Annotated in this window: 59 protein-coding genes (2 of these 59 running past the window's edge); 19 read left to right on the top strand and 40 right to left on the bottom strand. The window is 66.0% G+C overall.

Going from position 1 to position 55,146, the window contains the following annotated elements; genetic code table 11:
* The 4 genes from astD to ACE3TJ_RS05855 all read right to left on the bottom strand — a co-directional run.
* Positions 1-239 carry the 5' portion of a succinylglutamate-semialdehyde dehydrogenase gene (astD, locus tag ACE3TJ_RS05840; RefSeq protein ID WP_374594779.1) on the bottom strand. 1,195 nt of this gene lie to the left of the window's left edge, so the window shows 239 of its 1,434 coding nt (coding positions 1-239); it begins with the start codon at positions 237-239; the stop codon falls past the left edge of the window.
* The gene (locus ACE3TJ_RS05845; protein WP_374594781.1) at positions 226-1,245 is read right to left on the bottom strand and encodes an arginine N-succinyltransferase; all 1,020 of its coding nucleotides are present in this window, start codon (positions 1,243-1,245) and stop codon (positions 226-228) included. The genes astD and ACE3TJ_RS05845 overlap by 14 nt, the downstream gene beginning before the upstream one ends.
* An 88-nt stretch (positions 1,246-1,333) precedes the next feature.
* The gene (locus tag ACE3TJ_RS05850) at positions 1,334-2,563 is read right to left on the bottom strand and encodes a hydrolase (RefSeq protein WP_374594783.1); all 1,230 of its coding nucleotides are present in this window, start codon (positions 2,561-2,563) and stop codon (positions 1,334-1,336) included.
* A complete protein-coding gene (locus ACE3TJ_RS05855) occupies positions 2,560-4,206 on the bottom strand; it encodes a thiamine pyrophosphate-binding protein (RefSeq protein WP_374594785.1) in 1,647 nt (548 codons plus the stop codon). The genes ACE3TJ_RS05850 and ACE3TJ_RS05855 overlap by 4 nt, the downstream gene beginning before the upstream one ends.
* A 100-nt stretch (positions 4,207-4,306) precedes the next feature.
* On the opposite strand from ACE3TJ_RS05855, the gene ACE3TJ_RS05860 reads away from it, so the two are divergent.
* From ACE3TJ_RS05860 to ACE3TJ_RS05895, 8 genes are all read left to right on the top strand, one after another.
* On the top strand, positions 4,307-5,065 hold the full coding sequence (locus ACE3TJ_RS05860) for an enoyl-CoA hydratase (protein WP_374594787.1): 759 nt from the start codon (positions 4,307-4,309) through the stop codon (positions 5,063-5,065).
* Between the two features lie 84 nt (positions 5,066-5,149).
* Positions 5,150-5,902: a uroporphyrinogen-III C-methyltransferase gene (gene cobA / locus ACE3TJ_RS05865; RefSeq protein WP_374594789.1), complete on the top strand. Its 753-nt coding sequence runs from the start codon at positions 5,150-5,152 to the stop codon at positions 5,900-5,902.
* Positions 5,899-6,195: a DUF2849 domain-containing protein gene (locus ACE3TJ_RS05870; RefSeq protein ID WP_374594791.1), complete on the top strand. Its 297-nt coding sequence runs from the start codon at positions 5,899-5,901 to the stop codon at positions 6,193-6,195. The genes cobA and ACE3TJ_RS05870 overlap by 4 nt, the downstream gene beginning before the upstream one ends.
* The gene (locus ACE3TJ_RS05875; RefSeq protein WP_374594793.1) at positions 6,195-7,829 is read left to right on the top strand and encodes a nitrite/sulfite reductase; all 1,635 of its coding nucleotides are present in this window, start codon (positions 6,195-6,197) and stop codon (positions 7,827-7,829) included. The genes ACE3TJ_RS05870 and ACE3TJ_RS05875 overlap by 1 nt, the downstream gene beginning before the upstream one ends.
* A complete protein-coding gene (locus ACE3TJ_RS05880; RefSeq protein WP_374594795.1) occupies positions 7,822-8,247 on the top strand; it encodes a DUF934 domain-containing protein in 426 nt (141 codons plus the stop codon). Before ACE3TJ_RS05875 ends, ACE3TJ_RS05880 begins: the two co-directional genes overlap by 8 nt.
* A complete protein-coding gene (locus ACE3TJ_RS05885) occupies positions 8,240-8,995 on the top strand; it encodes a phosphoadenylyl-sulfate reductase (RefSeq protein ID WP_374594797.1) in 756 nt (251 codons plus the stop codon). Before ACE3TJ_RS05880 ends, ACE3TJ_RS05885 begins: the two co-directional genes overlap by 8 nt.
* 40 nt (positions 8,996-9,035) lie before the next feature.
* Positions 9,036-9,794 carry a siroheme synthase gene (locus ACE3TJ_RS05890; protein ID WP_374594799.1) on the top strand — a complete coding sequence of 253 codons (759 nt, stop codon included), beginning with the start codon at positions 9,036-9,038 and terminating at the stop codon, positions 9,792-9,794.
* Entirely contained in the window at positions 9,791-10,759 is a 969-nt protein-coding gene (locus ACE3TJ_RS05895; protein ID WP_374594801.1) for a zinc transporter ZntB, read from the top strand. The genes ACE3TJ_RS05890 and ACE3TJ_RS05895 overlap by 4 nt, the downstream gene beginning before the upstream one ends.
* 10 nt (positions 10,760-10,769) lie before the next feature.
* Here ACE3TJ_RS05895 and ACE3TJ_RS05900 read toward each other — a convergent pair whose 3' ends face one another.
* The 4 genes from ACE3TJ_RS05900 to ACE3TJ_RS05915 all read right to left on the bottom strand — a co-directional run bounded on the left by ACE3TJ_RS05900 (position 10,770) and on the right by ACE3TJ_RS05915 (position 15,490).
* Positions 10,770-11,504 carry a response regulator transcription factor gene (locus tag ACE3TJ_RS05900; protein ID WP_374594803.1) on the bottom strand — a complete coding sequence of 245 codons (735 nt, stop codon included), beginning with the start codon at positions 11,502-11,504 and terminating at the stop codon, positions 10,770-10,772.
* A 10-nt stretch (positions 11,505-11,514) separates the two neighbouring features.
* A complete protein-coding gene (locus ACE3TJ_RS05905) occupies positions 11,515-13,050 on the bottom strand; it encodes an ATP-binding protein (protein WP_374594805.1) in 1,536 nt (511 codons plus the stop codon).
* Positions 13,047-14,750 (bottom strand): putative bifunctional diguanylate cyclase/phosphodiesterase, encoded by a 1,704-nt coding sequence (locus tag ACE3TJ_RS05910; protein WP_374594807.1) that lies wholly within the window; start codon positions 14,748-14,750, stop codon positions 13,047-13,049. The genes ACE3TJ_RS05905 and ACE3TJ_RS05910 overlap by 4 nt, the downstream gene beginning before the upstream one ends.
* Positions 14,751-14,905: 155 nt before the next feature.
* Positions 14,906-15,490 carry a urate hydroxylase PuuD gene (locus ACE3TJ_RS05915; RefSeq protein ID WP_374594809.1) on the bottom strand — a complete coding sequence of 195 codons (585 nt, stop codon included), beginning with the start codon at positions 15,488-15,490 and terminating at the stop codon, positions 14,906-14,908.
* Positions 15,491-15,693: 203 nt separating this feature from the next.
* Here ACE3TJ_RS05915 and ACE3TJ_RS05920 point away from each other — a divergent pair, with 203 nt between their 5' ends.
* The 3 genes from ACE3TJ_RS05920 to ACE3TJ_RS05930 are packed head-to-tail and all read left to right on the top strand — an operon-like array spanning position 15,694 to position 18,304.
* The gene (locus tag ACE3TJ_RS05920) at positions 15,694-16,077 is read left to right on the top strand and encodes a hypothetical protein (protein WP_374594811.1); all 384 of its coding nucleotides are present in this window, start codon (positions 15,694-15,696) and stop codon (positions 16,075-16,077) included.
* Positions 16,078-16,136: 59 nt separating this feature from the next.
* Positions 16,137-17,009, top strand: coding sequence for a DMT family transporter (locus ACE3TJ_RS05925; RefSeq protein ID WP_374594813.1), 873 nt, complete (start codon positions 16,137-16,139; stop codon positions 17,007-17,009).
* Positions 17,006-18,304, top strand: a complete 1,299-nt coding sequence (locus ACE3TJ_RS05930) for an MFS transporter (protein ID WP_374594815.1) — start codon at positions 17,006-17,008, stop codon at positions 18,302-18,304. The genes ACE3TJ_RS05925 and ACE3TJ_RS05930 overlap by 4 nt, the downstream gene beginning before the upstream one ends.
* Here the strand turns inward: ACE3TJ_RS05930 and ACE3TJ_RS05935 are convergent.
* Entirely contained in the window at positions 18,292-19,233 is a 942-nt protein-coding gene (locus ACE3TJ_RS05935; protein WP_374594817.1) for a hydroxymethylglutaryl-CoA lyase, read from the bottom strand. The two genes, ACE3TJ_RS05930 and ACE3TJ_RS05935, sit on opposite strands and share 13 nt — an antisense overlap.
* Before the next feature lie 147 nt (positions 19,234-19,380).
* Here ACE3TJ_RS05935 and ACE3TJ_RS05940 point away from each other — a divergent pair, with 147 nt between their 5' ends.
* Positions 19,381-21,246, top strand: a complete 1,866-nt coding sequence (locus ACE3TJ_RS05940) for an FAD-dependent oxidoreductase (RefSeq protein WP_374594819.1) — start codon at positions 19,381-19,383, stop codon at positions 21,244-21,246.
* Here ACE3TJ_RS05940 and ACE3TJ_RS05945 read toward each other — a convergent pair.
* The 5 genes from ACE3TJ_RS05945 to ACE3TJ_RS05965 form a co-directional block, all read right to left on the bottom strand.
* Entirely contained in the window at positions 21,243-22,016 is a 774-nt protein-coding gene (locus tag ACE3TJ_RS05945) for an SDR family NAD(P)-dependent oxidoreductase (protein ID WP_374594821.1), read from the bottom strand. The genes ACE3TJ_RS05940 and ACE3TJ_RS05945 overlap by 4 nt on opposite strands.
* A gap of 10 nt (positions 22,017-22,026) precedes the next feature.
* A complete protein-coding gene (locus ACE3TJ_RS05950) occupies positions 22,027-22,521 on the bottom strand; it encodes a flavodoxin family protein (protein ID WP_374594823.1) in 495 nt (164 codons plus the stop codon).
* Positions 22,522-23,814, bottom strand: coding sequence for an acyl-CoA dehydrogenase family protein (locus ACE3TJ_RS05955; protein ID WP_374594825.1), 1,293 nt, complete (start codon positions 23,812-23,814; stop codon positions 22,522-22,524).
* Positions 23,815-23,892: 78 nt separating this feature from the next.
* The gene (locus ACE3TJ_RS05960; protein WP_374594827.1) at positions 23,893-24,606 is read right to left on the bottom strand and encodes a hypothetical protein; all 714 of its coding nucleotides are present in this window, start codon (positions 24,604-24,606) and stop codon (positions 23,893-23,895) included.
* A 3-nt stretch (positions 24,607-24,609) separates the two neighbouring features.
* Positions 24,610-25,797 (bottom strand): toxic anion resistance protein, encoded by a 1,188-nt coding sequence (locus ACE3TJ_RS05965; RefSeq protein WP_374594829.1) that lies wholly within the window; start codon positions 25,795-25,797, stop codon positions 24,610-24,612.
* An 80-nt stretch (positions 25,798-25,877) separates the two neighbouring features.
* On the opposite strand from ACE3TJ_RS05965, the gene ACE3TJ_RS05970 reads away from it, so the two are divergent.
* The 4 genes from ACE3TJ_RS05970 (at position 25,878) to ACE3TJ_RS05985 (ending at position 29,612) form a co-directional block, all read left to right on the top strand.
* Positions 25,878-26,777: a hypothetical protein gene (locus tag ACE3TJ_RS05970; protein ID WP_374594831.1), complete on the top strand. Its 900-nt coding sequence runs from the start codon at positions 25,878-25,880 to the stop codon at positions 26,775-26,777.
* A gap of 1 nt (position 26,778) precedes the next feature.
* Positions 26,779-27,570 carry a cytochrome b/b6 domain-containing protein gene (locus ACE3TJ_RS05975; protein WP_374594833.1) on the top strand — a complete coding sequence of 264 codons (792 nt, stop codon included), beginning with the start codon at positions 26,779-26,781 and terminating at the stop codon, positions 27,568-27,570.
* Positions 27,567-28,328: a molybdopterin-binding protein gene (locus ACE3TJ_RS05980; RefSeq protein WP_374594835.1), complete on the top strand. Its 762-nt coding sequence runs from the start codon at positions 27,567-27,569 to the stop codon at positions 28,326-28,328. Before ACE3TJ_RS05975 ends, ACE3TJ_RS05980 begins: the two co-directional genes overlap by 4 nt.
* 159 nt (positions 28,329-28,487) lie before the next feature.
* Positions 28,488-29,612 carry a sigma-54 interaction domain-containing protein gene (locus ACE3TJ_RS05985; RefSeq protein WP_374594837.1) on the top strand — a complete coding sequence of 375 codons (1,125 nt, stop codon included), beginning with the start codon at positions 28,488-28,490 and terminating at the stop codon, positions 29,610-29,612.
* A 7-nt stretch (positions 29,613-29,619) separates the two neighbouring features.
* Here the strand turns inward: ACE3TJ_RS05985 and ACE3TJ_RS05990 are convergent, their stop codons facing one another.
* The 18 genes from ACE3TJ_RS05990 to fliE form a co-directional block, all read right to left on the bottom strand.
* The gene (locus tag ACE3TJ_RS05990) at positions 29,620-29,937 is read right to left on the bottom strand and encodes a hypothetical protein (protein WP_374594839.1); all 318 of its coding nucleotides are present in this window, start codon (positions 29,935-29,937) and stop codon (positions 29,620-29,622) included.
* Complete coding sequence (fliS, locus tag ACE3TJ_RS05995) at positions 29,934-30,317, bottom strand: flagellar export chaperone FliS (protein ID WP_374594841.1); 384 nt, start codon at positions 30,315-30,317, stop codon at positions 29,934-29,936. Before fliS ends, ACE3TJ_RS05990 begins: the two co-directional genes overlap by 4 nt.
* A complete protein-coding gene (gene fliD / locus ACE3TJ_RS06000) occupies positions 30,317-32,302 on the bottom strand; it encodes a flagellar filament capping protein FliD (protein WP_374594843.1) in 1,986 nt (661 codons plus the stop codon). The genes fliS and fliD overlap by 1 nt, the downstream gene beginning before the upstream one ends.
* Before the next feature lie 109 nt (positions 32,303-32,411).
* Positions 32,412-33,539, bottom strand: a complete 1,128-nt coding sequence (locus ACE3TJ_RS06005; protein WP_374594845.1) for a flagellar biosynthesis protein FlhB — start codon at positions 33,537-33,539, stop codon at positions 32,412-32,414.
* Between the two features lie 3 nt (positions 33,540-33,542).
* Positions 33,543-34,322, bottom strand: coding sequence for a flagellar biosynthetic protein FliR (gene fliR, locus ACE3TJ_RS06010; RefSeq protein WP_374594847.1), 780 nt, complete (start codon positions 34,320-34,322; stop codon positions 33,543-33,545).
* Positions 34,319-34,588, bottom strand: a complete 270-nt coding sequence (gene fliQ / locus ACE3TJ_RS06015; protein ID WP_374594849.1) for a flagellar biosynthesis protein FliQ — start codon at positions 34,586-34,588, stop codon at positions 34,319-34,321. The genes fliR and fliQ overlap by 4 nt, the downstream gene beginning before the upstream one ends.
* Before the next feature lie 11 nt (positions 34,589-34,599).
* Complete coding sequence (gene fliP / locus ACE3TJ_RS06020; RefSeq protein WP_374594851.1) at positions 34,600-35,391, bottom strand: flagellar type III secretion system pore protein FliP; 792 nt, start codon at positions 35,389-35,391, stop codon at positions 34,600-34,602.
* A complete protein-coding gene (locus ACE3TJ_RS06025) occupies positions 35,381-35,689 on the bottom strand; it encodes a flagellar biosynthetic protein FliO (RefSeq protein WP_374594853.1) in 309 nt (102 codons plus the stop codon). Before ACE3TJ_RS06025 ends, fliP begins: the two co-directional genes overlap by 11 nt.
* 28 nt (positions 35,690-35,717) lie before the next feature.
* Entirely contained in the window at positions 35,718-36,035 is a 318-nt protein-coding gene (gene fliN, locus ACE3TJ_RS06030) for a flagellar motor switch protein FliN (protein ID WP_374594855.1), read from the bottom strand.
* A gap of 16 nt (positions 36,036-36,051) precedes the next feature.
* Positions 36,052-37,041: a flagellar motor switch protein FliM gene (fliM, locus tag ACE3TJ_RS06035; protein ID WP_374594857.1), complete on the bottom strand. Its 990-nt coding sequence runs from the start codon at positions 37,039-37,041 to the stop codon at positions 36,052-36,054.
* 9 nt (positions 37,042-37,050) lie between these two features.
* Positions 37,051-37,614, bottom strand: a complete 564-nt coding sequence (gene fliL / locus ACE3TJ_RS06040) for a flagellar basal body-associated protein FliL (RefSeq protein ID WP_374594859.1) — start codon at positions 37,612-37,614, stop codon at positions 37,051-37,053.
* A gap of 11 nt (positions 37,615-37,625) precedes the next feature.
* Positions 37,626-39,128, bottom strand: coding sequence for a flagellar hook-length control protein FliK (locus ACE3TJ_RS06045; protein ID WP_374594861.1), 1,503 nt, complete (start codon positions 39,126-39,128; stop codon positions 37,626-37,628).
* 72 nt (positions 39,129-39,200) lie between these two features.
* The gene (locus ACE3TJ_RS06050) at positions 39,201-39,617 is read right to left on the bottom strand and encodes a hypothetical protein (protein ID WP_374594863.1); all 417 of its coding nucleotides are present in this window, start codon (positions 39,615-39,617) and stop codon (positions 39,201-39,203) included.
* A gap of 1 nt (position 39,618) precedes the next feature.
* Positions 39,619-40,959 carry a FliI/YscN family ATPase gene (locus ACE3TJ_RS06055; protein WP_374594865.1) on the bottom strand — a complete coding sequence of 447 codons (1,341 nt, stop codon included), beginning with the start codon at positions 40,957-40,959 and terminating at the stop codon, positions 39,619-39,621.
* Positions 40,956-41,648 carry a FliH/SctL family protein gene (locus tag ACE3TJ_RS06060; protein ID WP_374594867.1) on the bottom strand — a complete coding sequence of 231 codons (693 nt, stop codon included), beginning with the start codon at positions 41,646-41,648 and terminating at the stop codon, positions 40,956-40,958. Before ACE3TJ_RS06060 ends, ACE3TJ_RS06055 begins: the two co-directional genes overlap by 4 nt.
* On the bottom strand, positions 41,641-42,660 hold the full coding sequence (fliG, locus tag ACE3TJ_RS06065; protein WP_374594869.1) for a flagellar motor switch protein FliG: 1,020 nt from the start codon (positions 42,658-42,660) through the stop codon (positions 41,641-41,643). The genes ACE3TJ_RS06060 and fliG overlap by 8 nt, the downstream gene beginning before the upstream one ends.
* Positions 42,653-44,392 carry a flagellar basal-body MS-ring/collar protein FliF gene (fliF, locus tag ACE3TJ_RS06070; RefSeq protein WP_374594871.1) on the bottom strand — a complete coding sequence of 580 codons (1,740 nt, stop codon included), beginning with the start codon at positions 44,390-44,392 and terminating at the stop codon, positions 42,653-42,655. Before fliF ends, fliG begins: the two co-directional genes overlap by 8 nt.
* A gap of 51 nt (positions 44,393-44,443) precedes the next feature.
* Positions 44,444-44,761, bottom strand: coding sequence for a flagellar hook-basal body complex protein FliE (gene fliE, locus ACE3TJ_RS06075; protein ID WP_374594873.1), 318 nt, complete (start codon positions 44,759-44,761; stop codon positions 44,444-44,446).
* A gap of 239 nt (positions 44,762-45,000) precedes the next feature.
* Here fliE and ACE3TJ_RS06080 point away from each other — a divergent pair, with 239 nt between their 5' ends.
* The 3 genes from ACE3TJ_RS06080 to ACE3TJ_RS06090 all read left to right on the top strand — a co-directional run bounded on the left by ACE3TJ_RS06080 (position 45,001) and on the right by ACE3TJ_RS06090 (position 48,695).
* Entirely contained in the window at positions 45,001-46,638 is a 1,638-nt protein-coding gene (locus tag ACE3TJ_RS06080) for a flagellin (protein ID WP_374594875.1), read from the top strand.
* A gap of 94 nt (positions 46,639-46,732) precedes the next feature.
* A complete protein-coding gene (locus ACE3TJ_RS06085; RefSeq protein WP_374594877.1) occupies positions 46,733-47,476 on the top strand; it encodes a hypothetical protein in 744 nt (247 codons plus the stop codon).
* A 52-nt stretch (positions 47,477-47,528) separates the two neighbouring features.
* Positions 47,529-48,695, top strand: coding sequence for a benzoate/H(+) symporter BenE family transporter (locus tag ACE3TJ_RS06090; protein WP_374594879.1), 1,167 nt, complete (start codon positions 47,529-47,531; stop codon positions 48,693-48,695).
* A gap of 1 nt (position 48,696) precedes the next feature.
* On the opposite strand, the gene ACE3TJ_RS06095 is transcribed toward ACE3TJ_RS06090, so the two are convergent.
* From ACE3TJ_RS06095 to flgA, 8 genes are all read right to left on the bottom strand, one after another.
* Positions 48,697-49,434, bottom strand: coding sequence for a sigma-70 family RNA polymerase sigma factor (locus ACE3TJ_RS06095; protein WP_374594881.1), 738 nt, complete (start codon positions 49,432-49,434; stop codon positions 48,697-48,699).
* Positions 49,418-50,263, bottom strand: coding sequence for a MinD/ParA family protein (locus ACE3TJ_RS06100; protein ID WP_374594883.1), 846 nt, complete (start codon positions 50,261-50,263; stop codon positions 49,418-49,420). The genes ACE3TJ_RS06095 and ACE3TJ_RS06100 overlap by 17 nt, the downstream gene beginning before the upstream one ends.
* Before the next feature lie 41 nt (positions 50,264-50,304).
* A complete protein-coding gene (locus ACE3TJ_RS06105; protein WP_374594885.1) occupies positions 50,305-51,303 on the bottom strand; it encodes a hypothetical protein in 999 nt (332 codons plus the stop codon).
* 19 nt (positions 51,304-51,322) lie between these two features.
* Positions 51,323-53,392 (bottom strand): flagellar biosynthesis protein FlhA, encoded by a 2,070-nt coding sequence (gene flhA, locus ACE3TJ_RS06110; protein ID WP_374599331.1) that lies wholly within the window; start codon positions 53,390-53,392, stop codon positions 51,323-51,325.
* Positions 53,393-53,465: 73 nt separating this feature from the next.
* Positions 53,466-54,266: a lytic transglycosylase domain-containing protein gene (locus tag ACE3TJ_RS06115; RefSeq protein WP_374594887.1), complete on the bottom strand. Its 801-nt coding sequence runs from the start codon at positions 54,264-54,266 to the stop codon at positions 53,466-53,468.
* A gap of 65 nt (positions 54,267-54,331) precedes the next feature.
* Positions 54,332-54,697, bottom strand: a complete 366-nt coding sequence (locus ACE3TJ_RS06120) for a hypothetical protein (protein ID WP_374594888.1) — start codon at positions 54,695-54,697, stop codon at positions 54,332-54,334.
* On the bottom strand, positions 54,694-54,993 hold the full coding sequence (gene flgM, locus ACE3TJ_RS06125; protein ID WP_374594890.1) for a flagellar biosynthesis anti-sigma factor FlgM: 300 nt from the start codon (positions 54,991-54,993) through the stop codon (positions 54,694-54,696). Before flgM ends, ACE3TJ_RS06120 begins: the two co-directional genes overlap by 4 nt.
* Before the next feature lie 48 nt (positions 54,994-55,041).
* Positions 55,042-55,146 carry the end of a flagellar basal body P-ring formation chaperone FlgA gene (gene flgA, locus ACE3TJ_RS06130; protein WP_374594892.1) on the bottom strand. The gene runs 615 nt beyond the window's last position, so the window shows 105 of its 720 coding nt (coding positions 616-720); the start codon falls outside the window, past its right edge — the gene reads right to left on this strand; it ends in the stop codon at positions 55,042-55,044.

The raw sequence follows: 55,146 nt of genomic DNA on the forward strand, positions 1-55,146 counted from the left end.
AGCGGCTTGCCGGTTTCGCGGGAGATCATCGCCGCGAGATCGTCACCGCGATCGCGCACGATGTTCTGGTACTTGCGCATCAGCTCGACGCGCTCCGAAAGCCGCAGCGCCTCCCACCCCGGCTGCGCTGCGCGCGCAGCGACGACGGCGCGGTTCACATCCTCAAGGCTGGCGACCGGCCCGCGCCAAACCTCCTCGCCCGTGGACGGATCGGTCGAGACGAGTTCAGGCTGCGACATGGCTGATCATTTCCCCGGACTGAAGGCCGTGCAGCCTTATCTCGTCTGTCGTGAGCGAAAGGCCCTGTGGTGTTTCGGCGGCGCTGCTTTGCCATGCGCGGAAATCGTGGAGCGAGCCCTTCGCAAGAAGGGCGCTGACCGCGCCGCCTTCGGAGAGTGCGCTGTCCGCGACCGCGAGCTGGCGGCACTGCTGCACCGTGCGGATGTTGTCGATGTAGGCGAAGACAGTGGGGCCGCCGTCGAAGATGTCGATGTAACCTTCGTAGATGAAGCCTTCCTTCTCGAGCAGCTTCAAGGCCGGAACGCCGGTGTCGTGCGGTTTTCCGATCACCGCGCGCGCGTCTTCGGGCAGCAGCGCCGTATAGATCGGGTATCGGGGCATCAGGTCCGCGATGAACTGGTTGCCGTGCAGCGAATTGAAGTGATCGGCTTCCTGGAACGGCATTTCGAAAAACTTGCGACCGAGCCCGTCCCAGAAGGGCGAGCTGCCGTCCGGGTGGTGCCAGCCGCGAAGTTCGGCGACGACGCGCGTCGGGAAGCGATCGCGGTGGCGGGCCATGAAAAGGTAGCGGCTGCGCGCGAGCAGGCGGCCGAGGCCTTCGGCGCGAAGCTCGGGCAGCAGGAAAAGGCCGCCGACTTCGGCCGCGCCGTTGAAATCGTTGGTGAGATGCAGCACCTCCATCGTGATGTTGCGCCCCAGTTCCTTCGAGGTCTGGTTCACGGTCGCGAGCTTGTACGTGTAGAACGGCCATTCGCCGCCGAGGCGCGAGAAAACCATCGCGCTGCCGCCGATACGACCCGTTTCGGCCTCCTCCATCAGCAGCATGTAGAGCTCGTCCTGCGGGAGTGCGCCTTCGCGCGCAAAACTCTCGCAGCTCCAGCCGATGCGGCGGGCGAGTGCGTCCCGGTCCGGCGGCAGGTTCGTGAAACCGCCGCCCGTCTGCCCTGCAAGCACGAGCAGGGCATCGACATCGTCCGCACGCGCGGGCCGAATGAACCAGACCATATATTCTCCCCCGGCGCGGGCGCGCCTTCACACGAGTTGGCGTGTTTTCGGGGACGATATCGTTTCCGGCGATCGGCGCCGGCGCCGATCAGGCCCCGTGGCCGTCCCAGGCACCCTGCGCGAGACGCATCAGGATCAGTGCCGACAGCCGCGCCCTTTCAACAAGGGACGCGGTAAGCAGATACTCTTGATCCGAATGGATCGAGCCACCTCGTACTCCAAGCGTATCGACGACCGCAAGCCCCGCCGCGGCGAGATTATTGCCGTCGCAGACGCCGCCGGTGTCGCGCCAGCCGATGTCGAGACCGAGATCGAGGCCGCAGGCGCGCACGAGATCGAAGAGCTTCTGCTGGTGCGCGTCCATGGGCTTCGGCGGGCGCGCGAAGCTGCCGGAAAGCTGGATCGAAACGTCGTGCGCGGCAGCGACGGCGCTGATCGCATCAGCGACCGCGTGGGTGGCGCGGTGCTGATCCTCGAAGGTCGAGGGGCGCATGTTCCAACGCAGCACGGCGGTATCGGGTACGACGTTGTTCGGGCCGCCGCCATCCAGCTTGGCGACGTTCACCGAAAGCGTCGGGCCTTTCATGGCGTCGAGCCGGAGCGCGAGGTCGGCGGCGGCGATGATCGCATTGCGGCCCTCTTCGGGATTGCGGCCCGCGTGCGCGGCTAGGCCCGAAACGGCGGCGGCGAAGTTGCCGCTGCCCCTGCGCGCGCCTGCGAGCGTGCCGTCGGGCAGCGAGGAGGGTTCGAAGGTGAGGCCGATCTGGCAACGGCGTCCGGTTTCGGCAAGCAATGCCCCGGAACCGAGCGAGGACACCTCCTCGTCGCTGTTGAGCACGATTTCCCAGCCGAGTTGCGGGGCGAACGGCGAGGCTTCGAAGCAACGGAGCGCCCAGAGCATGACGGCGATGCCGCCCTTCATGTCGGCGACGCCCGGCCCGTTCAGCACGCCATCCGCCAGCCAGCGCAGCGCCTGGAACGCGTGATCGGCCGGAAACACCGTGTCCATGTGGCCGGTAAGGAGGACGCGCTTGTTCGCCGGGCGATCCATGACGATGTGGAGGTTATCGCCGTGCGCGAGCGCGAAGGTGCGGCCCGCCGCATCCACCGCCTCGACGGGCGCGGGCGGCACGCGGCGAATCTCGCCGCCGAGCGGCGCGAAGGCTTCGCTAAGCACGTCCGCGTACTGCGCGAGGCCCATGAGGTTGCGGCTGCCGGTGTTGATGGCCGCCCAGCTTTCGATCGCCGCGAGCATGGGCGCATGGGCATCGTCGAGGAACGCAAGCGCCCCCGCTTCGGCATCAGTGAGCCGGGTCATGCGTCGTCGCCCAGCCGTCTTCCGGGGGCGATCTCACGCGGGTCGGTCTTCACCGCGATAAGCGCAGGGACGCCGCTTACGCGGGCGCGGACGAGCGCGGCGGGGAAGTCTTCGGTGCGATCGACGGTTTCACCGTGACAGCCGAAGCTGCGCGCGAAGGCGGCGAAATCGGGGTTCACGAGCGCGGTGCCCGATTGCCGCCCCGGAAAATCGCGCGCCTGATGCATCCGGATGGTGCCGTACTGGCCGTTATCGACGACGATGAAGATCACATTCGCGCCGTAGCGCGCGGCAGTGATTAGCTCATTGCCCGACATCAGGAAATCGCCATCGCCCGCGAGCACCACGACCTCACGCTCGGGCTGGAGCAGTTTCGCAGCGATGCCGGCGGGGACGCCGTAGCCCATCGCGCCCGAGGTCGGCGCAAGCTGCGTGCCGATGCGGCGGTGCTGATGGAAGCGGTGCAGCCACCCGGCGAAATTGCCCGCGCCGTTGCAATAGATGGTGTCCGCGCCGAGCACGTCATCCAGATGTCCGATCACCTCGGCCATGTTAACACCGTTCACAACGCTGGTCGGCTGCACCCACGCCTCGTAATCGGCACGCGCCGCGCGGGTCCAATCCGTCCAGCGCGAGCCGTCGATGGCGAAGCCGAGTTCGCCGAGCGCGGCGCAGGCGAGCCGGATGGAGGACTGGATGGCAAGCGCCGGTCGGCGGACGCGCCCGAGCGTGTCGGCATCGGGATGGATGTGGACGAGGCTCTGCGCGGGACTTGGCACGGCGGGCACGGTGTAGCCCTGGCTCGCCACCTCACCGAGCCGGGTGCCGAGCGCGATGACGAGATCGGCCGATTTGACACGCTCGATGAGCTTCGGGTTCGAACCGAGGCCGAGTTCGCCCGCATAGTTCGGATGCGCGTTGTCGAAACGGTCCTTGCGGCGCCATGAGGTGATGACGGGAAGATTCGCGCTTTCCGCGAAGCTTTGGACGGCGGCGACATCGTCTGCCGTCCAGCCCGGCCCGCCGAGCCACAGCAGCGGCCGCTCGGCGGAGTCGAGCATGTTGGCGAGCGCGGCGATGGCCGACGCATCGGGCGAGGCCTGCGGCGGCTCGATGCGCGTGGCAACCGCGTGGAACGCCTCCTCAGTGAGGATATCTTCCGGCAGCGCAATCACCACCGGACCCGGACGGCCGGAGAGGCTGAGCGCATAGGCGGAAGCGACGATCTCGTGCGCGCGGTCGGCGCGGTCGAGCACGAACACACCCTTGGCGAGCGCACCGAACATGCGGCGGTAATCGACCTCCTGAAACGCTTCGCGCCCGATCATGTCGGTGCCGACATCGCCGACGAACAGCAGCATCGGCGTCGAATCCTGAAACGCGGTGTGCACGCCGATCGAGGCGTGCGTGGCGCCCGGCCCGCGCGTGACCATGGCGACGCCCGGCCTGCCGTTCAGCTTGCCGTACGCCTCCGCCATGTTCGCAGCGGCGGCTTCGTGGCGGCAGGTGATGAGTGCGATCCTGTTCTGCACGTCATGCAGCGCATCGAGGACAGCGAGATAGGATTCGCCCGGAACGCAGAATACGTGGCTAACGCCCTGATGGACGAGACTTTCGGCGATGGTTGCGGCCACGCTCGGCATGGTGGATCGGTGCCCGCGCGCGGCTGTGAAGTCAAGCCGCGTGAAGCCTCTTCCCTCTCACAGCTATCGGCTGGGGCGTATTTCCGGCATTGAGCCCGGCATGACCGACCACATCCGCATCGAACGCGACGGCCGCGTGCTCGTCGTCACCATGAACCGCCCCGACAAGAAGAACGCGCTGACGCACGCCATGTACGCGGCGATGGCGGACGCGATCGACGGGGCGCAGACGGATGACGGCATCCGCGTGGTGCTGCTGACCGGTGCGGGCGAGGCGTTCACCTCCGGCAACGACCTCGTCGATTTCCAGTCGAACCCGCCGCGTGGGCAAGATACGCCGGTGGCGCGCTTTCTGCGATCGATCCTGAACGCGGAAAAGCCGCTGATGGCGGCGGTGGGCGGCGTCGCGGTCGGCGTCGGCACGACGATGCTGCTGCACTGCGACATTGTCGTGGTGTCCGAAAATGCCATGCTGCAGACGCCGTTCACGGACCTCGCGCTGGTGCCGGAGGCGGGATCCTCGCTGCTGCTGCCGCAGGTGGTCGGCACGGCGATGGCGAGCGACATGTTCCTGACCGGGCGGCGGCTTTCGGGCGAAGAAGCCTTGAAAATCGGCCTTGCTTCCCGTTTGGCGCCACATGCCGAGCTTGAGGCCGAAGCGCGGCGCATCGCGCACGGGATCGCCGCGAAGGCGCCGGAATCGGTGAAGCTGACGAAGGGCCTGCTGCGCCGGAACCGCGAGGAGACCGCCGCGCGCCTGCTCCTTGAAAGCGAGCTTTTCACGGAGCGGCTGAAATCCCCGGAATTCATGGAAGCCGCCATGGCTTTCATGCAGAAGCGGCCGCCGAATTTCGGCTGATCCACGCGCCCGCCAAGCCCCGCTTGGCCGGGCCAAAGAAAGCCTTGCTTGGCCTTCGCGCGTGCGAGGATCATCTACCGCCCCATGACCATGGGCAAACTCATCCTTGTCGGCGCCGGGCCGGGAGATCCCGACCTTTTGACGCTGCGCGCGGCGCGGGCGCTCGGCCTTGCCGATGTCGTGGTGCACGACGGGCTTGTGGATGCGCGCGTGCTGGCGCTTGCGTCGCGTGACGCGCGGCGGATCAGCGTCGCCAAGAAACGCGCACGCCACACCATGGCGCAGGATGATATCAACGCGCTGCTGGTTGCCGAAGCGCTGGCGGGAAACACGGTTGTGCGCTTGAAGGGCGGCGATCCGTTCATCTTCGGACGCGGCGGCGAGGAAGTGGAAGCCGCGCGGGCCGCGGGCGTGCCCGTGGAGGTCGTTCCCGGCATCTCCTCCCCGCTCGGTGCAGCGGCCGAGGCGCTGATGCCGCTGACGCACCGCGACCATGCCTCGATCGTCAGCTTCGTTGCGGGACAATGCAAGGGCCTCACCGAGCAGAACTGGGCGGGGCTTGCGGGCAAGGGCCGCACGCTGGTGATCTACATGGGCGTCGCCACCGCTGCCGCCATCGCCGAGAAACTGATGGGCGACGGGCTGACGCCGGACGTGCCGGTCGCGATCCTCGAACGCGGCACGCTGCCGGGCGCGCGCGTCATCCGCAGCATCCTCGCCGACCTTGAAGGCACGGTGGTGCGGCACGGCGTGAAGAGCCCGGCGCTCATCGTCGTCGGCGCAGTCGCCGCGCTCGGCACGGACGTGGATATCAGAAAACTGGAGATGCAGGCGTGAAGCTGCTGACGGGGAACGATCTCAAGACCGGCGATGTCGTCTGGTGGACGGGCAGCGACTGGTCTCGCCACATCGCCGAGGCCGCGGACGTCGACGGGCACGGCGAGGCGATCGCCGCCGCAGAAGAAGCCGCGCGCCGCGTGAACGCGCCTTATGTGATCGACGGCGAAGCGACGCCGACCGGGCCCCGCCCCGGCCATATCAAGGAACGCATTCGCGCCGCCGGGCCAACCGTGCGGCTCGACCTCAACATCAAGCCCGCCGATCCGACGGCGGGAGGCTGGGTGATCTGATGTACAAGTACGATGAATTCGACCAGTCGATCGTCGACACGCGCGTCGCGGAGTTCCGCGATCAGGTTGCACGCCGCCTTGCGGGCGAGATCAGCGAGGATCAGTTCAAGCCCTTGCGGCTGATGAACGGGCTTTACTTGCAACTCCATGCCTACATGCTGCGCGTCGCCGTGCCCTATGGAACGCTCAGCAGCCGCCAGATGCGGATGCTCGCGCACATCGCGCGCAAGTACGACCGCGACTACGGCCATTTCACCACGCGCCAGAACATCCAGTACAACTGGATCAAGCTGGAGGACGCACCCGACATCCTCGCAGACCTCGCGAGCGTCGAGATGCACGCAATCCAGACGAGCGGCAATTGCATCCGCAACACGACATCGGACCAGTTCGCCGGCGCCGCCGCCGACGAGGTGACGGACCCGCGCCCGTGGGCGGAGCTGTTGCGCCAGTGGTCGACCTTCCACCCGGAATTCAGCTACCTGCCGCGCAAGTTCAAGATCGCCATCGTGGCGGCGGAGGAAGACCGCGCGGCGATAAAGCTGCACGATATCGGGCTGCAGCTCTACAACAACGACGCCGGCGAACTCGGCTTCCGCGTGTTCGTGGGCGGCGGCATGGGCCGCACGCCGATGGTGGCGCCGGTCATCCGCGAATTCCTGCCGACGGGCGATTTCCTCAGCTATCTGGAAGCGTGCCTGCGCGTCTACAACCGCTACGGGCGGCGCGACAACATCTACAAGGCGCGCATCAAGATCCTCGTCCATGAACTCGGCGCGGCGGAATACGCGCGGCAGGTGGAAGAGGAATGGGCGCATGTGAAGACGCTCGGCCTCGATCCGCCTCCCGGCGAATTCGAGCGCATCGCCGCGCAGTTCGCATTGCCCGCGTTCGAGACCGGCATTGCGGACACGGTCGATCGCGCCGACCCTGATTTCGCGGTGTGGCTCGACCAGAATGTGAAGGCGCACAAGCAGCCGGGCTATGCGATCGTCAACATCAGCCTGAAGCCGGTGGGCGGGATTCCGGGCGACGCGTCTTCGGCGCAGATCGACCTGATGGCGGACCTTGCGGAAACCTACAGCTTCGACGAGCTTCGCGTGACGCACGCGCAGAATATCGTGCTGCCGCATGTGAAGAAAGCCGATCTCCATACGATCTGGCAGAAGCTGGTGGCGGCCGATCTTGCGAGCGCGAACCTCGACCTTATCAGCGACATCATCGCCTGCCCGGGGCTCGATTATTGCAGCCTTGCGAATGCGCGCTCGATCCCGGTCGCGCAGAAGATCGCCAAGCGGTTCGAGAGCCTTGATCGCCAGCGCGATCTGGGCGAGCTGAAGCTGAAGATTTCGGGCTGCATCAATGCCTGCGGGCATCATCACGCCGGGCACATCGGCATCCTCGGCGTCGACCGCAAGGGCACGGAGAATTACCAGCTGCTGCTCGGCGGATCGGGCGCGGAGGATGCGAGCCTCGGGCGCATCACCGGCCCCGGTTTCGACGAGGACGGTGTCGTCGATGCGATCGAACGCACGGTCGAAACCTATCGCACGCTGCGCACCGACGGCGAGCGGTTCCTCGATACGTACCGCCGCGTCGGCATGGACCCGTTCAAGGAGGCGATCTATGGGTGATGCACTTCGCTTTCGCGACGATGCCGCGCACGAGGAGCCGGCAGTGACGCTGGACGCATTCCTCGGCCAGACCAATGCCACCGCCGTGCGGCTGGAATCGGACGAAGATGCGCGCAAGCTGATCCCGCATCTCGGCCAGCTCGCGCTGATCGAAATCGCGTTCCCCAAGTTCCGCGACGGGCGCGGCTATTCGGCGGCGCGTATCCTGCGCGAAGCCGGGTACACGGGCGAACTGCGCGCGGCGGGCGACGTGCTCGTCGACCAGATTCCGTTCATGCGCCGCTGCGGCTTCGACAGCTTCGCGCCCGAAGCCGACATCGATACCGATGCGCTGGAACGCGCGCTCTCGCGCTACGAGCATGTCTATCAGAAGGCGGCGGACGGGCGTTCGCCGGTGTGGGCGCTGCGTCATGGCTGAGGCCGCCCGCAAGCTCGACACCATCGACGTGCGCCCTGCCTACACGCAGGAAGACGCCGACGCGCTGAACGCGCGCTTCGCGGGCGTCGACACGCTCGAAATGCTGCGCACGGTTTTCGAAGAAAGGCTGCTCGGCAAGACGGCGGTCGTGTCCTCGTTCGGCACCGAGAGCGCGGTGCTGCTCGACCTCATCGCGCGCGTCGATCCGAGCGTGCCGGTGGTGTTCGTCGATACGCTGAAGATGTTCCCGGAAACCGAGCGTTATCGCGTGCAGCTGCTCGACCGGCTGGGGATGACCAATCGCGACGTCGTGACGCCCGACCCCGCCGTGCTCGAAGCGAAGGACGCGACCGGGCTGCGCTGGTCCTACGACCCCGACGGCTGCTGCGCGATCCGCAAGGTGGAGCCGCTCGCGCGCGCCAAGCAGGGCCTCGACAGCTGGATTTCGGGACGCAAGGCGTTCCAGTCTCAAACGCGCGCCAACATTCCCCGGTTCGAGATCGAGGATGGACGGCTGAAGATGAACCCGCTCGGCGACTGGGTGAAGGCAGACCTTGAGGCGTATTTTGCGGAGCGCGACCTGCCGCGGCATCCGCTGGAGGCGGAAGGTTATCTCTCGATCGGCTGCCAGCCCTGCACAAGCGTCGTGAAGCCGGGCGAAGACCCGCGCGCAGGGCGCTGGCGCGGCTGGGACAAGACCGAGTGCGGCATCCACACCGATAACGTGAGCGAACTGCCGAGCTTCTGAGGCTTTCCAGCCTCGCGCGGGCGTGGCATTCCTGCCGCCGATGGATCAGCTTCCCGTCTTCCTGAACCTCCGGGGCATGTCCGTGCTGCTCGTCGGCGAGGGCGAGGCGGCCGAGGCGAAGCGGCGGCTGATCGAGGGTGCGGGCGGGCTCATCACCGACGATCCCGATGCGGCGCGCATCGCCTTCATTGCCGCCGAAACCAGCCCGGCGGACGTTGCGGTTCTGCACGCGCAGGGACTGCTGGTGAACGTCGTCGACCGCCCCGACCTTTGCGACTTCACGGTGCCCGCGATCGTCGATCGCTCGCCCGTGATCGTCGCGATCGGTACGGGCGGGGCCTCGGCGACGCTTGCGAAGGCGCTGCGCGAACGGCTGGAAGCCCTGCTCCCCGCTTCGCTCGGCGATCTTGCCCGGAGCATCCGCGCCGCACGCGAGCGTGTGACGGACGCGCGGCCGACAGCATCGGGACGCCGCCGGTTCTGGGACCGGCTGCTCGCGCCCGGCGCTGCGCTCGATCCGCTGCACGAGGTCTCCAACGCCGCGGCACGGATCGAAACCGCGCTTGCGCTCAGCGATACGGATGCGGCCGAGCGCCACGAGATCGTTCTTATGAGCGACGATCCCGATGATCTGACGCTTCGGCAACTGCGCCTGCTGTCGCGCGCCGACACGATCGTGCAGGGTGAGAACGTTCCCGCCGCCGTGCTCGACCGCGCCCGCCGCGACGCCGTCCGCGTGCCCGATGCCTCCGGCGCCCCGCGCCCCGGCCTCACCGTTATCCTGCGGAGACTTTCATGACGTCCGACGGCAACTTCGCCTATACGATTACCTCCGACGGCACGGCGACACGCATCGACACGCCGCCCGATTCCGGTAAAGGCCCGGCCTGCGCGCTGCTCTGGCGCCATATCGACGGCAACGACACCGCGTGCCGCGAATGGCTGGAAAAGCGATCCGGTATCCCCGAGGCGGCGGTCTGGTCGCTGCTGGAACTCGAAACCCGTCCGCGCGCAGCGAAAATCGCAGAAGGCGCACTCGTGATCCTGCGCGGCGTCAACGAGAACCCGGACGCGGACCCCGACGATCTCGTCTCGATCCGCCTGTGGGTGACGGCAGGCGAAGTGCTCAGCATCAATTTCCGTCCGCTGCTCGCTATCGCCGACATGGAGCATGTGCTGCGCGACCGCGCCGTGCGCGACGCGGGCGATTTCATCGTTGAGCTTGCCGACGTGCTGATCCGGCGGCTCGACAATACACTCGACGATCTTTCGAAAAGCCTCGACCTGCTGGAAGAGGATGTGATCGACGAGCGCCGCAGCCACCTGCGCCCGCGCATCGGCAAGGTGCGCCGCACCGCGATCGGGCTCAGGCGCTATATCTCGCCGCAGCGCGACGCGCTCACGCAGCTTGCGAGCGGCCCGTTCGGGTTTTTCGACGAAAGCGACCGCATCAATCTTTCAGCCGCCGCGAACAGCGTGACGCGCATCATCGAAGAGATCGATGCCGTGCGCGATCAGTCGGCAGTGCTTTCCGACCAGCTTTCGGATCTCCGCCAGGAGGCGGTCGGCAACCGCACGCTCGTGCTGTCGATCGTGTCGGCGGTGTTCCTGCCGCTGACGTTCATCACGGGCCTCATCGGCATGAACGTCGCGGGAATTCCCTACGCGGACGAGGCGTGGGCCTTCTATGCAATCGTCGGCTTCAACATCGCGCTTGGCCTCGCCGTCGTCGCCTTGCTGCGCGTGAAGGGCTGGTTCCGCTAACGCCCGCTGATCAGCGAACCGCGCCAAGCGCCTGGCGCGCGAGCGCCGCGATCTCGGCGATTGCGGCGGGGTTCACCGGCATGTCGGCGCGGCCCGGATCGGCGAGGCTGTCGGCGATCTGCGCGATGCGCTGGAGCGGCGGCTCGATGAGATCGGGATTGATGCCGCCGGTGAGCACGGCCTTGCGGTCGGCGATCAGACGTTCGACCTCGGTCTGCAGGACGCGGCGCTGCTCGCTTTCGAGTTCGAGTTGTTCCTCGAGTTCCGAAAGCTCGATCGCGCGGCGCGTGACGCGCTCGTCGAGCTTGGCATTGGCGAGCTTCAGGTTGGCGGCGTGTTGACGGCGCTGGAGCTGCGCCTCGATACGCGCGGCAAGCACGTCGAAATCGATCGGCTTCGAGACATAATCGTCGGCGCCCGCTTCGAGCGAGGCGACCACGGTCTGCGCGTCCGCGCGCGCGGTGAGCATGATCACCGGCACCTCGCTGACGCGCGAATTGGTGCGCAGCTCGCGCAGCACATCGATGCCGTTCATGTTCGGCATCATGTAATCGAGCAGCACGAGATCGGGCGGCGATTTTTCGATAAGCTGCAACGCGGCCTCGCCGCTTTCCGCAGAGACCACCGTATAATTCAGGCGTTCAAGACGCCTGCACACCACCGAACGGTTCGCTTCCACGTCGTCCACGACGAGGATTCGGCATCCGTTCCTGTCTCCCGCATTCACAGTCATCGATACGCCCATGTCTTGTTCTTTATGCCGCCATGGTCTCAGGATTTGGTTGATTATTAATTGACCCTTTTTGCGAGCCCGTCGCATCGTCCCATTCGCGCAGCGATTCCTGATGCTTGCGCGGCACACGCAGGTTGAATGTGGAGCCGACGCCGGGCAGGCTATCGACCGAAAGCCGCGCCCCCATCAGCTCGGCAAGCCGCGCCGTGATGGCAAGGCCAAGGCCGGTGCCGCCAAAACGGCGCGTCGTCGAGGCATCCGCCTGCACAAACGGCTGGAAGAGTTTTTCGACCTGCTCCGACGTCATGCCGATGCCCGAATCCGAAACGCTGATTTCGATCCAGTCGCGTCGCGCGATGGTGAGCGGCCGCGCCGACAGGATGACATGGCCCTGCTTCGTGAACTTGCACGCATTGCCGCCGAGATTGATCAGGCACTGGCGCAGCTTCATCGAATCATGCTCGGCGATGCCGACATCGGGCGAAATGCGCAGTTCGAGACGGTTGCCCTGCTGCTGCGCCAGCGGCTCTAGCGTCGCGCGAACCTCTTCGAGGAGGCCCTGCACGCTGAACTCGTGGACATCGACCTCCATGCGGCCCGCCTCGATCTTCGCCATATCGAGCAGCTCGTTGATCATGCTGAGCAGGTGCCGCGCCGAACCATCGATCCAGCGCGCATCTTCGGAAAGCTGCGTCTGGCCCTGTTCGGAAAGATCCTGCCTCAGCACATCGGCATAGCCGATGATCGCGTTGAGCGGCGTGCGCAGTTCGTGGCTCATGTTGGCAAGGAACTGCGACTTCGCCTCGTTGGCGTGCTGCGCGACGTCGCGCGCCTCGGCAAGCTCCGTTGCCGCGGTCGCCAGCTCGTGATCGCGGCGTTCCACCTCATCGAGCATGGCGTTCAGCGAATCGATGACGCGGCGCGTCTCGTCGTCGCCCAAACGTTCGACGCGCTGCGCATAGTCGCCGCTGTCGCGGATGCGCTCCATCGCCAGCGTCATCACCTTGAGCGGCCGGAACAGCAGCACGCTGATGCCCGCCGCGAAGAACAGCGAGACGAGGAACGCGACGGCGATGATCCCGATGACAGCGAACAAATAAGCGAACGAGGGCTTGGTTTCGAATTTCTGGACGGTGGTGATCTCGATCGAGCCGAGCATCTTGCCCTTCGCGACGATCGGCGCCGAAGAGACCGCCCTTCGTCCTGTGGGGTCAGCCGCAGTGCGCTTCAGCGTGATGATATCCTTGCCCGACACGTCGCGGACGCGCACCTGCCGGATCACCTCCACCGAATCGAGCTGGCGCAGCACGCGCAGCGTCTCGTCCGTATCTCCCGCGAGGATCGGCCCCGCCGCGATACTGGCGACGCCCTGCGTGGTCAGTTCCTGAATCTTGTAGGTGGCCGCGACGACGGTTTGATACTGGAGATAGGCGAACACCGAGCTCGCGAGCGCGAGCGCGACCGTACACGCAAACAGAACCGCCGCCGCAAGCTTGACGCGGAAGGGCAGACGCTCAAGCCGTACCCTGAAGCCAGAGCGGGCCTTCGCATCGGTCAAAGCGCGGCTCCGAGATGCTCCGGCTCGTGCGCGTCGCGCCAGGTTTCGAATTCGGCGAGTGGGATCGGCTTCGAAATCCAGTAGCCCTGCAGGATTTCACAACCGATGACGCTGAGAATATCGGCCTGAATCTCGCTTTCGACGCCTTCGGCGACGCACTCGTAGCCGAGCCCGCCGGCAAGGCTGACGATCGCCTGAATGATCGTGCGCGAATCCGCGCTGGTGGCGACGTCCTTCACGAGCGAACGATCGATCTTAAGACGGTCGATCGGCAGATCCTTCAAACGCGCCAGGTTCGAATAGCCCGTGCCGAAATCGTCGATGGCGATGCTGATGCCGAGTGCACGCACTTCGGCGAGGCGATCGACGATCACCGGATCGGACGACATCACGGTCGATTCGGTGATTTCGATTTCCAGCATCTCGGGCGGCGCCGACGACGCTTCGATGCACGCGCGGACATGCCGCACGAAATCGGTGCGCTCCACCTGCTGCGGCGAGACATTGACGCTGAGCTTGAGCTTGTCGCCGCGGGCGTGCCATTCGCCGACGATCCGCGCGGCTTCCGCGATCACCCAACGACCGACATCGACGATGAGACCGCTGTCTTCGGCGATATCGATGAAGGAAGCCGGCGCGCGCAGCGATTTGTCCGGGTGGCGCCAGCGGATGAGCGCCTCCGCCGAGACGAGCTGGCCGCTTTCCGCATTGATCTGCGGCTGCATGTGCAGCTCGAACTGCCCGCCCGCGATCGCCGCGCGCAGCATCGATTCGAGCTGCAGCCGATCGCGCACGCGCTCGTGCATCGCGGCTTCGAACAGGTGATACTGATTCCGCCCGCTGTCCTTCGCGTAATACATCGCCGTGTCGGCGTTGCGGGTGAGCGTCTCGTAGGTCTCGCCGTCGTCGGGCGCAATGCAGATGCCGATGCTGGCGCCGATCACGATCGACTGGCCCGCGAACTCGAAGGGCTCCTGCATGGCGCGCAGGATCTGGCGCGCGAGCTTGGTGGCATCGGCGGGACCCGCCACATCGGGGAGGAGGACGGTGAATTCGTCACCGGCGAGACGCGCCAGCACGGCCTCGCCGCAGCCCGGCCCGCGGCGATTCGATTCGGCGGAAAGCAGCACGCGCATCCGCGCCGCGAACATCGCCAGCAGCACATCGCCCTGCGCGTGGCCGAGGCTGTCGTTCACCGACTTGAAGCGATCGAGATCGATGAACAGGATCGCGCTCTTCGCGCCCTCGCGGCGCGCCATGCTGCGCAGGTGGCGCTCGACGGTGCGGCGGAAGCTGAGGCGATTGGGAAGATCGGTGACGGGGTCCTGCAGCGCGGTCTGCTGGATCGTGTCGATATTGGTCTGGATGCGCTTCTTGAACAGCTCGATCGCCGCCGTCAGCTTCGGGAGCGTGCGGCGCACGGTCCGCGGGATCGGCGGTGGAACGTCGCCGTCGCGGCGCGGGCGCACGAAATCGGTGATCTTCTCGACCGCGATCACGACCGGCGCCATCGTATAATGCACCGCCGCGAAGACAGCCGCGGCACTGGCGATCACGACACCGGCCAGAACGAGCAGCGAACCTGCCGACGGCAGGCTTGGCGGCCAGCCAAGACTGTAGGCGAACACCAGCAAGGCGATCACGGCAGAGGCCGCGCCAGCATAGACAAGCGAACGGATGCGCAGCTGTGTTTCGAACAATCCGAATACTCCGTGCCCCCGCGCGGACCGGTGCGCGAGGCTCGGGAGACACTCGCAGGATAAGGTAAATATTCTCTAAGCCACGCTGCTCGAACGAAAAGGGGCGGCCCCAAAGGACCGCCCCCGCTCACGTGGCCTTGCGCCGCGCGCTTGGCTCAGATCGGCCAGGACTGGTAGGCCGCCATCGCATAGAGCATCGGGATCGAGAGCACCGTGTTGGTGCGGCTCGTCAGCATCGCGACGCGGGCAGCCTTGGCCTTCGCCGCGTCTTCGGCCGGCACGATGCCGAGCGCCTTCTTCTGGTTCGGCCAGATGATGAACCAGACGTTGAACGCCATGATCAGCGCCAGCCACATGCCGATGCCGATAAGGCGGAACGGCGACTGCAGCGTCAGCGCCTCGACGAGGTAGCCGAGGTGTCCGGCCAGAAGCAAGCCGAACAGCACCGTGAACGCCGCGCCCCAGCGAAAGAAGAACAGCGCCTTGGGGGCGATGTGCTTGCTCACCGCCGGCTTCTGTTCGGCCGGAATCGCCGGCATCGTGGGGATCTGGACGAAATTGAAGTAGTAGAGCAGCCCGATCCAGGTGATGCCCGCAAACACGTGCAGCCAGCGCAGCACGGTCTGCCCGAAAAGAGCGCCGTTGGCGGCGAAATCGCCATGCAGCCCGAAGATCAGAGCGATCGCGAGGACCAGCCCCAGACCCAGCGTAAGATGCAGATTTTCAAGAATTTTGCCCATCAGCAGTTTCCCCCGCGGCGTTCCCTGTTTTGACCCCCGATGCGCGCCGCGTACGCAGCAAGGGCCCGTCCCACAGTGTGATTGCGAAACATAACTACGCTGAAATTGTTGAAGGTAGAAGCGTTCAGGTGATGATAAACGGCATTTCCGGCAACAACTGACCGAACGGACGGGGTGCCGCTGCTGATCCGAAAGGAAGAACGATGATCCTGCTCCATGCCGTGCTCCTGATGGTCGCGCAGGTGCTGCAGCCCGTGGCCGTGCCGGAACCGGCGCCTACCGCCCCGCTCCCGACCGCAGAGGAAGCCGCCACACCCGACGATGCCGCCGCGATCAGCGCCCGCAAGCGCCTGAACGCGGAGGTGAAGGCGCGCACCGATGCCAGCGATGCCGGCTACGCCGCCGCTCAGGCCGCATATCAGGCGCAGATGCGCGAGCATCAGGCTGCGGTCGAGAGCACCGCAAGGGCGCAAGCGGAGTATGAAGCCGCGCGCGCCGCCTACGACCAGCGCCAACGCGAAATCGCTGACTGGCAGGCCTGCGTGAACGGCGACAAGACGCGCTGCCCGCCGAAGCCCCAAAAATAGCCGCCCTCGCACTTCACGCGGATTGACAGTCCCCGCCGCGCCTCGGCAAGCAGCGGGACATGCGCCCGTCCTCCGCCCCGCCGATGCTGCTCGCCTTCCTGGCGATCGCGCTGCTGTGCGCGATGGACGCCGCGATCAAGCTCGGCGCGCAGACGCATACCATCATCACCGTTACCTTCATGCGCTATCTCGCGGGCACGCTCTTTGCGCTGCCGCTGCTGCGCTTCGGCAAGGTCGCGTTCTCGCGCGAAACCTTGCGGGGCCATGCCATACGCGGGCTTGTGATCGCCGCCGCAGCATATCTGTTCTTCTACGGGCTCTGGGCGATCCCGATCGCCGAAGCGATCGCGATCTCCTTCATCGCGCCGCTGCTCGTCCCGCTGTTCGCGCGGGTGCTGCTCGGCGAGCGGATGCGCACGATCAATGTGGCGGCGTGCCTCGTGGGATTCGGCGGCGTTCTGGTGACGGTGACCGGCCATGTCCCGGTGCCGACCCCCAACCGCACCGAAGGGGTCGCCGCCGTGTTCGTGTCGGCGGTGCTCTATGCGCTCTCCGTGGTTTTGCTGAGACAGCGGGCGATGCGCGACGATCCGCAGGTCATCAGCCTCCTCGCCGCCGCCTTCCCGGCGCTCTACACGGCGCCCTTCGCGCTGTTCGTCGCGCCGCTGCCTGCACCCGGTGCGCTCCCGCTCTTCGCACTGATGGGCGCGCTCGGCACGGGCGGTATCCTGCTCCTTGCCTATGCCTATGCGCGCGCCGAGGCGCAGAAACTCGTGGTACTCGAATACACCGCGCTCGGCTGGGGCGCGCTGTTTGGCTGGTGGCTGTTCGACGAAAGCGTGCGGCCACAGGTCGTCCTTGGCGGCGCGATCGTGGCGGGCGCCTGCCTGATGACGGCGTGGTCGGGACGGCGCAAGGCAATCGCCGCATGAAAGCGCCGGACAGCCTCCGGGGAGACTTCGCGCTGCTGTTCCTCGTGCTGTTCGTGGTCGCTGCGGGCAACACGGCGCTGCAATCGGTGCTGCCCACGATCGGGCGGGAAATCGGCATCCCCGACCTGCTCGTGGCGACGATCTTCTCGTTTTCGGCGCTGATGTGGACCTTCGCCGCGCCGCGCTGGGCCGACGCTTCGGACCGCTACGGCCGCAAGGCACTGATTTTGCTGGGGCTCGGCGGCTATTTCGTCTCCAAGCTGATCTGCGCGTTCGTGATCCTCGCCGGGCTCAAGCACCTGATCGCACCGATCGCGGTGTTCATCATCTTCGCGGTCGCCCGTTCGCTGTTCGGCCTGTTCGGATCGGCTTCCAACCCGGCGGCGCAGGCCTATGTCGCCTCGCGCACCAGCCCCTCGGAGCGCACGCGCGCGCTCTCCGTGCTCGCATCCGCGTTCGGGCTCGGCACGATCGTGGGACCGGCGGTGGCGCCGTTCTTTGTGCTGCCCTACGTCACGCTTTCGGGGCCGATGTTCGCCTTCGCGGCCTTCGCGCTCGTCACGCTCATCATCGTTTCGCGCCGCCTGCCCGCCGATGCGCCGAGCGCGGGCGAGGACCGGCCGATCGCCAACCTCGAACCCACCGTCGCCACGGGCCCGCGCAGCACGCACGCCGGACGCACGCGCACGCACCGCCGCCTGTCGTGGCGCGATCCGCGCATCCTGCCCTTCTCGATCTACGGCCTCGCCATCGGCAACGCGCAGGCCGCAAGCGGCCAGTCGCTCGGCTTCTTCATCATCGACCGGCTGGGCCTGCCACCGATCGAGGCGCAGACCTTCATCGGCATCACGCTGATGGCCGCCGCCGCAGCGACGCTGCTCGCGCAGTGGGCGCTGATCCCGATGTTCCACCTTGGCCCGAAGCTGCTGCTGCGCTGGGGGGCGGGCCTCGCCGCTGTGGGATCGATTCTGCTCGCGGTCTCGACCGATTTCTACGGGATCGTGCTGTCGTTCGCGATCGCCTCGCTCGGCTACGGTTTCGCGCGGCCGGGGTTCAGCGCGGGGGCATCGCTCGCCGTGGGGCTTGAGGATCAGGGCGGCGCGGCGGGCGCGATCACAGCCGTGAACGGCGCGGCGTTCATCATCGCGCCCACGATCGGCATCGCGCTCTACCAGATCTGGCAGCCGCTGCCCTACCTGCTGAGCGCAGTGCTTCTCGCCGCCATGCTCATCTATTCGCTGAAAAACCCGCTGCTCGGCTCAGACCTCGACCGCGACGAGATTCAGACGCAGTAGTTGGCGGCGGGATAAGCGCCCGTCGGCGGCCCCGCCTTCGCCACCATCGAGGGCAACGTCTTGCCCATCACGGTTTCGAACCAGTGGTTCGTCGCGATGGCGGCAGCGAGGTCGACGCCGGTCGAAACACCCGAGCCATCCAGCATGAACAGCAGGTCTTCGGTCGAGATGTTGCCGGTCGCCTTCGGCGCGAACGGGCAGCCGCCGAGGCCGCCGAGCGAGGAATCGAGCACGTTCACGCCCGCCGCATAGGCCGCCCATGCGTTGGCGATGCCGGTGCCGCGCGTGTTGTGGAAGTGGGCGCGCAGACGGACGCTGTCTCCCACGGCAGCGCGCACGCGGCCGAACAGGTCGCTCACCTGCGCGGGCACGCCGACGCCGATCGTATCGGCAAGCGCGATCTCCTCGGCGCCCGCCTCGGCCATCGCCTCGGCGCAGCGCACTACGGTTTCGGGCGGCACATAGCCTTCGAACGGGCAGCCGAACGCCGCCGATATCGTCACCTGCGCGACGAGGCCGTTTTCGCGCGCCAGCCGCAGCATTTCGCGGTTTTCGGTGATTCCCTGATCGATCGTCTGGCCCTGGTTGCGCTCGCCGAATGTGTTCGAGGCGACAAGTACGCAGCCCGCCTCGTCGACGCCGCGCTTGTTGCCCTCGCGGCTTTCGATGGCGCGCAGCACGCCGCGCTTGTTGAGGCAGAGCCCGATATAGGAGACATCGCGCCGATCGGGCAGGCCCGCGATCACGGCTTCCGCATCCGCCATCTGCGGCACGCGCTTCGGATTGACGAAACTCGCGACTTCCAGGCGCCGCACACCCGCGCCGATCATGCGCGTGATGAGGCCGAGCTTGTCAGCGGTGGAAACGATCTCCGGCTCGTTCTGGAGGCCGTCGCGCGCGCCCACCTCCACGATCGTCACGTCCGCCATGCCGTCTCTCCTGCAAATCGCTGCGTCCGACTTGGGCATTTCGGCGGCAAGGTCAATCCCTCTCAAAACCGAGATGCTCTCAAGTTGGGGGGCCTGCACCGGAAAACATTTGGCGCAATGATGGCGTGGCTCTGGGGAGAGACCGCCATGACTAGAGGCCGAATCGAAACCGCACTCACCGAAGCGCATATCCCGTCGCTGATCTGTGCGCTCGTCCATCTGACCGGGGATGCGAGCCTGCTCGCCGAAAATCGACCGACTTACGATTTCTTCGGTGACGGGCAAGGCAACCTGCCGCCCGCGCTACAGAATGCCGTGCGACAGCGCGCAGCGGAGGCGATCAGTGCGCATCTTGCGGGCACACCCCTGCCCCCGGCGCCCGATGCGGCAACCGTACGCAGGATGATGGATTTCATCGCCGGGGCCGATATCCCGAAGCATTACGTGCCGTTCCTGATGGAGGAGCTCGGGATCGAAAGCGCCGATCCAAAGCGGCCTGAGCCCGCGCCCGTGAAGAAGCGCGTCGCCATCGTCGGCGCGGGCATGTCCGGGCTTCTGGCCGCGATCCGGCTGCGGCAGGCCGGGCACGAGGTTGTGATCATCGAGAAAAACGCCGACGTGGGCGGCACGTGGCTGGAAAACACCTACCCCGGCTGCCGCGTCGACAACCCGAGTCACCTCTATTCCTACTCGTTCGAGGCGAACCACCACTGGCCCGCGCATTATTCGACGCAGCCGACGCTGCTCGCCTATTTCCGCGACATTGCCGACAAATACGACCTGCGCCCGCTGGTCCGCTTCGGGACGACCGTCGACAAGGCGGAATGGGAGGAAGCCGCCGCGGTGTGGCACCTGACGCTCTCGGGGCAGCACGCGGGCAGCATCGAGGTCGACGCACTTATCAGCGCCGTCGGCCAGCTCAACCAGCCGCGCCTCCCCGATATTCAGGGTGTCGGCACGTTCAAAGGCCCGGCCTTTCATAGCGCGCGCTGGCGGCATGACGTCGACCTCAAAGGCAAGCGCGTCGCTGTGATCGGCACGGGTGCGAGCGCCTATCAGTTCGTGCCGGAGATCGCTCCCGAGGTCGGCCAACTCACGGTGTTTCAGCGCACGCCGCCATGGGGCGGGCCGACGCCGAACTACCACGATCCCGTGACCGACAATGTCCAGTGGCTGCTCGAAAACGTGCCCTTCTACGAGAAGTGGTACAGGTTCTGGCTGTTCTGGATGATGACCGACGGCATTCTCCCGTTCGTGAAGGCCGACGAAGGGTGGAACGGCCCGGCGGGCACGATCGGCGCGATGAACCTCGAACTCCGGAATGCGCTCGTCCAGCAGATCGGCCTGCAATGCGAGGGACGGCCCGATCTCTTCTCGGCCGTGATCCCAAACTATCCGATCGGCGGCAAGCGCAGCCTTCGCGACAACGGCGTGTGGATCGCCGCGCTGCGCCGCGACAACGTGCATCTCGAAAAAACGCCGATCGCGCGCATCACGGAAACGGGCATCGAGACGGCGGACGGGACGCAGCACGAATACGACGTGATCGTCTACGGCACCGGCTTCAAGGCGAGCGACTTCCTCTCGACGTTCAAGGTCGTCGGTCGCGGCGGCATGGAGCTTCACGAACGCTGGCAAGGCGATGCGCGCGCCTATCTCGGCATGACCGTGCCGGGCTTCCCGAACTTCTTCATGCTCTATGGGCCGAACACCAACATCGTCGTCAACGGCAGCATCATCTTCTTCTCGGAATGTTCGGTGCGCTACGTCGTCCGCGCGCTCGCCATGCTCGGCGAAGAGGGGGCGACGACGCTCGACGTGCGCGAGGACGTGCACGACGTGTTCAATACCCGCGTCGATGCCGGAAACGAGCGGATGGCGTGGGGCCAGCCGGGCGTTTCGAGCTGGTACAAGAACGCCACCGGCCGCGTCAGCCAGAACTGGCCGTTCGCGCTCGTCGATTATTGGGCGGCGACGCTGAAACCCGATCCGTCGGACTTCGAACTCGCTTAGAGGGACTGGCCGTCGTCGAGCGTGAAGCTTGAGCCGGTGATCGCCGCGCTGGCATCCGAAGCGAGGTAGAGCAGCATCGCATCGAGGCTGTCTTCCGCCATCAGGCGGCGGCGGGGGAACTTGGCGATGTGTTTCTGCCCGGCTTCGGTATCGAACCATTCGCTGTTGAGTTCGGTGCGCACATAGCCGGGGCAGATCGAATTGACGTTGATGCCCTGCCGCACCCAGTCGCGCGCCAGCACCTTGCCCATCTGCTGCACGGCTGCCTTCGAGGCCGAGTAAGCGGCAAGGCCGGGCTCCACCGTGTTCGCGGTGATCGACGAGACGATGACGATACGGCCGTGCCCGCGCTCGCGCGCGCCCGCCGCCATCAGCCGCCGCGCGCCTTCGCGTACAGTGAGGAACACGCCGGTGAGATTCACGCCCATCACGCGGTTGAAGTCCTCGACCGCGATTTCTGTCGCAGGGCCTTCGATGTTCATGCCGGCGTTGGCGATGATGCTGTCCGGCGTTCCGAACGCATCCTCGATGCGGTCGTAGGCCGCGATCACGGAGGCCTCGTTCGACACATCCATCTCCACCGCGAGCGCTTCGTCGCCCGCGCCCGCGATCTCGTCGGCAAGAGCGCTCAGCATATCGACGCGCCGCGCGCCGAGCGCGACCTTGGCGCCGCTCGCCGCGAGCTGCCGTGCGAAACGCGCGCCGAAGCCCGACGATGCGCCTGTCACCAGCGCGACGCGCCCCGAAAGATCGAACGAAAAACCCGCCATCACCACTCCCCTACACTATGCCCATCGCAAGGCCCGCCGCCAGCGCATGGCCCATATCGCGACACGCCTCAAGATCGTCCGGGCCGATCACCTTTGGCGCGAGGATCGCTTCGGACGTGTCGGCGTGGGTAAGGACGATGCGCGGTTCGGCGGCGGGTTTCAGCCGCCAGCCGGTCGCGATCCGTTCGATCTGGCGCACGGCATTCGTGCCGTCAGTGCCCGCGCAGACGAGCGTTACGTAGGACCGTCCCTCGATCCGGCCGAGCGCCGGATAGTAGCAGCGGTCGAAGAAAGCCTTCATCACACCCGCGATCGCGGCAAGGTTTTCCGGGCACGCGAAGACATAGCCGTCTGCCGCGAGCACGTCGTCGGGGCCGGCATCGGAAGCCGGTTTCAGCACGACCGTAACGCCGCCTTCCCGACATGCACCCTCCGCCGCCGCCTCGGCCATCTGCCGCGCGCCGCCGGTTGTCGAGTGCCAGACGATGAGGAGCGTCTTCGCCATCTACGCGCCCGCGAACGCGGCTTTCCGCGGCCCCATATAGCCGAACAGGAACGCGGCCACCTTGCGCATCTGAATCTCCTCGGCGCCCTCGGTGATGCGGTAGCGGCGATGGTGGCGGTAGATATGCTCGAACGGCTTGTGCCGCGAGTAGCCGATGCCGCCGTGCACCTGCATGGCGCGGTCCGCCGCCTCGCAGACGAGCCGGTTCGCCCAGTAGTTGCACATGGAAACGCGGTCCGAAAGCTCGCGCTCGATCGCCTTGTGCGGCGTCCGGTCCATTTCCCACGCCGTCTTGCGGATGAGGAGCCGCAGCATTTCCGCCTGCGTCGCAAGCTCGACGAGCGGGAACTGGATCGCCTGGTTTTCCGCGAGCGCCTTGCCGAAGGGTTTGCGCGTTCGCGCGTACTTCACGCTCTCCTCGATGCAGTAGACGGCCGCGCCGAGCGACGAGGCCGCCTGTCGGATGCGGTTCTGGTGGACGAACGACTGCGCGAGCGCGAGGCCCGCGCCGGGCGCGCCAAGCACGGCGGTCTCCGGCACCCAGACGTTCGTGAACGACACGCGCGGGTGGTCGGTGGGCATGTTGAAGGTCCAGAGATATTCCTCGATCTTCACGCCCGGCGCATCGGAGGGCACCAGCAGGCAGGTGATGCCGCGCGCGTCACCGGCCGCACCGTCAGTGCGCGCGAAGGTGGCGCAGTGCGTGGCGACGTGCATCCCGGTCGTCCACATCTTCTCCCCGTCGATACGCCAGCCGGGAATGCCATCGTGCATCTCCGGCACGGCGCGCGTCTCCATGTGCGTGGCGTCGGAGCCGTGCTCGGGCTCCGTGAGACCGAAGGCGACGATGCGCTCACGTTTGAAGCCGCCGAGGATGAACTCCTGTTTCTGCGCCTCGGTGCCGAATTCCTCGAACATCGCGACGAAGGGGAAGTTGCCGACGATGGAGTGCTCGTTCTGGAGGTCGTTGTGGAGCCCGAGGCCCTTCGCGGCGAAATGCTCGCGGATCACCGCCATCCAGAGGTTGGAGCCGTCCCTGCCGCCGTACTGCTTCGGTGCGGAGAAGCGCCAGTGCCCGGCAGCGTCGGCGCGGCGCTGGGCTTCGGCGAGCAGGGCTTCCCATTCAGGGCGCGGGAGGCCGCCGTTCTCGAAATCGGTGCGCGCCCATTCGCGGCGGTGGTCGAAGTAGCGGATGTTATCGGCCGCGCGCTCGAGTGGCCGGATCTCGGCTTCGATGAAGGCGTCAAGTTCGGCGAGATAGGCGACGAGCTCGGCGGGCAGATCGAAATCCATGGGTTCTCTCCTTGCTCGCCAGATAGACATGCGCCGAGGCATGCGTCCACCGCGCGGGATTGAGAGGACGTTGGACTTCTAAGTAAGCGTGCCGTTTTCCTTGTAGCGCTGCTCAAGGAACTTGCCCTCGACGGCGAGCGCATCAAGATCACCGCGCACGAGCTGCTCGGAGAGGCGACGAAGCTCGTCGGCGATCGTGACGAGGCCTTCGAGGAGCTGCTGTTCGGGCTCGCTGCCCGGCGTGCGGTAGGCCTGCGGAACCTTGAGGTAAGTGTCGACGAGGCGCGGCAGATGCTCGCCGATGAGGCGGCGCGCATCACCCGCGATCGGCTGGCCCGCCGGCACCTGGCCGAGCTGCTCGCCGAGCACTTCGAGGCGCAGCAGGATCTCGTCGATCAGCTTCGACGCGCGCGACGGAAGGCTGCGGCGCTGGCGCTCCAGCCATGCCTCGACACGTCCGGGAATCGCTGCGAGATCGGCATTCTTCATGGCCTGCGGGGTCGGCATCTCTGCCTGTGGGCGGCGCAACAGGAACCAACCCCCGACACCCGCCACCGCAAGCACGAGCAGCAGGAAACCGTTAATGCCGAGCGGCGCCACGAACATCGCGAAGAGCAACGCGGCGACCGCGAGCCCCCCTGTCGCCATCGCCGCATTCGCCACGCGCTGCGCCACCGATTTCGCGTGGCGCTGCGTGCGCCTGAGCGCGGCGGCGCGCCCTTCCGGCGTCTGGCCGAGGCGTTTCAGCGCCTCATCGGCGCGGCCGAGCATCTGCGAAACGTCACGCGCCACGGGTCAGCCCTCGATCGCCTTGAAGGTCGTCGCCGGGCCTTTGATCTGCGCCTGCGACGCCCCCTCGGCGCGGGCGATGTAGCCGCGCGACTTCTCGACCTCGCCCGAGAGCGTCTCGACCGTTTCCTTCATCGAGGCGAGGGCTTCCATCTTGAACGTGTCGATCGAATCCATCGTCGCGTAGATGTTTTCGAAGGCGCGCTTCAGCGTCTCGATCGGGATCGTCGCGGAGGCCGCCTGCTTGTGGATCTCGCCGGTCTGGTTCCTGAGCATCGTGCTCGTCGAATCGATCACGCCCGCCGTCGTGGTGTTGAGCGCAGTGATCTGGTCGAGCACGAGGCGCTGGCTGGTGAGCGCCTGGGCGACCGTGACGGCCGTGCGCAGCGCCGACACCGTCGTCGTCGAGGCGCGGTCAACGCCCTTCGTCAGCTCGACGTTGTTCTTCTTGACGAGATCGAGCGCGAGATAGCCCTGCACGCTCACCGCCATCTGCGTGAGGAGATCGGTCGTCCGCTGGCGCGCATAGAACAGCGCGCTTTCGCGGATCGCCTTCGCCTTCGCGGGATCGGAAACCTCAAGCTCGGCCGCCGCGGCTTCGAGCTTCGCGTCCAGCGTCTTGGAGACGTGGATCATCTGCTCCAGCTTCTCCATCGTCTTCCAGAGGTTCTGGCGTTCGACGTCGATCGCGGCATTATCGCGGAACAGCTCCTCGCGGCTGTTCGAGAGGTTTTCGAGGATGCCCGAGATGTGGCTTTGCGCGGAGCGGTACTTGTCGAAATAACGGTTGGCGCGGCTGCCGAACGGAATGACGCCGAGGATTTTGCGCGGGGCGAGTTTCTTGCCGTCCGTGCCGGGATCGAGATCTTCGACCGTGCGGCGCAGCGCGACCAGATCCTTGCCGATATTCCCCTCGGCATTGATCGCCTTCACCGGCCGGTCGAGGAAGCGGTTCGATTGCTGCGCAGCCTCGGCGATTTCGCGGCGGCCGAGTGCCGTCACTTCATCGACGAGCTTGCCGAAGGCGGGGCTGTTCGCATCCTGCGCCAGAAGATCGTCGACGAAGCTGTCGACGGTGGCTTCAAGCTTCGTCTTCTTCTCGTCGCTGATCGGAACGAGTCCGGCGGCCTTTTCGGGCGCCACGGCGACCACTGGATCGGGGGCGTGAAGTTTCAGCTCGGTTTCGGTTTGCATTACCGCTCCTAATGATCCGTTTCCTGTCCTATGCTTATCACCATATTGGGTGTGTTGCCCACATAATACAAGGGGACGCCGTGAGGACCGTGAACCGCCTGATGCTGATCGCGCTGCCGCTGCTCATGGCTGCGGGTGCCGCCGCGCAGCAACCCGACCCCACGAGCGCAGCGGATTCCGCGCTGCACCTGTCGCGCACGCTCGGCATAAGCCTTGAAGAGGCGGAGGCGCGGATGCGGCTTGCGGACCGGCTGGCCGTGTTCCAGCTCCGCGTGCGCTCCGACCCGGATTTCGCGGGCCTCTACCTTGAACACGAGCCGAAGGCGCAGGCCGTTGTGCTGTTCAAGGGCGATGCCGCCGCGAAGCTGAAGCGTTATGTGGGGGACGACGCCTTCGTGCCGCGCAGCGTCGAATACTCGCTCGCCGACCTTACCGCTGCCGAAACCGAGGCGAAGGACGCGTTCAAGGCCGCCGGGCTGGCGCTTGTCGGCACCGAGCGGGACATCGAAGCGAACCGCGTGCTGTTCCATGTCGTCGACGATGCTGCAGCGAAAGCCGCCATCGCGGCGGGCCGGCTGAAGCTCTCGCCGGCGGTCGTGATCGATGCCGTCGGCGACGACAGCATACCGCAGCCGCAGGCACTTGGCGCCGTCACGCACTTCCCACAGGCGCGGGATCCTTCGGGCGCCGCGATGCAGGCGCTGTTCACGGGCGCGCTGTTCGTGAAGGACGGCTGCCTGCGTGTCGGCAACGAAACCGGCGACAGCCGCCTCGTGCTTTGGCCCTCCTCGGCCCGGCTCGCCGAAGACGGCGGCAAGCTCGTCGTCCGCGACGGTGCGGTGGGCGGGGCTCTCACGGTGGGCGCCGCTGTGTCGCTTTCCGGCGGCGGCACCACCGAACCGCCGCCGCCCGGCTACCTGCTGGAAGGCATCCCGCACACCTGCACGGGGCCTTACTGGATCGCCGCGAAGGGGTGGTAGCGTGATCGTCCGCCGCCACAGGCTGCCCGTCAGGCTTTGGCACTGGACGAATGCGATCGCGGTGTTCGTGCTGCTGATGAGCGGCCTGATGATCTTCAACGCGCACCCACGCCTCTACTGGGGAGCGTACGGCGCCAATCCTGATCCAGCCTGGCTAGAAATCTACGCGACGCGCACGTCCGGCGTGCTGCGCATCGGCGATCTACGCGTCGAGACGACCGGCGTGCTCGGGCGGTGGACCGATCCGAACGGCGTTTCGCGCGCGCTCGCCTTCCCGCACTGGGCGACGATCCCGTCCTCTTACAATCTGGCGCTTGCCCGCCGCTGGCACATCGCGTTCGCGTGGGTGCTTGCTGTCGCAGGTAGCCTCTACCTGATCTGGACGCTTGCCAGCCGCCACGCCGCCGCGCTTCTGCCGAACCAGCACGAACTTGCGCCGCGGCACCTGTGGGCGGACATCAAGGCGCACGCCCTGCTTCGCTTTCCGCGCGGCGAAGCGGCGCTGCGTTACAACGTGCTGCAGAAGCTTGCCTATGCGAGCATCGTTTTCGCCTTGTTGCCCGCGATGGTGCTGAGCGGCCTTGCCATGTCGCCCGCGATCGATGCAGCATGGCCGTGGCTGGTCGATCTGTTCGGCGGGCGGCAGTCGGCGCGCTCGGTGCATTTCATCAGCGCGACGCTCATCGCCACCTTTATCGTGGTGCACCTGCTGATGGTGTTGCTGGCCGGACCTCTGAACGAGATCCGTTCGATGATCACGGGGCGCTACCGAATACCGGATGATACGCCATGAAACACCATGTTACCCGTCGCGGACTCGTGGGAACGCTCGTTGCCGGCGCCGGGCTCGCGGTGACGGGCTGCGACCGCCTGGGCCAAAACGACAGTTTCAGAAAGGCGCTTTTCGGCGCGGAAAAGCTGACCATGCGCGCGCAGCGGCTGATCAGCAGCCGCGATGCACTCGCCCGCGAGTTCAGCGCCGCAGACATGTCGCCCGTGTTTCGTATGAACGGCAACACCATGCCCGCCGACCCCGCCTATGCGCGCCATGCCGCGAACGGCTTCGCGGACTGGCGCCTGGTGGTGAACGGGTTGGTCGAGCGCCCGGCGGCCCTGTCGCTCGGCGCAATCCGTGCCTTCCCCACGCGCACGCAGATCACGCGGCACGACTGCGTTGAAGGATGGAGCGCGATCGGCAAATGGACCGGCGTGCCGCTGAAAACGCTGCTCGACGTTACCGGGCTTCGGGACGGCGCCCGCTATGTGATCTTCCACTGTGCCGACGATTTTCGGGGCACGCGCTACTACGAATCGATCGACCTCATCGACGCCTTCCACCCGCAGACGATCCTCGCCTGGAGCATGAACGATGCCCCCCTGCCCATCGGACACGGCGCGCCGCTGCGCCTGCGGGTCGAACGGCAGCTGGGCTACAAGCACGCGAAGTTCGTGACGCGCATTGAGGTCGCGTCAACCTTTGCTAACACCGGCGCGGGAAAAGGCGGTTATTGGGAAGACCGCGTTGGCTACGAGTGGTATGCTGGTATCTGAATGTTACGTTACAGGAACGGCAGAATTGCTACGTTTTCGCAACGAAACAGTTATATTTACAATGCATTGAGAATTAAGGATTCCTTGTATAAATTTCGTTAACCATTTCACGGTTACACCCTGTTTCACGGCATCGGGGTGATGCCCAGGGGGAACGTGATGACGGTTGCAACGGGGGCTGCAGCGGGCGGCAATCTGGCCGAACTCGAATCGCTGCTTATTGGTCGTAGCGAAGCGATCGTCAGGGTTCGGAATCTCATCATGCGTCTCGCCGGTTCACAGGCTTCCGTGCTCGTCACGGGCCCGTCCGGCACCGGCAAGGAAGTCGTTGCGCGCTGCCTCCACCTCGCATCGGCCCGCCGGAACAACGAATTCGTCGCCGTGAACTGCGGCGCTATCCCGCGCGAACTCATCGAATCGGAACTCTTCGGCCACGAAAAGGGCGCCTTCACTGGCGCGCTGCAGAGCCGCAAGGGCCGCTTCGAGGCTGCAGACAGCGGCACCATCTTCCTCGACGAAATCGGCGACATGCCCGCCGACATGCAGGTGAAGCTGCTGCGCGTCCTCGAAGAGCGCAAGATCGAGCGCGTCGGCAGCAACAAGACGATGGCCGTCGACGTGCGCGTCGTTTCCGCCACGCACAAGAACCTCGAGCAGGCGATCGCCGAAGGCCGCTTCCGCGAGGACCTTTTCTACCGCCTCAACATCTTCCCGCTGCACCTGCCGGCGCTCGCCGACCGCCGCGAGGACATTCCAATGCTCGTCGCGCACTTCCTCAAACAATCGGGCACCAAGCTGCGCTTCGACGCCTCGGCGCTGCGCGCGCTCTGCCAGCACAACTGGCCGGGCAACATCCGTGAGCTGCGGAACGTCGTGGAACGCGCCATCATCCTGTTCGGCGACACCGATATCGGCAGCGACGATGTCGAGATGCTGCTCGGTGCGACGCTTGAGCGCCGCGAACTGCTGAACGAAGACGCCGCGATCTGGGATGCCACGACGGTTTCCGAAGACGAAGCGGATACGCGCCTGCCCGCAGCCACCATCGTTCCGTTGCGTCCCTATGGCGATACCGACATGGACCCCCGCGCGCTTCTCGGTGCCGGCACGTGCGACATGCGCGCGCTCGTCGCGAAGCTCGAACAATCGCTGATCCACGCGGCGCTCGAACAGAGCGGCGACATCGTCGCGGACGCCGCCCGCGTCCTCGGCCTGCAGCGCACCTCGCTCATCGAGAAGATGCGCAAATACCAGATCAGCCGCGGCGAACGCGCTTTCGCCTGAAAATCCCCTACGCCGTCTGCGCCTGACCGTAGAGCCTACGCGCCGTCCCTGACTGACGCAGGGCATGAACGCTGCGCTCGTGCGCGCGCCGCCCTACCGTGATCGCGTGGCCGATCGTAACCGAATGCGATTCGGCCTGGCGCAGTGCGCCGAGCGCCTCGGTGCGCAGCGCCGGATCAGCGGCAAGCCCCGACAGTGTCTTCACGAGCGCGAGGCGGACCGTTTCGAAACGTTCCACAGCGGTCCAGTCGCCGCCGGCAGCAGCGTGCGCCGTCATGCCGGAGAGCGATTCGATATCGGTAAGAAGGGCCGGAATCGCGGTCACGGGCGTATTTGCCGCCAGGCGTCGGCGAGGCCGACGGCAGCCTCCGTGGCGGCAGCAAGGCGACGCGAATCATTGTCGCGCCCGGCTGCGATGGTTTCCTGACGAAGGTAGCCGTAGGCCGACGAAAGCGATTGCGCGACCGAACCGCCGCGATTGAAATCGAGGCTCGATTCGAGACCGTGCAGGATGGAGAGCGCGCGGCTGATGCGGCTGCTCTTCAGGGCGAGATCGCCGCGATCGACCGCTATGCCCGCCTGCCGAAGCGCGGACAGCAGTTCGTCGTACAGCATCTCGATCAGGCGGTGCGGATTGGCCTGCTCGGTGCGGGTGGCGGTGTCGATTGCGGCATACTGCTGCCGCGCGCGCATGGCCTGCATCATCAGCCTTGATCCCGCGTCCACATGGCAATCTGCTGTTTCATATATTCCTGCGTATTGTTGAAAGCGGCGATGGCGCTTTCCATTGCGGCGAACTGGATGGTGAGCCGCTCCTCGAGCGCAATGCTGCGCGCCTCGACACGCTCCTGCTCCTCGGTGATCGCCGCGGCTTCCTTCGCCAGGCGTTCGGATGTCGTCTTGAAGCCGCCTCCGCTCGCGGAAAGCTGCTTCTGCATGTCGCTGATGAGGCCGGACACCGTCGAACGCACGACAATCGTCGCCGATGTCGCACTGCCGAGGATGTTGACCGCAAGCCCCGACGCGGCCGACGTGGAGGATGCGATGAGGCGGTTGCCAATGCCGATCGCGTCGACGCCGCCGATCTTGCCCGAAGCGTTGGTGCCCGCAGTGGCAGTCGGCACATCGAGACCGAGCGTGGCCGCAAGCGTGGCATCAAGCCCGACGATCGAAACGCCCGAGGTGCTGCCCACACCTTTCGAGGTGAAGGTGAAGGCCGATCCGTCCCACGCCGCCGTCAGCGACAGGCCGAACGATTTCAGCACCGAATCGTCGTTGATCGCGGTCTGGAACGCCGCGGCAAGCGCCGCACCGGTCGCATAGCTGCCTTCGGGAAGGTTGATGGCGAGCGAGGTGCGGCCGTCGAGCGTGACCGTGAAGCTCTTGTTCGTCGCATCGATGACGACCGGCACGTCGAACGCCGAAGGCGCAGCCGCGCCGCTGAGCCTGCCCGAAGTCGCTGCGACAATGTCAGTGACCGCATAAGTGCCCGGCTTTGCAGCACCAAGGCTGCTCGCGATCTCGACGAGCGCGGAGCTGCTGGTCTGCCCCGGCACGAACATGTCGTGGACGCGGCCCGGATGATTGGTCACCGCTTTCGTGAGCGCCGCATCGTCGATGCTGAGCGTGCCGTCGCGGTTGGTCTTGATGCCGATCTCGGAAAGGCTCGAAGGGCCGCCGCCATCGGTCAGCAGCGTCTTCGTGCTGAGATCGGCGAGCATCCGCTTGAGATCGCGCGTCGTGCGGTCGCCTGCGAGCGCGCCTGCAGCGACACCGTCCTTGCTGGGCCGGGTTTCCTCCGCCAGCATCGAGATCAGCTGGTTGTAGACGTCGACATAGTTGCCGACCGCCGTCTTCAGCGTCGTGGCATCATAGTCGCTGGAAATCGTCACGGGACCGTCGGTGACCTTCATGAGGTCGAGCTTGAGCCCCGAGACGAGGTCCGAAATGCTGTTCGTGGGGCGTTCTACGGTGACGCCGTCAACCACGACGATGGCGTTCTTGGCCTGCGCCGTCCATGTCATGCCGGCCATGCCCGGGCCGAACTCGAAGGCTTCGAGGCCCGCGCTGCCATCGATCGTGAACGCCTTCGCCGCGCCCGTTTCGCCGCGCAGCACGAGGCGGGCGCCGCTTGCGTCTTCGACGATGGAGGCGGTGACGCCGGCATTCGCCGCGTTGATCGCCTGCTGGAGGCCGACGAGGCTATTGTTTTCCGGCCCGATCGTGACGGTGACGGGTGTGGCCGTGCCCGCGGTGAACCCCGCCGGTGTCGGGAACGTTCCGGTGAGCGTGCCGAAGCTGATCGTAAGCGTGCCCTCGCCGATCAGCGCGTTGCGATCGGCAACCGCTGCCGACGCGACCGTCTGCCGCTGCGCGAGCTGCGTCGCCTCAATCGTGTGCGACAGCGAGGGTGGGCTCGACGAACCGGTGAGCGAAAGCGCGATCGAGGAGGTGTCGCTGCTGATCACCTGGCGGCCGAGCGCACCGCTGCTCACGAGCGAATCAAGCGCGGTCGAGAAGGCGGACAGGGCCGAGCTGATCGTAGAAAGGCTGGAAATCTTGGCCTCGACGGCCGTCTGACGTGCAGTCAGCATCTTGTCGCTGCCCGCGCGCTGCGCGGCGACGAGATCGGCAACGAGCTGCTTGGTATCGATTCCCGATCCGCTGCCGAGCGCCGTCAGAATGGACATTGGACCTGCCTTCTCGTGTTCGCGGACGCGCGCCATCCGCTCAGACTGTTCACGACCGATTCTGCGCCGGATTTAGGGAATAATCGGTAAAGATTCGCAAGCGTTCCAATCATAGCGGTCGCCCGTTCTCGTCGAAGCGTGCGCCTTCCGGCACATCGATGGCGGGCTGGGTCAGGCGATCGCGCTCCACGCTGAACACGAACGCCAATACGCCGGCGACGGCAACGTAGAGATCGTCGCGGATTTCCTGGCCGACCTTCGAGGTGAAGAACACGGCGCGGGCGAGCAGCGGATAGCTGAGCACCGGCACCTCGTTGTCCGCCGCGAGCTCGCGAATCACCTCGGCGACCAGATCCTTGCCCTTGGCGACGACGACAGGCGCCAGATCGCGGGTCTTGTCGTAGCGGAGCGCGACGGCGAAGTGCGTCGGGTTCGTAAGCACCACGTTGGCCTGCTTCATGCCCGCGCGCATGTTGTTGCGCGTTGCCTCGCGCTGACGGCGGCGAAGCTGCATCTTTACCTCGGGCGAACCCTCGGTCTGCTTCATCTCGTCCTTCACCTCTTGCCGCGACATCTTGAGCTTGCGCATCAGCTGGATCGCCTGCAGCGGAATATCGACACCCGCGACGACGACGAGCGCGGCCGATAGGATGAGCAGGAACACCGCGGCGAGATGCCCCGTGTGGGCAACGGCCTTGCCGACGTCCTCAGTGCCGAGCGAGGCGATCTCCCGCGCGTAATCGGAGAGCATCCACCATCCGATGACACCGACGAGCACGACCTTCAGGATCGATTTGCCGAGTTCTGTGAGGCCCTGCATCCCGAAGGTTTTCTTCACCCAGTTCATGGGGTTCATGCGCGAGGCCTTGGGCGCGATCAGGGACATGTTGAACTGAAACGTGCCGAGCAGCGCCTGGCTGACGAGCGCGGCGGCGAAGCAGGTGGCGAGCAGCCCCGCGAGGGGAAAGGCGATGACCTTGCCGAGCGCCCAGGTCATCGCTGCGGGCTGGAAGTTGGTGCCGCCGTGCTTCAGTCCGATCAGCCCCGTCTTCATCATGGTTTCAAGGCTTGAGACCATCCAGCCGCCCGCGAGCGCAAGATAGCCCGCGCCGATGAGCATGACGAGCGCGGTGGTCAGCTCCCGGGAGCGAAGCACATCGCCCTTCTCCGCCGCGTCGCGTTTGCGCTTCTCGGTCGGGGCTTCGGTTTGCTGGTCCTTTTCGGGTTTATCGGACACGGCCTACCGCCCTCCCAGCCACGTCTGCGCCTCGTCGAGGCCCGTGTTCGCGGCGGATTGCATAAGATCGCTCATCGCCGGGAACGCGATGGCGAGCACGACAAAGCCGGTCATCAGCGTCAGCGGCAGGCCGACGGCGAAGATGTTGAGCTGCGGCGCCGTGCGCGTCAGCACGCCGACGAGGAGGTTGAGCGCGAAGAGCGCGAAGCCCACGGGGAGCGCGATGGCGAGTCCGCCCGCGAACACGAAGCCCCCGAACTTCACGATCGCCCAGAAATGATCACGTGTCAGCCAGTCGCCGCCGAGCGGCATCAGCGCGTAGCTTTCCACGATCAGCCGCACCAGGATCAGGTGGCCGTTCAGCGCCAGGAACAGCAGTGTCATCAGGATCATCAGGAACTGGCCGACGACCGCGCTGTTGTTGCCGCTTTGCGGATCGACCATGTTCGCAAAGCCAAGGCCGATCGAGTTAGCGATATACTCGCCCGCCAGCAGCGGCGCGGCAAACGCGAGTTGCAGGATGAAGCCCACCGAAAGTCCGATCATCAATTCCTGGATCACGATCACCAGGCCCTGCAGCGAGAGGATGTCGTAGGGCACGTCCACCGGATAGACCGAAAGCACGAGCACGCCGATCGCGCCCGCGAGCACCACGCGCACCTGCAGCGGCACGCCGATCGCCGAGAAGATCGGCGCCGCGACGAGCGTGCCGCCGATGCGCAGCATGGCGAACATCAGCTGCATCATCCACGCCTCAATGCCGACGGACAGAATGCCGGTCATCTGACGAGGTCCGGAATCCGCTCGAAGATGTCCTGCGTGAAATCGACGAGCAGCCCCATCATCAGCCCGCCGAAGAGGCCGAGGCAGATGAGCACGCCGATGAGTTTCGGCACGAAGCTGAGCGTCGCCTCGTTGATCGAGGTCGCCGCCTGCACCATGCCGAGCACGACACCGATGACGAGCGCGGGCAGCAGCACGGGCAGCGAAACCAGAACGAGAATCCAGAGCGCCTGTCCGGCGACTGCGGTGAAATAGCTTGCGTCCATCTTGCCGCCCCTCAACTCGTGAAGAAGCTGCCGGCGAGCGAGCCCATCGTGAGCGCCCAGCCGTCGACGAGAACGAACAGCAGCAGTTTGAAGGGAAGCGAGATCAGCGTCGGCGACAGCATCATCATGCCGAGCGACATGAGCACGGCGGCGACGACGAGATCGATGACGAGGAACGGCAGGAAGATGAGGAACCCGATCTGGAATGCCGTCTTCAGTTCGCTCGTGACGAACGCGGGAAGCAGCACCGAAAACGGCACGTCTTCAGGCTTTTCGTATGCGCCGTCCTTCTTCAGGTTGGCAAACAGGATGATGTCCTTCTGCCGCGTCTGCGCCATCATGAAACGGTGCAGCACGGTGCCGCCCTTCTCCACCGCCGTGTCGATCGGCATCGCGTTTGCGGCGTAAGGCTTGAAGGCGGTGTCGTTGATCTCGCTGATCGCCGGGCTCATCACGAAGAAGGTGAGGAACAGCGACAGTCCGATCAGCACCTGATTGGGCGGCGTCTGCGCAAGGCCGAGCGCCTGCCGCAGGATCGAGAGCACGATGATGATGCGCGTGAACGACGTCATCATCAGGATCACCGCCGGCAGAACCGACAGCAGCGTCATCAGGACGAGGACCTGCAGCGACAGCGACAGCGGCTGGCGCGCGCCCGGCGCGGCAGCGCCCGTCAGCGTGTCGGCGGCGAACTGCATGGGCGAAGGCCCGGTCGGCGCAGTCTGCGCAATCGCGGGCGCGGCGAACAGGAACAGCGCGGCGACAAGGAACGGCGCGAAGCGCATCAGGCGATCAGCGCGCATCGTCTTCATCCTCGATGGTGAAGCTGAGCGCGGGCGCTTCGGAGAGAAGGTTCGCGCCCTGCTTCGTCACCGCAAGCAGAAGCCGCTTGCCTTCGAAATCGACGACGGCGAGCTTGACCGCCGGGGTCAGGAACACCGTCTCGGAAAGCCGGGCGGCGGAGCGGGTGGTGGTGCGGGACTTCAGGCCGCCTGCGATACCGCCGAGATTATAGCGTTTCGCGAGCCAGAGCCCGGCAATGATCAGTCCGCAAACCAGCGGCAGCATGATCGCCAGCCGCAATACGTAATCCCCGATCAAGGTCCACCCCCGTCAAAATCTTGACGCGTCAGATGTCCTTGACGCGTTCTCCCGGTGCCACAATGTCGGTAATCCGTACGCCGAAGCGTCCACCAACCGTCACCACCTCCCCCCTCGCAAAGAGTGTGCCATTTGCGAACAGGTCGAGCGGAGCGCCCGCCGGGCGATCGAGTTCAACGACGCTGCCTTCGTTGAGATTCAGAAGATCGCGAATCTTCACCTGGCTGGTGCCGACCTCCACCGAGAGTCGGACGTCGATTTCCTGAAGCAGACGAAGGTTCGCCGATCCCGGCTTCCAGGGATCGTCGGACTTGGTTTCCGGGGTCGCGGTTTCAGTGTCGCTCATGTCGGGCTCCTTGGAACTATCGGTTTGTGGTGGCGCGGGGACGCGCAATGGAACGAATCTTTAGCGCGGCGTTGCCGTTGGCTTCGCCGGGCGCCCCGATCCCGAATGTGGTTTTCTCGACGAGCATGTGCAGCTCTTCGGGAACATGGATCGGCACGACGTCACCGACCTTCAGCGCCATGATGGCGCTCAGCGACAGCGTCGGCTCAGCCAGGATCGAGCGCACCGGCAGCTCGACATCGAGCAGCGCCGATTTCAGTTTCCCTTTCCAGCCGGGATCGGTCTCGCTCTGCTCGGTGATGACGCGCAGGCGCAGGAGCGGCAGCAGCGGCTTCAGCGCATTCAGTGGATAGACGACATCGACCGCAGAGGTGCCCCCGCGCGGCAGGTGCACGAGAAAGCGCGTGACGACCACCATGTCGTTCGTTTCGAGGAACGACAGGAATTGCGGGTGGCTCTCGCTCGAAATGCGGCTGAACTGCAGGTGGAAAATATCCGCCCACGCCGCATCGAGCTGCGCGAACAGGCGGCCGAGCAGCGATTGCTGCACGCGGTCTTCTGCAGCGGTGAATTCGTTGGCGCGGGATGCGGGCGGTTCGCCCTTGCCGCCGTAATATGCGTCGACGATCGCGCCGATCAGATCGGGCTTCATCACGACAAGGCCATGGCCGCGCAGCGGCTCCATTCGGACGATGGTGAGGCTTAGGAAATCCTCGAAGCCCTCCGCATAACTGCCGAACGATTCGAGCGAGGTGAGCCCGCAGTCCACCTTCGGCGCCGCGCGCAGCATGGGCTGGAACACCTGCCGCATGCCGCGTGCAAGCTTTTCGTTCAGCATATGCAGCGCGTGCAGATCGCCGAACTCGCGCTCGTCGCCACTGTCGAAGCTCCACGGCGCGATCACGCCGTCGGGCATCACGCCCGTGCCGGATGCGATGCTGCCGTCGGCGATGCCCGCCTGCAGCGCTTCGATTTCTTCCTTGCTGAGATTGAGTTCGGAACTCATGGGCGCTGCCTACTGGATGACGAAGCTGGTGAAATAGACTTGTGAAATGCCGCCGAAGCCGACCTTGTCCTGAAGCGTCTTGTTGATCGCTGCGCGCAGGCGGCGCTGCAATTCTTCCTTGCCCGCCACCGTCGCCACATGGTCCGCAGTCTGCTCGCCGAGCACGCCGAGCACCGCGCTGCGGATCGCCGGCTCGTTCTTCTCGACCGCCTCGATCACGCGGCTGTCGTAGTTCGTCGCGACGCCAAGCCCGACCTGGATGTAGCGGTTGGGATCGGTGAGGTTCGCAGTGAACTCGCGCTTCATTTCGAAATAGGTCGTCTCGTAATGACCATCGCCATCGGCGTCGGTCTGCGCCGGCGCCTCTTCGTCGGCGCCTTCGCGCTCGACGAGTTGAGGCTTGTTCTTGTCTACCTTGGGGGTATGTTCGCCGCCACCGATAAGACCGCTCGACGTGGCGTACCAGCCGCCCGCCGCGCCGCCGCCGAGCAGGACGAGCGCGCCGATCACGGGAATGAGCTTGCCGACAAGGCCGCTCTTCTTCTTGGGGGCAGGTGCGGGAGTATCGCTCATTTCAATCTTTCCTAGGCAAAGCGCTCGATAGCGGTCTGGCGAACAATGGCACGAACGGTTTCGGCCTGCGAAGCGGCACCGCGCGGGCGTGCACCAAGCGGTTGCTCGAACGCCGTCTCGCGCGGCTGCTCGCCGCGATCCTGACGCCCGCTGCCGACATCGACGGAGGCTTCCTCGAGGCGGACGCCCCGGTTTTCCATCATCGACTGAAGGCGCGGCGCGGCGTCGGCGATGAAGCCCTGCGCGGCGGCGGTCTCCACCGTGAAATGCACCTTCGCCTGGTTGCCATTCGTCTCCAGGCGGATGAACAGATCGCCGAGCTCGCGCGGCTTCAGATGCAGCCGGGCTTCGCGGTGATCACCCTTCACGAGCGTCTCGACATCGGCAGCAAGTTGATCGACCCATTGGTCCTCGACCGCATTGCCGATGAGCAGATCATCGAGCACAGCCTCGTTCGAAACGATCTGGCCCTGCGCTGCGTCAGCAACCTGCGGACGCGCGGACACCGGGTCGTGGATCGCGGCAAGCACGGCCTGCGCCGTCTGCGATGCCGGAATCGCCTCGCGCAGCGGGGCGGGAACGGTCTGTGTTTCGGGATCGGCGCGGTCGTCGCGCGTGTGCAGCGTATGCCCGCCCTTCTCGACAGCCTCGATGGCGGCGCGCAGTTCGCCGTACATCGTCTGTGCCGGATGCGGCTTGGCGGGGTCTCCGGGCGCGGCAGACGCATTCCCCGTCGTGTTCGTCGCAGGCAATGGGGCCGCATCTTCGGCCTGCGCATCGGGCGCCGCGTTCGCGACGTTCGGCAGGGCTGGCGCGGGCACCGCAGCATCGTCGCTTGAAGCGCCCTTCGGCATCGCCTCGCCCGCAACGGCAACGCGTGCAGCATCGACCGGGCCGGACGAAGCCGCAGTCGCACCGGCGTCTGCGTCTGCATCTGCTTCCACCTCGACCGCAGGTCCGGTCACGGGCGCGGCCACGACCACCGGGGCCGCAAGCGGAACGGGAAGCCGATCGGCAATTGCGCCGGGTGAAATGGACGGGGTCTCGGCTGTATCGTCCTCTATCTCGGTATCGCGCGCGGAAACCGCGGCGTCGGTTTCGGGCGTCTGCGTTGCCGGGGATCCAACCTGCGCGTCTGCGGCAGCCAGTTGCCGCGCCGCGATCGCGGGGAAGCGCGCGGCGGGCGTTTTCGGCCCGGGCGCAGGCGATTGCTGTGCGGGCATCGCGGGAAGCTGAAGATCGAATGCCATGTCGGCGCCTTCATCGGTTTGGTCGATCGCCGCGCCGGGCAGCGGCACAGGCTGTGCGTCTTCCGTCGTCGGGTTTCCGTCACCCGCCGACGGCAGCCCGACGGCAAGGCTAGGCACGGCGTCCTTGGCGGGCGGCGCGGACTTCATGGCCATGATGGAAAGGAAATCGGGCACGGATGCCGGAATTCCGGGGCGAATTGCGGTTTGCACCGACAAATCGGGCATCCCCAGAAGTTCACCAAGACCAGTCGCGTTGACGGACATTTGACCCCCGTTGCTTACTCAGGCGAACACTCAGCAATAAGCGTGCCATTTTGCGGGTCTGCGCGAAGCCCTTCAGGCGCGCGTGATGCGCCGCGGCGGGGTCGCGCGTTCCTGCCGCGCTTCGGCCTCGCGGGCCTCGGCGGCTTCTGCACGGTCCGCCAGTTCCTCGGCGGCACGCTTGCGGCGATGCGCGCCGAGCGTCACCTGCCGGGCATCTTCGAGCCGCACCTCGGCGCGCGCGGCGCGGTCGAGCGTGGCGGCGAGCGCCTTGCCCAGCCGGTCGTATTGATGCGCCATGGATTTGAGCGCGAAGGCCGCCGCATCGTCAGCGACGGGCGTGTAGGAATGGCGCAGCGTCTCGATACGGTTGCGCATCTGGCGAAGCTGGTCGAGATCGGCGGCGGCCTTGCCCTCTTCGGCAAGCGCACGCTGCTTCTGAAGGCCGCGAACGCGCGCGACACGCGCCAGACGGTCCGCCTTCCCCGCCATCTCAGTGCTCGCCGAACTGTTGGGTCAAATCCGCGACCGATGCCGCGAGATCGACAGGCGCATCCTCGGCCTGCGTGATGTAGGCCGTGACCCCCGCCTGCGCCGCAATCGCCGCGTCGAGCGCCGGGTCGTTGCCGCGGTTGTAGGCACCCATCAGAATGAGGTCGCGGTTCTCTTCATAAAGCGAAAACAGGCGCTTCAGCATCTGCGCGGCGCGGATATGCGGGCGTTCGGCAACGTCGCTCATCACGCGGCTGATCGAGGCGGCAATATCCACCGCCGGGTAGACGCCGCGCTCCGCCTGCTTGCGCGAAAGCACGATATGCCCATCGAGGATCGCGCGTGCCGCATCGACGACCGGGTCGCCCACGGTGTCGTCGCCGTCGGCGAGCACGGTGTAGAACGCCGTGATCGAACCGCCCGATTTCGCATCGTTACCGGCGCGCTCGATGAGGTTCGGCAGCAGCGAGATGACCGAGGGCGGATAGCCCTTCGCAGTCGGCTGTTCGCCAAGCGCAAGGCCGATCTCGCGCTGTGCGTGCGCAACGCGCGTGAGACTGTCGATGATGAGCAGCACGTTCTTGCCCTGCCCACGATAATATTCGGCGATCGCCGTCGCGCGGTGCGCGGCGCGGATGCGCATGATCGGCGAATGGTTTGCGGGAACGGCAACGACGACCGAGCGCTCGCGCGCCGGGCCGTGCAGCTTGGTGGCAAGAAAGTCCGTCACCTCGCGGCTGCGCTCGCCAATGAGCCCGACGACGACGACATCCGCCTTCGAATAGCGCGTCATCATGCCGAGCAGCACCGATTTGCCGACGCCCGAGCCCGCGATGATGCCGACGCGCTGACCGCGCCCGAAAGTGAAAAGACCGTTCAGCGCCCTCACGCCAACGTCGAAGGCTTCGGTCACACGGCCGCGTTCCAGCGGGTTCTGCAGCCGCCCGACGAGCGGCCAGTCCTGCTCCGCCTCGATCGGGCCGAGCCCATCGAGCGGCAGGCCGGAGCCGTCGATAACACGGCCGAGCAGACCGTCGCCCACCTCAACGCGCGACTGGTTGCTTTGCGGAAACACGCGCGCATCGGGAAGTACGTCGGCGCGCTGGCCGAGCGACATCAGGATGCAGCGGCCATTCCGGAAGCCGATGACCTCCGCCTCGGCCGCCTCTTCGCTGGCCGTTTCGATGCGGCACACGGTGCCGACCGGCGCAGCAAGCCCGGAGGCTTCCAGAAGCAGACCGTCATAACTGGTGAGCCGTCCAATCTGGAGCGGCGCGGTATCGACCGGCGTCCTGCCGATGCCGCCGAGCAGATCGGCGATATCTTCGGTCGCCGTGTTCACGCAGCGATGCCCGCCGCGCGCAGGGCCGTTTCAAGCCGTGCGATGCGCGGACGAACGCCGTCCTCCACTTCGCCGCCGCCGGCTTCGAGCCTCACGCTGCCGCGTTGCAATTCGGGATCCGCGGCAAGCGTGAGGTTCGTATAGTCTTTAAGGCTGCCGTCATCGATGACGGCAAGGTCGTCCGGGTGCAGGAACAGCTTCGCGGCCTCGCTAGTTTCCTTCAGCGTATCGAGCGCGCGCGTGATGCAGCCGTTGACGAACGCAGGCTCGACGGCAACGTGCGCGCCGACGATACGCTCGACGAGATCGAGCACAGCGCGGCGAAGCTTCGGCCCCAGCGCGGCCCTGTCGATCGCACGGGCGTCGTCGAGGCTGCGCAGCAGCGAACGGCACTCGGCACGGGCACGCTCCGCTTCGGCGCGCACTTCCGCGCGCCCGGCTTCAAGCCCCGCAGCGTGGCCCTGCGCTTCGGCTTCGGCGAGCGCGGCGGCAAGCTCTTCTTCGGTCGTTTCGATGGTTTCGTGAATTGTGCCGCGCGTGAATTCCGACGAGGGGTGGGCGAAATCCACGCGCGGCACGAAGTCGCCCGCCGGCCGGGGAGCGAACATCGGTGTGAAGTCGCTGCGGCTGGGTGCGAACAGATCGGCGAGCGCCACGGGACGGGCATCTGCACTGAAAACACTAGACATAGTCATCTCCCGAACCGCCGAGCATGATAGCGCCGCTTTCGCCGAGCTGGCGCGCGATCGCGAGGATGCGCTTCTGCGCATCCTGCACCTCGCTCACCTTCATGGGCCCGCGCGATTCGATCTCGTCCTGCACGCTCTGTGCGGCACGCTGCGACATGGCAGCGAACATCTTGGTCCGCATCCGTTCGTCCGAGCCCTTGAGCGCGGCGACGAGCAGCGTGTTGTCGACCGAGCGGAGCAGCGTCTGCATGCTGCGGTCGTCGAGTGCGAGGAGGTTTTCGAACACGAACATCTGATCCTGAATACTCTGGCCGATGTTCTCGTTCATTATGGTTAATTGTTCGATGATACGGCGATCCGCACCGCCGCGCACATAGTTCATGATGCGCGCCGCGGTCGTCGTGCCGCCCGCGGTCGCGGAGCGCACGGCGGCGTTCGTCTTGATCTGCTTCTGCATGACGCGCTCAAGCTCGGCGAGCGCGTCAGGCTGGATAGAATCGAGCGTCGCGACCCGCAGCATCATGTCGGACTGCATCTCCTCGGGAAGCAGCTGCAGCACTTCGGCGGCAAGGCCCGGCTCCAGATGGCAGAGCACGGCGGCGATCACCTGCGGGTGTTCCGACGAAATCGTCGCGGCGATCGATCGTGCATCCATCCAATCGAGGATTTCGATACCCTTCTGCGGCGCCGAGGAGCTCATGCGGCCAAGCACGCTGCCCGCCTTCTCCTCGCCGAGCGCCTTCACGAAGACGTTCTTCACATAAGGCCCGGTGCCGAGGCCAAGGCTCGTCTGCTCGCGCGCGGCGAGGATGAACTCGTCGAGGACGACGTTCACCGTGTCCTGATCGACATCGGCCACCGAATACATCGCCTGGCCGAGGTTCTGCACCTCGCGCGGGCCCATGTGCTTCAGAAGGTCGGCCGCTTCGTCTTCACCCAGCAACAGCATCAGGATGGCGCTTTTCTGAGTGCCGGACAGATGGCGTGGCGCGAGTGCGAGTTCCTCACTCATTGGCATTTCCCTGGGCTGCGGTTTCGGTGCGGATCAACTGGCGGACGACGTTCGATGCGCGGGCGGTATCTTCGGCGACGAACATGCGGACCACGGCGACCTTGTCATCATAGCTGTTCGCCATCGTCAGCACCTCCGGCGGCAGACCGCCGCGCGGCTTCAGGCGGGCTTTCAGCGCTTCCATGGTCTGCAGATCGCCGCCGTCGAGCACGATCGAGCGCGGTGCGCCGAGTGTGCCGCCGCCCGGCATGGGCGCGGCATCGGCAGCGGCGAGCGCCTTTTTCAGGAACGGCCGCAGCACCATGAAGAACACGACGACGAAGATGAGGAGCGCCGCGAGGATCTTGAGTATGTCGCCGATCCAGGCGTTGCTCTGAAAATCGACCTGATACCAGGCCTGCGTTTCCGCCGTAGGATCGACGAACGGCCGCGATGTAACGGCGACCAGATCGCCGCGCTCCGCGTTGAAACCGATGCTGCTCTGCACGAGCTTCTCGATGGCCTTCGTTTCCGCAGCGGTCATCGCCTTGCCGTTTTCGCGCAGCACGACGGCGGCGGAGACGCGGCGAACCTCGCCGATCGGCGCCTTGGTGACGGAGACCTGCTTTCCGATCTCGTAGTTGCGCGTGTAGCTCTCACTGCGTGGGCCCGAGGGCGGCGCGGCGGGGGCAGCATTGGGATCGGCGGGATTTTGCGCCTGTGCCTGCTCCGGTGTCGCTGCAGTCGCGGCAGGCGGAGCGACGTTCGAAAGCGCGCCCGGAATGCCGCGCGGCGCCAGTTCGCCGCCGCTCGACTGCGACGCGCCCTGCTCGCTGCGGATCACGGCATTATCCTTGTCCCACGCCTCGTTCGTCTGCTGGGTTTCGGTGAAATCGAGGTCGAGGTGCACTTCGGCGGTAAAATTGTCGGTGCCGAGGATCGGCGTCAGCAGCGCGAGCAGACGCTCGCGGTACATGCTCTCCATCTTGGACTGGAAGGCGATGCGGCGGCGGCTTTCGCCGAATTCGTCACCCGAAGCGTCGGGCGTGAGCAGCGTACCCATCTGGTCGATGACCGACACACGGTCCGCAGGCAGGCCGGGGACAGAGGAGGCGACGAGGTTGACGATGGAGCGCACCTGCGCCTCGCCGAGCGCGCGGCCCGGCGCCAGCTTCAGGAAGACAGAAGCGGTCGGCTGCGCCTGATCGCGCACGAAGACGGACTGTTCGGGAAGCGCGAGGTGGACGCGCGCGGATTCGACCGCGGCGATTTCAGCGACGCTGCGCGCGAGTTCGCTTTCCTGGCTCTGCTTCAGGCGGGCCTGCTCGATCGCGCGGCTGGTTCCGAGCGGCATATCGTCGAGCAGCGCATAACCCTCAGCCGCCGCCTTCGGCAGCCCCTGCCCGGCGAGCAGCATCCGCGCCTTGTGATATTCGGCGGCGGGCACCTGCACGCTGCCGGTCATGTTATCGATGCCGGGCGTGATCCCCGCGGCTTGCAGCGCCTCGACGACAGCGGCCTTGTCCGCCTCGCCGAGCCCCGGAAACAGCGTCCGCATCTCGGGCGTGCGCGTGAGAATATAGGTCATGGCGACCGCGGCGATCACGAGCGTGCCGATCACCATCGGCAGGCTGCGACGCACGGCGGGCTGCGCGAGCATCGCCTTCAGCTGCGCCTGGAGACGCCCGACTCCCGGACCGAAGGGCGCGGCAGGCGGCGCGGATATGGCTGGCGATGAAGCGGCGTCACTCATGAATAGGGCTCGTCAATCTCTTGCAGATGTTTGGACGGGGTAGCGGCGAAATCAGACGGGCATGTTCATGATGTCCTTGTAGGCGGTCAGCAGGCGGTTTCTCACCTGCATGGTCGCCTCGAAGCCGATCGACGCCTTCTGGCGCTGCAGCATCACCGCGGCGATGTCCGTCGTCTCGCCGCGCTCGTAGGCGGCGGAGGCTTCGGAGGCGCGTGCCTGCTGCGTATTCACAGCCTGCATCGCGCTTTGCATCACGTTGCCGAAATCCGGCTTCGCAGCCGTTTGCGGGGTCGCGGCCCGGGAAAGCACGTCGTTCCGCTCCAGTATCTGGGAGCGGATCGCGAGCAGGCCTTTTGCATCGATCGTCATAGCCGGCATCGCAATGCAACCGCCGTGCCAATCGCGGAAAACCAAGGGCTCGACGCGCCCCTGTCGATTTCCGGACGCGCGCGTGAGGGGTTCACGTCGGGAATCCGACGGAAAAACGCCCGTGAATTTTCGTGATTAAACTTTGCCGCGCATCGGTCGTGAACTGGGGTACGGCAGATGCTTCGCCAATGAGGCGCATGGCTGAGCCGGCTTTTAGAGCGGGAAAAAGAGAGAGAGCCATGACTGTCATCAATACGAATATCTCGGCCCTTCGCGCCCAGAGCGGCGCCGCTGCGGCTGAATCATCGCTGTCGAAGGCGATGGAGCGTCTGTCCACCGGCAAGCGCATCAACTCCGCGAAGGACGACGCCGCCGGCCTCGCCATTTCGCAGCGCATGACCGCCAACATCCGCGGCATGGCCGTCGCCATCCGCAACGCCAACGACGGCATCTCGATGGCGCAGACGGCTGAAGGCGCCCTCGGCGAAGTCACCAACATCCTGCAGCGCATCCGCGAGCTGACCGTGCAGTCGGCGAACGGCACCTTCAGCGCGCAGGATCGTTCGAGCCTCCAGGCAGAAACCAACCAGCTGCTCGCCGAAGTCAACAACATCTCGAAGACGGCGAACTTCAACGGCCTCAAGCTGCTCGACGGCTCGGTCACCGATCTCAAGCTGCAGACGGGCGTCAACGCCGGCGATCAGGTCGGCATCTCGATGGTGAACGTGTCCTCGAACGCGCTCGGTCTCACGAGCGGCGGCGCGCCGGGCCAGATCACGACGGGCCGCGTCGGCGCCGTCTCCGGTCTCGCCGTTGGTGACGTGACGTTCAACGGCGTGAATGCGCTCGGCAGCGTGCCGACCGCCGACACCGCCGAAGCGCTTGCCGCCGCGATCAACGAGAACAGCGACAAGACGGGTGTGAAGGCCACCGCCTCCAACAACGTCACCAGCGCCAAGATCACGGCTGAGAGCTTCGCCGTGGGCGACATCACCATCGGCGGCGTCTCCGTCGGTGCGGCCGCCAGCGTCGAGGAACTGGTCTCGAACATCAACCGCAACGATTTCGGCGTCACCGCGACGCTGAACTCCGACAAGACGATCACCCTGTCGAACACGACCGGCGAGGCGATCACGGTCGGCGGCACGGCGGCTGGTGGCTTCACGGCCGGCACCTATCAGGGCTTCGTGAGCCTGCAGAGCAGCGATGGCAGCGACATCAAGGTGGTCGGCACCAACACGACGCCTGCGACCGCGATTGCCGACGTGCAGCTGATGGGCCTCAACGTGGCTGCGGACGGCGTGTCCTTCTCTGGCGGCGCGGTTTCGGGCGCAGCTCTGGCGGCTGACGCGCTTGTCATCAACGGCGTGAAGATCGGCGCTTCGGCGACGGCTTCCGCAGCCGACAAGGCGACGGCGATCAACGCCCAGAGCGGCAACACCGGCGTCAAGGCGACGGTGAGCGGCACGAGCCTCGTGCTGACCTCGGTCGACGGCAGCGGCGTCCGCGTCGAAGGTGCCGGTGCGGCAGCGATCGGCTTCGTGGCTCAGGGCGGCAGCGCCAACATGACCTCGACGCTCGACATCAGCAGCCAGGAAGCTGCGGTTGCGGCGCTCACGGTCCTCGACAAGGCGATCGACTCGATCGTGTCGAGCCGCGGCGATCTCGGTGCCCTCCAGAACCGCCTCGAATCGACCGTCAGCAACCTGACGACGACCTCGACGAACCTCACCGAAGCCCGCTCGCGTATCGAAGACGCGGACTTCTCGGCGGAGAGCACCAACCTCGCCCGCTCGCAGGTTCTGAGCCAGGCGGCGACCGCCATGCTCGCTCAGGCGAACCAGACGCAGCAGAACGTGCTGTCGCTGCTTCGTTAAGAGTTAGCGTTGTAAGCTAGTACGGGTTCGGCCCCGGCGCTCATCCGAACGCCGGGGCCGTTTTCTTGAAGACCTGAGATGTTGGGGGTTTTTCGTGGCAACCGAAGACGACGACGAGGAGCTGACGTTCGACGCGGAGGCGCCGCAGGCCGCAAAGCCGAAAGCCGCCGAACCGCAGCCCGAGCCCGCCCCCGCGAAGGCCGAAGCCGAAGCTCCGGAGCCTGAGCCGAAGCCTGCGCCCGCAGCGCCTCCCCCCGCTGACGCAAAGCCCGCCGAAGCCGCCGCACCATCGCGCAAGCCCTCGCGGTCCGGCATGGCGATCGCCGCATGTCTCGGCGTCTGCGTGCTCACCTCCACCATCGCCGCCGTCCAGTCGTGGCGCGCGGCGAGCATCGCCGCCGACGCGAGCAGCGCCGGATCGACGAAGGACGTGATCGCCAAACTGAATGCGCTGCAAAGCCTGATGGAACAGCAGCGCGACGCCATCGACGAACTGTCGACACGGCCCGGCCTCGCCGCAGCATCGGCATCGCCGCAATCGGTCGATGGCCAGATCAATGCGCTGGCCGCGGCGGTCAAGGCCAACCAGCAGATGGCCGAACAGCTGCCGTCAGTGGTCATGAAACAGGTCGACGCCCGCTTAGCGCGCGCCGAACCCCGCCGCGCGGCGCCAGCGAGCACGCGCCCGCAAGCCACCCGTCCCGCCGCCCAGCGCAGTGCCACACCGAAACGTGCCCCTGAGCGGAGCGCGGAAGCCGCGAAGGTTCTGAACACGCCGATCGCGCCCGCGATCGCCGAGAAGAAGCGGCCCGCCGGCGAAGAGATCAGCTACCCCTAGGCTTGACGGAAACAGGGCTGGCAGAACCCGGAGATGCTGCTAGCTGGCGGGCATGAGCCTTCGCCCGCCGCCCGTTCCCGCATGGTCCGCCGCCCTTATCGCCGCCCTCATCGGGTTCGGCGGAACGGTTGCGCTTGTGGTGCAGGCCATGCGCGTGCTCGGCGCATCGATCGAGCAGACGGGCTCGGCCCTCACCGCGCTTTGCCTCGGCATCGCACTGACCGGCGGCTTTTTCTCCCTGAAGCTGCGGATACCCGTCGTGCTGGCGTGGTCGACGCCGGGGGCGGCTCTGCTCGCCGCGACGGCTCCGGGAATCGCATGGCCTGCCGCGGTCGGCGCATTTCTGGCCGCGGCCGTGATGATGGTGGTGCTGGGCGCGATCCCGGCGCTGGGGCGCCTCGCCGCACGCATCCCCACCACTGTTGCTTCAGGTATGCTCGCGGGCGTTCTGCTCCCCTTCTGCCTCGGGCTTTTCAAGGCAGGCGCTGCCGATCCGCTGCTTGTCGCCCTGCTCGTGGCGGTTTTCCTGCTCGCGCGCCAACGCGTGCCGCTTTACGCGCTGCTTCTGGTCCTCGCGGCGGGGATTGCCATCACCATGGTTCGCGGTGACGTTGCCCCGCTTCCGCCCGGCGCGACATTCGGCGCGCTGACGCCTGTAATCCCCGCGTTCGATGTCCGCACGATCCTAAGCATCGGCGTGCCGTTCTTCCTCGTCACGCTCGTCTCGCAGAACCTGCCCGGCCTCGTCGTGCTGCAGGCCGCCGGTTACACGCCGAACGCCCGCACGCTCATCGTCGGAACCGGACTGACCTCGCTCGTGGCGGCACCGTTCGGCGCGCACGCAATCTGCCTCGCCGCAATCACGGCCACGATCTGCACCAGCGACGACGCGCATCCCGACCCACGCAAACGCTGGGTCGTGGGCATGGTGTATGCAGCCTTCTATCTCGTGCTCGCGCTTTTCTCGCCCGCGCTTGTGCGGCTGTTCCTTGCGCTGCCGGAAGCGGTAATCGTCACGCTGACCGGAATCGCGCTTATTCCGGCACTGATCGGCACGATGGAAACAATGCTGTCGGTGAAGGAGGATCGCGACGCGGCAATCGTCACCTTCCTTGCGACCGGATCCGGCCTCGCGCTTTTCGGGCTCGGCGCGGCGTTCTGGGGACTGCTCGCCGGTTTCCTCGCGCTCGGCGGCAAGGCGCTGCTACGCCGAATTTAGGCTAGGCCGCCCACTCCGAAAGGCCTTGGCGCATCCGGTCGAGCGCGGCCTTTTTGATCTGGCACACGCGCGCGGCGCCGACGCCGAGCACTTCGCCGATCTCGTCGAGGTTCAGTTCCTCGACATAGTAGAGCTGAAGCACCATCGCCTCACGCTCGGGGAGGGTCTTGATGCCCTCGGCCAGCGCGCGTTCGAGATCCTTGCGTTCCAGCGTTTCGTCCGGCGTTTCGCCTTCGTCGGCGAACCACTGCGAATGATCGGAATAGACCTCGTCGATGTTCTCGTAATGCACGCCCTGCGTCGCATCGATCTCAGCCTGCAGCGCCTCGATCGTGATGCCCATGCGCGCGGCGAGTTCCATCTGAGTCGGCGGGCGTCCGAACGCCAGTTCCGCCTCGCGGCGGGCATCGTTCAGCTGCTTGCGGCGCACGAGCGCGCTGCGGCACATGTTCGCCTGTCGCCGAAGCTGATCGATCATCGCGCCGCGGATGCGCGTGGTGGCGTAAGTGGTGAAGGCGGCAACGCCGCGCTCTTCGAAATTGCGCGCGGCTTCGAGCAGCGCGATCGTGCCGATCTGCACGAGATCGCCGATCTCGATCGCCGAGCTGACCCGCCCGAAGACGTGCCACGCGATCTTGCGCACGAGGCCGAGATTGGCCTCCACGCGCTGCTGCGGCGTCGGCGCTGACTGGCGCCGCGCGTAGACGAGACCGCCGGGAATCTCAGCCCGCGCGTGCATCGCGGTCCTCTCCGAAGAAAGCGGTGTTGGGCGCGGCGAGAATGTCCGTGCGCGTGCGCTTCGCGATGTCGAGCGCAAGCGTGTTGAACGCCTGCCCCGCCGCCGAAAGCGGGAACGCTTCCACAAGACAGCGCTTGCGCATTGCGGCGCTATGCACGTGATTGTCGTGCGGGATCGAGCCGAGGTGTTCGAGATTGATGTCTAGGAAGTTGCTCGCGACCTGCTTGAAGCGCGCGAACAGCCTGCGTCCCGCCAGCGCGTTCGGCACCATGTTGGTGACGACGAGCACTTCTCGGCAGCGGCCGCGCACAGCCAACGCCTTCAGAAGACCGTAGGCGTCGATGAACGATGCCGGCTCGTCGGTGAGCACGACGACGGCGAAATCGCTCTTTTCGACAAGGCTGGTCACGTTGGGGGCGATACCCGCGGCCGTATCGATGACGAGATAGTCGAGATCGTCTTCGAAAACGCGAAACTCGCGGCACAGACCATCAAGCACGTCGTCTTCGATCACCGCGAGACTGACGTCGCCCGATCCGCCGCTGACAAGCCCGATCCCCGCAGGGCCGGGCTGCACGATCTCAGTGAGCGGCACGCCATCTTTCAGTGCATCGCGCACAGTGCGGCCCGCCGGGCGGCCGAGCATGACGCCCGCGTTCGCAAGGCCAAGATCGGCATCGAACAGCATCACCCGCTTGCCGGACTTGGCGAGCGCGACCGAGAGATTGACCGACACATGGGTCTTGCCGACACCGCCCTTGCCGCTGGCAATCGCCACCACGACGGGGCGGTTGCGGATATCCTGGCCGGTCGGCGCGGGCGAATTCATTCGGGAAAGGCCTTCCGTTGGCATACGCTTGAGAGCGGAGATCATTGCAGCGTCGCCGTCGCGCCGGTGGAGAGTGCCGCGGCGACCATCCGGCACAGGCCGGTTGCCCGCGCCGCGTCGTATCCGCTTCCGAAATCGGCCGAACGCCCGATCCCGGCAAGCGGCACTCCGCTTGAAAGCAGCATGGTCAGCACCGCCCCCGGCGGCAGGGTTTCACCCGCATGGGTGAGAACATAGGCATCGAAACCTTGCGAAAACATCTCCGCGATCTGGCGATGCCGTGCGAGCTGGCCGCTGAGCGGCATCGTGCAGAGCACGCTGAGCGTGCCTGCGCGTTCGAGTATACTGCGCAGTTCCTCCACCTCGCAGGCCGCAAGGCGCGGATCGCTCGGCATATCGATGAACAGGCGTTCCTTGCGCGAAAGACGCCGCGCCGCTTCGGCGAGGCTCTCCCCGCGCGCCGGATCGGCGACCGGAATCTTCAGAATGGCGGCGATGACACGAAGCTGTTCGCGCGCGCCGGGGCGGCGATCCCCGGAAAGGAGCGTGATGCGTTCGCCGGGGCGCGCGGCGCGCGCCATCGCGGCGAGCTGCGCCAGCGTCGTCGTCTTGGCGCTGCCGCTGTCGCCCACCACGCAGACATGCGCGAGATCGGTATGCGGCGGCGGCGCGATCTTCACTTCGCGCTCGACGCGGATCAGGAAGCGCGACCACGCGTCGGCAAGATCGGCACCGGCCGCGGCCATTTCGCCGGTCAGGAATTCGGGATCGATGCCGACCGCGCGCGATTGCGCGATGAAACGCACCATCGGATCCTTGCCCTTCGGCTGAGGCGCGGGCGCGGATACGGGCGACGGAGCCATTTCGGGCACACGGTGCAGCGCCGAGGGCGTGGGGCGCCGTTCGATACCGCCCGCCACGACCTCGACGCCGTGGCGCGTGGTGCGGGTCTCGTAAACGACAGCGTCGGGGCCGAACATTTCGGCGACGCGTTCAAGCGCGATGCGGCTGCTCGGCGCTACGATGGTCGTGGTCTGCATGACGCGAACTCAACTCCCCCTAGTTTTCACTGCCGCGGCCGACGACGGCCACCACCTGAACCTGACGGCTGTCCGGAATCTCGTAGAAGGACAGCACCGTCACATCCGGCAGATGCTGGCGCAGAAGCTGGAACAGCGGCCTGCGCACGAGCGGCGTCGTGACAACTGCAAATGTCGTGCCATCCGACAGCAGCGGACGCGCCGCCTCGCCGAGCGCGGTGAGGATGCGCTGCGAGAGCGCCGGATCGAGCGGATAGGCGCCCGTGGGATCGGCGCGCACGGAGGCGACCAGAAGCTGCTCCAGTTCGCCGTCGAGCGTGATGATCTTCAGCTGCTCGCGGATGCCGCAGAGCCTCTGGACAATGAGCCCGCCAAGCGCTGGGCGCACGAGCTCGGTGAGATCGCCGGCATCCTGCGTGCGGTGCGAAACGCCCGACAAAGCCTCGATAATCCGCCGGAAATCGCGGATCGGCACGGCCTCGTCGAGCAGGGTCTGCAGCACCTGAGTAATCGTCTGCAGCGACAGCGCCTTGGTGACGCCGCCCACCAGTTGCGGCGTGGCGGTCTGCAATGTGTCGAGGAGCTTCTGCACCTCGTCCTGCCCGAGGAGCTGGCGCGACTGGCCGCTGAGGATCTGATTGACGTGCGTTGCCATCACCGTCGACGGATCGACGACGGTGTAGCCGTTCGCGATTGCCTGGTCCTTTTCTTCCGGCTGGATCCACAGCGCATCGAGCCCGAACGTCGGATCCTTGACGGCACGTCCGGAAACCGACGCGTGGACGAGACCGGAATCGAGCGCGAGGAGTTCCTGCGGCGCCACCTCGTCCTCGCCGTAGACCACGCCCGAGACGAGTACGCGGTAGGCATGGGGCGGCAGCGCCATGTTGTCGCGCACGCGGATCATCGGGATGACGAAGCCGAGCTCGCGCGAGAGCTGACGCCGGATGCCGGTGAGGCGGCCCATCAGCGGCGCGCCGAGCTTCTCGTCGACAAGGCCGATGAGGCCGTAGCCGATCTCGACGCTGATCTGGACGTTGTCGGTAACATCTTCCCAGCTGATCTGCGATTCCGCATTGGGATCGGCCACCAGCGCCTCGATGACGGGCGCAGCATCGGCCACGGCCTTCGCCCGCTTCAGCCGCCACGCGACATAGCCGGCCGCTCCCGCGGCGGTCAGGATGAGCATGTGCGGCATACCCGGCACCACGCCGAGCAGCAGCAGGATCACGGCAACCGGCGTCCAGGCACCCACCGAGCCGAACTGGCTCGCCACCTGCCCGGAAAGGTCGAGGGGGGAAGATACGCGGGTAACGATGATCGCCGCCGCGATCGACAGCAGCAGCGCAGGGATCTGCGCGACGAGGCCGTCGCCGATGGCGAGCAGGATGTAGTTCGAACCCGCCTCACCCAGCGTCAGCCCATGCTGCACCGTGCCGAGGATAAGGCCGCCGATGATGTTCACGAACAGGATGAGGATGCCCGCGATGGCATCGCCCTTCACGAACTTGGAGGCGCCGTCCATCGATCCGTAGAAATCCGCTTCGGTCGCGACTTCCTGACGCCGCGCCTTGGCTTCGTCGGGCGTCAGCAGGCCCGCGTTCAGGTCGGCATCGATCGCCATCTGCTTGCCGGGCAAGGCATCGAGCGTGAAACGCGCCGAAACTTCCGACACGCGGCCCGCACCCTTGGTGATGACGACGAGGTTGATGATGACGAGGATCGAGAAAACGAAGATGCCGACGATGTAGTCACCACCGACGAGGAAGTTGCCGAACGCCTCGATCACTTTGCCCGCGGCGTGCGGCCCTTCGTGACCGTGGACGAGCACGACGCGCGTGGAAGCGACGTTGAGCGCGAGACGAAGCAGCGTCGCGAACAGGAGCACGGTGGGGAAGGACGAGAAATCCAGCGGTTTCTGCGTGTTCAGCGCCACCATGAGCACGGCGAGCGAGATCATGATGTTGAAGATGAAGAACGTGTCGAGCATGAACGGCGGGATCGGCACCACCATCAGCACGACAAGCAGCAGGATGCCGATCGGCAGGAAGGCCGCGCGGGCGGCACCTGCCCAGATCGAGCGGTTCATCTGGAGCGTTGCGGCAGTCACGAACGGCTCCGGGCGCTGGTCTTCAAGGCTTCAAACTCCGTGTGAAACAGGCTCAGCCGAGGCTGGCGAGCGTGAGATAGGCAAGTCGGGCGGCTTCCGGTTTCGTCGTCGTGAGCAGGCCGTCGAGCGCGGCAGCGTCCTCACCGGCGAGCGCAAGCGCGAGGCTCATCGGCAGCGGCGGTTCGGCGGGCATGGCAGGTGCGCGCGCGGCGAGTGCCTGATCCGGCGCATCGTCCCCCATCTTGGCGGCGAAGCGCTCGTAGACTTCCGAGAGCGAACGCGGTGTGCCGTTCGATGCGTAGAACACCGCGCGGTTCGCAGCCGCAGCCGCAGGCATCACCTGATCGGCGCGCTGATCGGGGTTGGAAGCCATGGCGCCGAGGAACTTCGAAGCGCCGCGCGGCCCAAGGAAATGGCCCATGTAAAGATCGGTCGCGTTCGCCGTGCGCCCCGTGGCACCTTCGATGGCGTTCTGGTTGTCGCGCGCCGTTTCCGCCGCCATCAGCGCCGAGGCTTCGGGCTCATTGCGGAGGTTCATGATCGCTGTGCGCAGGCCGGGATTGGCGACGGAAAGCCGTCCGCGCGCGTCGGTCTTGATCGCGTTCGCGGCCCAGCTGAGGCCATGCTCCGCGCCGTGGCGCTTCAGCGCGCCGAGCCAGCTCTGATCGATGAACTGATAGAGCCCTGTCGCACTGCTGGTGCGCGCTTTCGCATCGGGCCGGAGGCCGCTTTCGACCTTCGCCTGATTGTAGAGATAATCGAAATCGACACCGGTACGCCGGCTCGCTTCGGCAATCGCCGTGCGGACGCGGTCAGCGCCTCCAGCGATCGTAGAAAGGGGCGTCGGATTCATGACGGCTTCGTCTCCTTTGCGGGAGACAAAGCAAGGGTCGTGCCAGTGTTAGAAAATCAGCGCCTTCAGGCGCAGTCGAGGTCCAGCGTGCGGTAGCCGCCGTCCATGCGGCCGTTGCGGCCGTAGCGGACCTGCGGCGCGTGCCCGGCGGCGCGCGACAGCACGGCGAGGCGGCGTTCGACGCCCGCAAGCAGAAGGTTCACGCGGAGCGCGGCCTGTTCGCAAAGCTCCGCACCTTCGCGGATAAGCGCATCGGTTTCGGCATCGCTTTCGACGATCGGCGAAAGCTGGAGCGCCGAAATCGCGGCGAGCTTCGCGGGTGTCGAGGATTCGAGGACGCTGATGTCCCCGCTTTCCAGCGCCGCGAGCTCTGCGCGCAGCGTTTCGTTCAGGGTCTTCAGTGTCTGCCGGTAGGCAGGGGCATCCATCATTCGGCCGTCCAGCCGAGATCGAGATCGACCATTTTGCGGGCGATCTGTTCGGGATCGACCTTGTAGCTGCCATTCGCGATCGCAGCGCGAAGCTCGGCGACGCGCGCGGCATCGACCGGCGCGGCAGCGGCATCGCGCGCCGCGGTGGCAAGTTCGGAAAGCTCGGCGCGCGCAGGCGTCGGCGCGGTTTCGGCCGCAGCGGTTTTCTTGGCTCCAGCCGCCTTCGCGGCAGCCGGGTCCAGAAGCACCGATGCTCCGTTCAGCCCTGCCGGGCGGCCAGAAATTCCGTCTACCATCCTCGTCGCCTCATCATCGCCTGTGCGGCGCAAAAGCCCATTATAATTTCATTCACGACCGTCTTCCGGATTCTTATAGCCCGGAAGCGCAACAATTCCCGGCGCGATCACAATTGCCTGTATTCGGTTCCCCGAAGCCACGTTGCGAACGCG

This window comes from Sphingosinicella sp. (assembly GCF_041916975.1).
In the GTDB taxonomy this organism is placed as follows: Bacteria; Pseudomonadota; Alphaproteobacteria; order Sphingomonadales; family Sphingomonadaceae; genus Sphingosinicella.

Bases quoted from the DNA above. Each gene is read 5' to 3' on its own strand.
- ACE3TJ_RS05845 (WP_374594781.1), bottom strand. From the start codon at position 1,245: ATGGTCTGGTTCATTCGGCCCGCGCGTGCGGACGATGTCGATGCCCTG.
- ACE3TJ_RS05850 (WP_374594783.1), bottom strand. From the start codon at position 2,563: ATGACCCGGCTCACTGATGCCGAAGCGGGGGCGCTTGCGTTCCTCGAC.
- ACE3TJ_RS05855 (WP_374594785.1), bottom strand. From the start codon at position 4,206: ATGCCGAGCGTGGCCGCAACCATCGCCGAAAGTCTCGTCCATCAGGGC.
- ACE3TJ_RS05860 (WP_374594787.1), top strand. From the start codon at position 4,307: ATGACCGACCACATCCGCATCGAACGCGACGGCCGCGTGCTCGTCGTC.
- cobA (WP_374594789.1), top strand. From the start codon at position 5,150: ATGACCATGGGCAAACTCATCCTTGTCGGCGCCGGGCCGGGAGATCCC.
- ACE3TJ_RS05875 (WP_374594793.1), top strand. From the start codon at position 6,195: ATGTACAAGTACGATGAATTCGACCAGTCGATCGTCGACACGCGCGTC.
- ACE3TJ_RS05880 (WP_374594795.1), top strand. From the start codon at position 7,822: ATGGGTGATGCACTTCGCTTTCGCGACGATGCCGCGCACGAGGAGCCG.
- ACE3TJ_RS05885 (WP_374594797.1), top strand. From the start codon at position 8,240: ATGGCTGAGGCCGCCCGCAAGCTCGACACCATCGACGTGCGCCCTGCC.
- ACE3TJ_RS05890 (WP_374594799.1), top strand. From the start codon at position 9,036: ATGGATCAGCTTCCCGTCTTCCTGAACCTCCGGGGCATGTCCGTGCTG.
- ACE3TJ_RS05895 (WP_374594801.1), top strand. From the start codon at position 9,791: ATGACGTCCGACGGCAACTTCGCCTATACGATTACCTCCGACGGCACG.
- ACE3TJ_RS05900 (WP_374594803.1), bottom strand. From the start codon at position 11,504: ATGGGCGTATCGATGACTGTGAATGCGGGAGACAGGAACGGATGCCGA.
- ACE3TJ_RS05915 (WP_374594809.1), bottom strand. From the start codon at position 15,490: ATGGGCAAAATTCTTGAAAATCTGCATCTTACGCTGGGTCTGGGGCTG.
- ACE3TJ_RS05920 (WP_374594811.1), top strand. From the start codon at position 15,694: ATGATCCTGCTCCATGCCGTGCTCCTGATGGTCGCGCAGGTGCTGCAG.
- ACE3TJ_RS05925 (WP_374594813.1), top strand. From the start codon at position 16,137: ATGCGCCCGTCCTCCGCCCCGCCGATGCTGCTCGCCTTCCTGGCGATC.
- ACE3TJ_RS05930 (WP_374594815.1), top strand. From the start codon at position 17,006: ATGAAAGCGCCGGACAGCCTCCGGGGAGACTTCGCGCTGCTGTTCCTC.
- ACE3TJ_RS05935 (WP_374594817.1), bottom strand. From the start codon at position 19,233: ATGGCGGACGTGACGATCGTGGAGGTGGGCGCGCGCGACGGCCTCCAG.
- ACE3TJ_RS05940 (WP_374594819.1), top strand. From the start codon at position 19,381: ATGACTAGAGGCCGAATCGAAACCGCACTCACCGAAGCGCATATCCCG.
- ACE3TJ_RS05945 (WP_374594821.1), bottom strand. From the start codon at position 22,016: ATGGCGGGTTTTTCGTTCGATCTTTCGGGGCGCGTCGCGCTGGTGACA.
- ACE3TJ_RS05950 (WP_374594823.1), bottom strand. From the start codon at position 22,521: ATGGCGAAGACGCTCCTCATCGTCTGGCACTCGACAACCGGCGGCGCG.
- ACE3TJ_RS05955 (WP_374594825.1), bottom strand. From the start codon at position 23,814: ATGGATTTCGATCTGCCCGCCGAGCTCGTCGCCTATCTCGCCGAACTT.
- ACE3TJ_RS05965 (WP_374594829.1), bottom strand. From the start codon at position 25,797: ATGCAAACCGAAACCGAGCTGAAACTTCACGCCCCCGATCCAGTGGTC.
- ACE3TJ_RS05980 (WP_374594835.1), top strand. From the start codon at position 27,567: ATGAAACACCATGTTACCCGTCGCGGACTCGTGGGAACGCTCGTTGCC.
- ACE3TJ_RS05985 (WP_374594837.1), top strand. From the start codon at position 28,488: ATGACGGTTGCAACGGGGGCTGCAGCGGGCGGCAATCTGGCCGAACTC.
- fliS (WP_374594841.1), bottom strand. From the start codon at position 30,317: ATGATGCAGGCCATGCGCGCGCGGCAGCAGTATGCCGCAATCGACACC.
- fliD (WP_374594843.1), bottom strand. From the start codon at position 32,302: ATGTCCATTCTGACGGCGCTCGGCAGCGGATCGGGAATCGATACCAAG.
- fliR (WP_374594847.1), bottom strand. From the start codon at position 34,322: ATGACCGGCATTCTGTCCGTCGGCATTGAGGCGTGGATGATGCAGCTG.
- fliQ (WP_374594849.1), bottom strand. From the start codon at position 34,588: ATGGACGCAAGCTATTTCACCGCAGTCGCCGGACAGGCGCTCTGGATT.
- fliP (WP_374594851.1), bottom strand. From the start codon at position 35,391: ATGCGCGCTGATCGCCTGATGCGCTTCGCGCCGTTCCTTGTCGCCGCG.
- fliN (WP_374594855.1), bottom strand. From the start codon at position 36,035: ATGAGCGACACTGAAACCGCGACCCCGGAAACCAAGTCCGACGATCCC.
- fliM (WP_374594857.1), bottom strand. From the start codon at position 37,041: ATGAGTTCCGAACTCAATCTCAGCAAGGAAGAAATCGAAGCGCTGCAG.
- fliL (WP_374594859.1), bottom strand. From the start codon at position 37,614: ATGAGCGATACTCCCGCACCTGCCCCCAAGAAGAAGAGCGGCCTTGTC.
- ACE3TJ_RS06045 (WP_374594861.1), bottom strand. From the start codon at position 39,128: ATGTCCGTCAACGCGACTGGTCTTGGTGAACTTCTGGGGATGCCCGAT.
- ACE3TJ_RS06050 (WP_374594863.1), bottom strand. From the start codon at position 39,617: ATGGCGGGGAAGGCGGACCGTCTGGCGCGTGTCGCGCGCGTTCGCGGC.
- ACE3TJ_RS06060 (WP_374594867.1), bottom strand. From the start codon at position 41,648: ATGTCTAGTGTTTTCAGTGCAGATGCCCGTCCCGTGGCGCTCGCCGAT.
- fliG (WP_374594869.1), bottom strand. From the start codon at position 42,660: ATGAGTGAGGAACTCGCACTCGCGCCACGCCATCTGTCCGGCACTCAG.
- fliF (WP_374594871.1), bottom strand. From the start codon at position 44,392: ATGAGTGACGCCGCTTCATCGCCAGCCATATCCGCGCCGCCTGCCGCG.
- fliE (WP_374594873.1), bottom strand. From the start codon at position 44,761: ATGACGATCGATGCAAAAGGCCTGCTCGCGATCCGCTCCCAGATACTG.
- ACE3TJ_RS06080 (WP_374594875.1), top strand. From the start codon at position 45,001: ATGACTGTCATCAATACGAATATCTCGGCCCTTCGCGCCCAGAGCGGC.
- ACE3TJ_RS06090 (WP_374594879.1), top strand. From the start codon at position 47,529: ATGAGCCTTCGCCCGCCGCCCGTTCCCGCATGGTCCGCCGCCCTTATC.
- ACE3TJ_RS06095 (WP_374594881.1), bottom strand. From the start codon at position 49,434: ATGCACGCGCGGGCTGAGATTCCCGGCGGTCTCGTCTACGCGCGGCGC.
- ACE3TJ_RS06100 (WP_374594883.1), bottom strand. From the start codon at position 50,263: ATGAATTCGCCCGCGCCGACCGGCCAGGATATCCGCAACCGCCCCGTC.
- ACE3TJ_RS06105 (WP_374594885.1), bottom strand. From the start codon at position 51,303: ATGCAGACCACGACCATCGTAGCGCCGAGCAGCCGCATCGCGCTTGAA.
- flhA (WP_374599331.1), bottom strand. From the start codon at position 53,392: ATGAACCGCTCGATCTGGGCAGGTGCCGCCCGCGCGGCCTTCCTGCCG.
- ACE3TJ_RS06115 (WP_374594887.1), bottom strand. From the start codon at position 54,266: ATGAATCCGACGCCCCTTTCTACGATCGCTGGAGGCGCTGACCGCGTC.
- ACE3TJ_RS06120 (WP_374594888.1), bottom strand. From the start codon at position 54,697: ATGATGGATGCCCCTGCCTACCGGCAGACACTGAAGACCCTGAACGAA.
- flgM (WP_374594890.1), bottom strand. From the start codon at position 54,993: ATGGTAGACGGAATTTCTGGCCGCCCGGCAGGGCTGAACGGAGCATCG.